Here is a 57671-nt window from a genome sequence, read left to right on the forward strand (position 1 = left end):
GAAGATCACCCGTTCTACTGGATCTCCGTTCTCATGTCTCTGGTTCAGCCGAACACCTTGACGCAACCGCCAGCCGTCCTAACTTCCCGGCATTGGGGCTAGCGGGGGAGCTTGGCCAGGATCAGGGCGATGGCCTCGTCGGGGTCGCTGTCCTGGGTCAGGCCCGAGGCCGCCTTGCCGACGGGGTCGTACGCGCCGCCGTACGACTGCGCCTTGGCGGCCCCCCGGCTGAGGAGGGTCACCGCGCCGCGCCCGTTGCCGCGCTGCAGGTGCGTCAACCCGACGCAGATCTGCGCCAGACCCTGCCACAACTCTCGCTCTTCCTCGGGCGCGCATTTCCAGCGGCCCTCGAACACCTCGTGCGCGTTGAACGGCAGGCCCTCGTCGAGGAAGCGGCGGCCGTCGGCCAGCGCCTGCTCGGTGGTGGGGGCGTAGTCGTCGGGGACCCTGGGCAGGCCGGGGGAGCCGTAGGGGAGCGGCCTGCCGTACGCGTCGCGCGGCCGGGCGCTGCGCGGGCGGCCCTCGGGATCGCGGTCTCTCATCGGTCGGGCTCCGGATCGTTCAGCCAGCCGAGCAACTCGGTGTCGAACACGTCGGGGATCTCCTCATGGGGGAAGTGGCCGGCCGCCTCGAACAGCCGCCACCGGTAGGGGGCCGCCACGTAACGGCTCGAACCCTGCGCCGTGCGTGGCAGGACGCTCGGGTCGAGCGCTCCGTGCAGGTGCAGCGTGGGGGCCTCGACCTCGGTACGCATGGCCCTGGCGTAACGGCGGCCGTCGGGGCGGAGCTGGGAGCGGCCGAACCAGCGGTGGTATTCCAGCGCCGAGTGCGCCACGGCCGGGATCCGGAACGCCTCGCGGTAGGTCCGCGACTCCCCGGCGTCCGGCCAGCCGGGCCGCGACCAGTCCTCCAGCAGCCGCCCCACCAGGGCCGCGTCGTGGCGCGTGAGCCGGCGCTCGGGCAGCAGGGGAAGCTGGAACCCGAGCCGCCGGCCACTGGCCTTCAGCTGCCCGAAGGGGTCGGTCAGCAGCGCGTTGCGCAGCCGCAGCGGGTGCGGGGCCGACACCGCGACCAGCCGGCGTACGCACTTGGGGTCGAGCACGGCCATCGTCCAGGCCAGCAGCCCGCCCCAGTCGTGCCCCACCACGATCGCGCCGGTCTCGCCCAGCGCCCTGATCAGCCCCGTCGCGTCGGCGGCCAGCGTGGGCAGGTCGTAGCCGCGCGGCGGCTTGTCGCTGCCGCCGTAGCCGCGCAGGTCGGCCGCCACCGCCCGGTATCCCGCCCCCGCCAGCGAGGTGAGCTGGTGCCGCCAGGTCCACCAGAACTGCGGGAACCCGTGCAGCAGCAGCACCAGTGGCCCGTCACCGGCCTCCACGACGTGGAACCGGGTGCCGCCCGCGTGCACCGCGCGGTGCGTCCACGGGCCCTCGATCTGGACGACGGACTCGTCAGGCGCCATCTCGGGTCACCGGCTCGCGGTCCGGGCTGGGCACCGGCAGCGCCGGCTCCTCGGGAGTGGCGATCTCCTTGAGCCCCTTGATCGATCGGGCGGTCCGCTTCATCCCGGCCAGACCCTTGAGCCGGCGGATCCCGACGAACACCAGCAGACCCGCGACCAGCAGGTAGAAGACGGTCACGATGAGGAAGGCGAGCCAGTTGGGCATGACCTGGGCCAGCGCGTAGGCGATCGTGAACGAGGCGAGGATCAGGCACAGGTGCGCCATGAAGGCCGCGGCGGCGAACATCCCGGCCGCCGTGCCGACCCGCTTGGCGTCGAACCTGAACTCGGCCTTGGCCAGCTCGATCTCCGAGCGGATCAGGGACGAGATGTGACTGCTCGCCTGGGCGACCAGCGAGCCCAGGGATTCTTCCTCGGGAGTCTGCGGCATGAACGTCTCCTATCGAGGCCTGGTGGCCGTGTCAAACATCATCCAGCGCAATGCGACGCTGCGTACTCGTGCGTTGAGCAACACCGCCGCCAGGATCGACGCGATGAGGCCGGCCGCGAGGTTCCCGGTGGTGACGGCTTCGGCACGCTGCCGATCGTCGCCGTACGCCATGTCCCGACAGTCTCGCCAGGCCGAGCCGTACGGAAAGCCGGGCACCGCCGAACACGCCGAGGAACTTACCGAGCACGCGTCCCGCCATCACTCCCAGAACTACCCGATCGGAAAAGATAGCGCCCCGGTTTGATCCATCCAGCTTCACCCCCGCCGACATGAAGGCGAAGGTGGCATGACCATCCCCGCCGGGGAGGTGATGATCGGGAGGGCGGCCCTGCGCGGTCCCGCGGCCGTCCGGGGGAGGCTTTCGCCCGGGCCAGGGCGGCGATGGTGGCGACGAGCACGGAGGCCACCGGCCGGGAACGGCCACGTCTCGGCCGGTGGCTCAGCGTATCTACGTAGCCGCATGTCCCGTTTTATTGGGACATGCGGCTACGCGTGTGGCTCTAGTCCTCCGACTTCGCGGACGGGAGCTTCTCCGAGATCAGGTTCATCACCGTGCTGTCGGCCAGGGTGGTGACGTCGCCGATGCTGCGGTTCTCGGCCACGTCGCGCAGGAGGCGGCGCATGATCTTGCCGGACCGGGTCTTGGGCAGCTCGGGGACTACCAGGATCTGGCGCGGCTTGGCGATCGGGCCGAGCGTCTTGGACACGTGGTTGCGCAGGTCGGAGGCGATGTCGTCGTTCTCCTCGGCGGAGCCGCGCAGGATCACGAACGCCACGATGGCCTGGCCGGTCACCGGGTCGGTAGCGCCCACCACGGCCGCCTCGGCCACCTTCGGATGGCTGACCAGCGCGCTCTCCACCTCGGTGGTGGAGATGTTGTGGCCGGAGACCAGCATGACGTCGTCCACGCGGCCGAGCAGCCACAGGTCGCCGTCGTCGTCCTTCTTGGCGCCGTCGCCGGGGAAGTACATTCCCTCGAAACGGCTCCAGTAGGTGTCGATGTAGCGCTGGTCGTCGCCCCAGATCGTGCGGAGCATGGAGGGCCACGGCTCGCGTACGGCGAGGAAGCCGCCCCCGCCGTTCGGGACGCTGTTGCCCTGGTCGTCCACCACGTCGGCGACTATGCCGGGCAGCGGGCGCATGGCGGCGCCCGGCTTGGCCGCGGTCACGCCGGGCAGCGGGCTGATCATGATGGCGCCGGTCTCCGTCTGCCACCAGGTGTCCACGACGGGGCAGCGCTCGCCGCCGATGTGCTCGCGGTACCAGACGTACGCCTCGGGGTTGATCGGCTCGCCGACGGAGCCCAGGATACGCAGGCTGGACATGTCGTACTTGGCGGGGATGTCGTCGCCCCACTTCATGAACGTCCGGATCGCTGTGGGCGCGGTGTAGAGGATCGTGATCTTGTACTTCTGCACGATCTCCCAGAACCGGCCGCGGTGCGGGGTGTCCGGGGTGCCCTCGTAGATGACGCTGGTGGCGCCGTTGGCCAGGGGGCCGTACACGATGTAGGAGTGGCCGGTCACCCAGCCGATGTCAGCCGTGCACCAGTAGATGTCGGACTCGGGCTTGAGGTCGAAGACCGCGTGGTGGGTCCAGGCCGTCTGCGTCAGGTAGCCGCCGGTGGTGTGCAGGATGCCCTTGGGCTTACCGGTGGTGCCGCTGGTGTAGAGGATGTACAGCGGGTCCTCGGCGTCGTGGGGCTCGGCGGTGTGCTGGTCGCTCTGGCGCTCCACCACGTCGTGCCACCACACGTCCTTGCCGTTGGTGGTGACGTCCTGGCCGGTACGCCGTACGACGAGGACGTGCTCGACCTGCGGGCACTCGGCGACGGCCTCGTCCACGGTCGGCTTGAGCGCCGACGGCTTGCCCCTGCGGTAACCGCCGTCGGCGGTGATGACCAGTTTGGCGTCGGCGTCGTCGATCCGGCTCTTCAGCGCGCTGGCCGAGAACCCGCCGAACACCACCGAGTGGACCGCCCCGATGCGGGCGCAGGCCAGCATCGCGATCGGCAACTCGGGGATCATCGGCATGTAGATCGCGACCCGGTCGCCCTTGTTCACGCCGAGCTCCCGCAGGGCGTTGGCGGCCTTGCTGACCTCGGTCTTCAGGTCGTTGTAGGTGAGGGTGCGGGTGTCGCCGTCGGGCTCGCCCTCCCAGTAATAGGCGACCTTGTCGCCGCGGCCCTCCTCGACGTGGCGGTCGACGCAGTTGTAGGCGACGTTGAGCTCGCCGCCGACGAACCACTTGGCGAAGGGGGGATTCCATTCGAGCGTCGTGTCCCACCGTTTGGCCCACGCGAGCCGGTCGGCAGCCTGCTCCCAGAAGGCGAGACGGTCCGCGGCGGCCTCGTCATATGCGGCTGCGGTCACGTTCGCGGCCGCCGCCAGGTCGGCCGGCGGTGCGAACCGGCGATTCTCCTGCAGCAGGTTGGACAGCGCCTGGGGCTCGTTACCAGCGGTCTCCGGGGCCACCTCATGCTCCTTCTATGGCCAGATTGGATAGGTCGTGTCCCACTTCACCAGCTCACGACCTCGGTACACAAGAGGTCTAGACAGGTCTGTACCGTGGGGGAGCCTTATCAGGGTGCATTACAACTGCTATTGAAATGTTGTCATCCTGAAATCTGGAGAATGTGCGGGTGGGGTTTATGGGCCCCCCTTGGGGCCGGGTGTGCCGGGGTTTCTCGGGGGTCGGCTGCCGGGCCGTTCCCGGCCGTACACCGAGGGTCACCACCGCCCGGCCGGTACGCCTGGCGCCCCGCGTGATCCGGCGTCCGGCCACTCTCTGCCACCCCGCCGCTGTTCTGGATCGCCGCACCGGGGCCACTCTGATGGTGGGCCCCGCGCCTCGTCGTCCCGGTGCTACCCGCAGGTAAGGTCATGTCTCGTGAGTGACCCATTGGCCGCCATCGCCCAGTTCCCCGGTGTCCCGGAGGCGGTGGACGAGGCCCGGCAGGCCGTCGACCGGCTGTACCGCCACCGCGTCCTGCGCCGGGCCAGCCCCGCGGTGTCCACGGAGTCGTCCCTGCGCGGCGCGCGGGCGTCGGCCGCCATCGAGGGCGTGGACGTACCTCTGGACGTCCTGCGCCGGGACGAGGCGCACGACCCGCTGGTGCAGGGGGCGCTGCGCGCGTCGGCGGAGATGGGCCGCCTGGGCGCGACGTGGCGGAAGGCGCCTCGGCAGGTGCTCGCCCGGCTGCACGTCGTGGCGGCGGCCGGCCTGACATCGCAGGAGGAGCTCGGCCGCCCCCGTGCCTTCGACGAGGCCTCCGACCCGCTGTCCCTGGGCCCCGCGCCGGCCGCCGCCGACACCGCGACCCGCATGGAGGGCCTGCTCGGCCTGCTCGAACAGCCCACGAAGGCGCCCGCCATCGTGCTGGCCGCCGTGGTACACGCGGAGCTGGCGGTGCTGCGCCCGTTCGGCACGGCGGACGGGATCGTGGCGCGTTCGGCGGAGCGGTTGACGCTGGTCGAGTACGGGCTGGACCCGAAGTCACTGGTCGCGGTCGAGGTGGGGCACCTGGAGCTGGCGTACGGGGATGCGCTTCGCGCGTACCTGAGCGGGACGCCGGAGGGCGTGGGCACCTGGGTACAGCACTGTGCCGCTGCGGTAAGCCTCGGCGTACGCGAGACGACTGCGATCTGTGAGGCCATGCAGAGGGGCTGACGCGGGCCGCGGGGGAGTTACGGACATAGCTGACGGCGTCTCACTCATGAGACGCCGTCTGCCGTGCATCACACCGGGTTACCAAGCGTGCACCTCTATCCGTCGGAGCGGGTCAAGCCCGTCACGACGCGCCTCCCGCGGCTGGTCGCGCGTGGGTGCCCGGTTGATGCACCCGGACAAGTGGTCCGTGACACCTTTCTACGACGGATCCGCCCTGATGGGAACCCCTCGTACCAAGACCTTTACCCGACCATGGTCCAGCACTTCTGGTATGGGGGTGGCGACGCCTTGGCCGGCCGGTTACCAAGCTGTGATGATCACTCTCTGTGATCGTCTTTATGTGATCGTTATGGGGTGGCGAAAAAACTTGGCGAAAATGCGAGATTGCTCCTCGACGAAACTCGAGTCGATCGGGCAGCATACGTGGGTATCACCTGAAACTGGAGCGACCGTGCAAGGGATGGCTTTGCAAGTCCCTTGCCAGGCTCCGGTCCAGTGATGAAAGCTTTCTTCTGAAACGGGACCGGCTCTACCCCCCCGGAGCCGGACCGATCAGGCGACCCCCGCTCTCCCCCCCGGCGGGGGTCGCCCCTTTTCCACCCCCAGCTGGCTCGGCCCCGCCCCGCCACGCATGCCACGCCACGCTTGGCCCCGCCCTGCACGGTGCAGGCCCGCCTCGCTTGTCCCCGGCCGCCTCGCGTGGCCCAGCCTCCGCACGATCCCGGCCCCCCTGACGGCCCGACTTCCGGCCTGGCCCGGCCCGCCCTGCATGCCCCACAGTCACCCGGGCTTTCCGTGATCATCACCCTCTGGCCCCGGGCCGCAGGGCCTGGCACAACGAGTTATCCACAACACCTGACCCCACCCCACCCCCCGATCCACAGAACCCCGTTCGGCTGTCCCCCGCCCCCACCCCCTCCACCAAGGTGGGCCTCCCAACCCCGCAGGGAGGCCGAACATGCACCGCCCCTTGGTCATCACCGAAGACCACGCCCTACTCGACGACCTGGTCCGCATCGCCGCCGCGGCCGGTGCGCAGCTCGACGTGGCCCACGTCCCCGCCCACGCCCGCCCCTTCTGGAACCTCGCCCCGCTGATCGCCATCGGCGCGGACCAGGCGGACGCCGTGGCCGCGACCTCACCTCCCGCCCGAGACCAGGTCCTCCTCGTGACCCGAGACTCCGAGGACCCGGACACCTGGCGAAAATGCGTGGCCGTGGGCGCTCAGACCGTCCTGTCCCTCCCCGGCGACGAACGCCACCTGGTCGACCGGTTCGCGGATGCCATGGAGCCGGACCCCCGGTCGGGATCCGTGATCTGCGTGATCGGCGGCCGAGGCGGCGCGGGCGCGAGCGTGCTCGCCGCCTGCCTGGCTCTGCGTGCCTCTGCCGACCACCTCCGCACCCTGCTCGTGGACGCCGACCCGCTGGGCGGCGGCATAGACGCGTTGCTGGGTCACGAGGAGGCGCCGGGTGCCCGCTGGGGCGACCTGGTGGCCAGGGAGGGCAGGATCAATTCCGGCGCGCTGCAAGCGGCGCTGCCCGCGTTCGGGGAGCTGGCCGTGCTGTCCTTCCACAGAGGCGAGGTGGCGGCGATCCCCGCCCAGGCCATGCGCTCGGTCCTCGAAGCGGGCCGGCGCGGCTTCGACCTCGTCGTCGTGGACCTCCCCCGGCACCTGGACCCGGCCTCGACAGAGGCCCTGACCAGAGCGAAGATCACGTTGGCGGTGGCCACGGCAGACGTACGCGGCATCCTCTCGGCCGCCCAGGTCCTGTCCGAGGTACGCAAACACACCGCCGACGTCCGCGCCGTCCTCCGCCCCGGAGTCCTGGACGACGACATGGCCATGGCCTCCCTGGGCGTCCCGTCCGTCGGCAACCTCCCCGACCAGCCCCGGCTCACCGCCACCCTCAACCGCGGAGAGCTGCCCAAACTGGGCCCACGCACCGTGCTGGGCGCCCTCTGCACCTCCCTCCTGCGAGACCTCCTCCCAGCGGCATGACCCCCGACCTCCAAGTCCAGGAGCCCCACCCGCAAACCCGGACCGCCGTCTCCCCAGACCTGGTCGAGGCCGTCCGCGTACGCCTGGCCCGGACAGGCGCCGAGCCCAGCGCCGCCCAGGTGGCAGTGGCCCTGAGAGCCGAGAAGTCCGTGTACGGCGACGCCGAGATCCTCGCCGTCGCCCGGGCCCTCTGCGCCGACCTGATGGGCGCGGGCCCGCTGGAACCGTTCCTGGCCCGCCCCGACGTCACGGACGTCCTGGTCAACGGTCCCCGCGAGGTATGGATCGATGACGGCACCGGCCTGCGCCGAACCCCGGTCACGTTCGCGGACGACGGAGCCGTCCGCAGGCTGGCGCAACGCCTGGCGACGGCCGCGGGCAGGCGCCTGGACGACGCATCCCCGTACGTGGACGCCCGCCTTCCAGGAGGGGTACGCCTGCACGCGGTGCTCCCGCCTGTCGCGTCCGGCGGCACCTGCGTCTCCCTGCGCCTGCCACCACGCCGCACCTTCACCCTGACGGACCTCGTCTCGGCAGGCACGATCGCCCCGTCCGCGATCCCGGTGCTCACCGCCATGGTCACCGCCAGGCTCGCCTTCCTGGTGACCGGCGGCACCGGCACGGGCAAGACCACGCTCCTGTCGGCACTGCTCTCCCTCGCGGACCCGGGCGACCGCCTCCTGCTGGTGGAGGACTCGGCCGAGCTCCGCCCCCTCCACCCTCACGTGGTCCGCCTGGAGACCCGCCCGGCGAACCTGGAGGGCGCGGGCGGGGTGGGCCTTCGCGACCTGGTCCGGCAGGCGCTCAGGATGCGTCCCGACCGCCTGGTGGTCGGAGAGGTGAGAGGAGCCGAAGTAGTGGACCTCCTGGCCGCCCTGAACACCGGCCACGAGGGCGGTTGCGGAACGCTGCACGCCAACACGGCGGCCGACGTACCACCTCGTCTGGAGGCGCTCGGCTGCGCGGCGGGCCTGAGCAGAGAGGCCGTGCACAGCCAACTGGCCGCGGCCCTCGACGCGGTCATCCACCTGACCCGCGGCCGCCCGGACGGCCGAAGGCGCATAGCCGAGATCTGCCTGCTCTCCAGAACACCGGCCGGCTTCGTCGAGTCGGTCCCGGCCCTGACCTTCGACGCAGCAGGCCACACCCGACCAGGCCCCGGCCACGACGCCCTGACCCACCGAGCGCACCTGGGTCGAAACCACGATCACCCCAGCACAAGCATCCCCGAATCGTGCGATCTCCCCCCCACGGAACCAAGGCGATGACCAGCGCCCTCATATCCGCGTTGTCCACAGCCGTCGCCATATGGCTGTGGACAGCCCCCGACCCAGCGACAACCCGACTGACCAAGCTATTGACCTCGGACATGCCCAACCCCTCATCATGGCCACCCCTGTCCAAGCTCATCACCCGTCCCAGCCCAGCCCGCCGCGCGGAGGCCTGGCGACGGGCATCGATCGAGCTGTGCCAGTCCCTGTCAGCGGAATTGACGGCCGGCCGCACCCCCGGCGAGGCCCTCACCAGAGCCATAACCGCAGTGGACTTCCCCGACCCCAGCCTCCTCCGCCCGGTGGTCGCTGCCGCACGGGACGGCGGCGACGTCTCCGCAGCCCTGACCTCATCGGCCCCACCACAAGGAGGAGAGGGCTTCCACAGGCTGGCGACCTGCTGGGAGGTCGGCACCACGGTGGGTGCGGGCATGGCCTCCTTGATCGACCGAGTGGCACACACGTTACGAACCGCCCAGGCCCACCGCCAGGACGTGGCAGCACAACTGGCGGGACCACGCACCACAGCCAGAATGCTCGCCGTCCTCCCGGCCCTCGGCCTCCTCATGGCCGGCGCCCTGAACATGCACCCACTGGACTTCCTGTTCGGCAGCATCCCAGGCTTCATGTGCCTGGTGACCGGGGTCGTCTTGGACGTCTGCGGCCTGTGGTGGACCAACCGCATGGCAACCCGAGCCCAGACCTGAACCTCTGAGCCCGCTCACAACTCCTCACGCCGACCCCCACATCGCAAACGGCCCCCGAACCAACGCCCCCGATCGGATTTCCCCGCCGATGCTCCAGCTCCTGTCCACGCTGTGCGCCGCCATCTCCGCCTGGCTGTGGCTCTCACCAAGAACGCCCGCAGAACGCCTCACCCGCCTGCGCCCCCCGGACAACCCCCCTTCATCACCGGCCTCCCCCTCCCACCCCCAAGCCCCCCAACACGCCCCAATCCGCCATCACCCTCAAGACCTTCAGCACCCGAACAGCCACCCCACCCGACCCCCCGACGAAAGCCGGCACTCCCCGACCTGGCTGGACCCCACTCCCCGTCCGCACAAGCTCACCCGCAGAACCACCCTCACCGCCACATGCACCGGCCTGATCTTCGTGTTCCTGATCGGGGGCCTGGCCGGAGCCGTCGCCGGCCTCCTCATCACACCGGCAGTAGGTCTGTACCTGCACAGAAGAGAACCCCAACAAGCAGCCCAGCAAGAGCGCCACCGAATCGCCGCCGACCTTCCCTTCGCCGCCGACCTGATGACCGCCTGCCTGCGGGCCGGATGCCCGGTGAGTGCCGCCACGGAGATCGCCGCCCACGCGATAGGCGGCCCCCTCGGCGACCGTCTGACGTGGGCAAGCAGCCAACTACGGCTGGGCGCCGACCCCGAACCAACCTGGGCCGCCCTCGCAAGAGACCCCGCAATGGGCCAACTGTCCCGAGCCATGACCCGCGCCGCGCAAAGTGGCGCCCCGGTGGCCGACGTCCTGACCCGGCTGGCCGACGACGCCCGAGAAGCAGCCAGAGCCACCGCTGTGGCCTCGGCGAGAAGCGTCGGCGTGAAGGCGGTAGCGCCTTTGGGCCTGTGCTTCCTCCCCGCGTTCGTCCTCCTGGGCATCGTCCCGGTGATTGCCGGCCTGGCCTCCACCATCATCATCCCGTAACCACAAGCAACCCTCGGAGACACCACACCCGCAGGCCCCTGCAACCCCGTGCCGGAACTCACCGCAAGAAATGCAACCGGACCACCACAACCACAGCAAGCCCGTACGACCAGCGACGCCGGACAACCAGCGACTCGGACGAACACCACGAGACCAGCTACAGCGACTCGCAGCTACCCGGCGACCCAACTTCGTCAATCCACCAGCGCTCCATCCACCAGCATGACCAGCCAACGCCGACGGACTCCTCATCGCCAAGGGCATCGCTATCCACAAGGCATTACTCCAGCGCCTCACTTATCCACAGAACGGCGTTCGGCTCACCGGCGCCCACCCCGCCTGAGCGACCCTTGGACTCCCGCCGGACAAGACCCCGGCTCCCGAACACCTGGAGGCAAGATGCACAGTCCCGCCACCACGCCAGACGACATCAAAGCCATCCCAGACCGGATTCCAACCACCACGTCGAGCACCAGCCCACACGGCCACATCGTCAGAAGCCTCATCCAGCAATTCGTCCGAAGCCCCGCCCAGACCGCCTCAACCGATTCATCGCATCCGGCATCCCCAGCGCACAACGCCACCCGAACCACCACCGCTTACGCCACGTCGACAGCCACCCTCACTCCCCGCACCACAGCTGCGGACGCTCCAACACCGCGCACCGCCACGGCAGACGCTCCAACGACCCACAAGCCGGCAACGGCGGGCACCACCCCGCAGCGAGACCCGTCAGCTCCGATCAAGCAGTCCGTGAACCCCTCACCACCCCCTGACCGACACACCAGAAGCCCTCGCGTGCGACCCAACAAGTGGCTCCACTACGCAACCGTCAACCGCGAGCGCGGCATGTCCACCGCCGAATACGCGGTAGGAACCATCGCAGCCTGTGCCTTCGCCGCGCTCCTCTTCAAGGTCGTGAGCAGCCCAGAGGTCCAGGAAATGCTGACGTCACTCATCGACCGAGCACTCAACACAACGAAGGAATGACCTTCCGCCACACGCGGACCCTCAAGAGCACCGAGCGGCCGGCATCGCGCGGTTCGGTTACTGCCGAGACCGCCGCGATGCTGCCCGCCCTCATGGTCGTGCTGGCAGCCGCCCTGTGGGCCATTCAAGCCGTCGGAGTCCAACTCGAATGCGTGGATGCCGCCCGAGCAGCGGTCCGAGCCGCAGCCAGAGGCGAGCCCCTGGACCAGGTCCGCACTTTCGCCCGCACAGCCACCAGCCCAGACGCTCAAGTGGACATAACCCGCGATCCGAAACTAACAAAAGTGCAGATCACAGTAGAAGTACGCCCGTCCTGGGGCGAATCCTTACCCGCAGTCCGCGTATCGGCAGCGGCCACCGCAGACACCGAACGATGACCCGTCACCGAGACGTTCGCCGTCGCCCTGCCGCGCCTGACCATGTACGACGGAGCCTCGGTGACGACCGTTCCGGCTGTATCGCGCGGAGGGCGCCTTCGCCCGCCGCATGTCCGAGCCGGCACCGCTGAGCACCGAGGTCAGGCGCCCGGCAAGTTCGCTCAACACGATGCTGGCCCAGACCGAGCGGAGGGGGCGCGGCGAAGCGTCGCGACCAACCTCATCGGTCGGAACCGCCCCCCGGCATGGGCTTGCCGGCACAAGGCACTGATGCCTCATATCGCCATCACCAACACCTATGGCCGCTACAGCCTTCAGGACATCGGATCGGGAGGAAGCAATCAACTCCAAAGATCGTGACGAAGCGCTCAACTCCAGAAACCGTGGCTCGGCCACCCTCTGGGGCGTCGCCCTCATGGGGCTCCTGATGGCGATCGCCACAGCGTTCGCCACGGTGGGATCCGTGCGCGTGGCCCGCCACCGAGTCAACAGCGCCGCAGACCTCAGCGCCCTGGCAGCGGCGAAGCTGGCGTTGATCGACCCGGAAGGTGCCTGCGAGAGAGCCTCCGCATTGGCCGAGGAAAATGGCGTCGACCTGACGCAATGCAAGATCACCGAAGATGTTGCCGACGTCTGGACCGCGTTACCGATCTCATTGCCGTTATTGGGACCCCGCACCCTGACGGGCAGATCACGCGCAGGCCCAGCGACCCCCGCCGCACCAACGGGAAACGATCACTAGCCACCGCCGCAACCTCGGCCGCCTGCATTCGTGTGGAACCCGGGCTATCGATGACGGTCTATTAGCTTGGAGGGCTCGGCGCTGGCGCTGTGTCTGTAAAACGAGATATCGATCGAGAGCATGAGGCGTTTCCTGCGCCAACCAGCACGTTGTTCCGGGCTCGTTCCGGCGACGCACCCTAGGTGTAGATCTTCGAACGCAACGATGAATTGCCGCTATTCGAACGAGAGGTCGAGCGGTGTGAGCAGCGTCCTTGTGCAAGAACCCCATGTGAGCGCATGAACGCTCGTACGTGAAATGGGTGTGGTCCAAGCGCTGGGCGCTTTGTGGCTGTTGTGGCTTGCGAGGCAATGTCGCAATCAAGTCACGACTTCTTGGACGTGGTGTCCAAGAGTCTGATCTCTCCCGTAAGGTTCCGCTTACCCTCGGTCCATGCCGTATGTGACAGGGAGTCTGGGAGCGCAGGACCACAGTCGCTAGGGTGCGGGTCCGGGGACGGTCGGTGACCGTATCGGCCGGGCGGACTGCACTTCCGGTCGTCGCATGAACGCCCCGTGGGTGCTCAGGCGGCGAGGCTCTCGATGGAGGGAAGCGTCGTGACGGTAGTCGGCAGAGTGGTGGCCGCAGGGCTGATCGTGGCCGGATCCATCGCGCTTGGCGGAGCCGCTCGAGCAGACACGTCGATCGCATACGGCGGAGCCGCTCAAGCGGGCACGATGATTGCGTACGGCGGAGCCGCTCAAGTCGGCACGACGATTGGGCAGGGCGATTCCTCCGGTCAGATCACCTCGCCCTCTGACGGTCAGGTGGTGTCGGACTCGTCCGTCACGGTCTCCGCGCGTACGGGCCTGATGCAGCTGCGGATAGGGCTGTACGTCGAAGGGCCCTCCACGCCCAGCCAGAAGGTCGCGGGAGGTGGGGCGAACCAGACGATCTCCGGTACGTTCGCGGCCGGCGATGCCCCCAACGGCACCTTCACCGTGACCCTCAAGGGAGAGATCACCGGGACCAGGTACGCAACCAGCACGTTCAAGCTTCGACGGCCTGCCGAGGCGCCGGGCGACGTGAACGCGAGCAAGCAGGGCACCAGCAAGGTCCTGGTGACCTGGAGCAAGGGGTCCGAGCCTGACCTGCAGTCATACGAGGTTTCCAATACGCAGTCGGGCGTGGTCGGGCGACTGCCCGCCGACAGCGCGTGCGCGGGTTCGTCCTGCAAGGCGGTGCTGGGCGTGCCTGCCAAGGCGGCTGGGCAGAAGGTTGGGTTCACGGTCAAGGCGTTCAGGGGTGACGGCGACGGCGGGTCGATCGGATCGGGCGAGTCGGCGGCCGCGTACATCAGCTTCCCCGCCGCCCCCACGGCGCAGCCGACGAAGAAGACGACGACCGGCAACGATCAGACGCCGAAGAGCAGAGATGCCAGAGGCGTCGATGCGCTGCCCACGCTGCCCGCCAAGAAGCAGACCCTCCCCTCGGCCAAGCCGACGACCCGTAAGCCGACCACCACGAAGCTGCCGGACCTGCCCGATGCCGATCCGAATGGCAACCTTCCGATTCCGACCGCCGACGCGCAGGGCGACAACGGCGAACTGGCGCCGGCGGATGCGAAGGAGGACGGCGGGGATACGGCTCCCGTACAGAGCGATGGAGTGAAGGCCCAGTCGAACGAGTCGCCGATCGGGGGCCTCGGCCAGTACGGCCTCTACGTGGCGGGAGGCATTCTCCTGCTGCTGCTCGGCGCCCATGCGGGTGCCTGGGCTCGGCGGCGTTCGCTTGCCACGGGTGCGGGCGGCTCCGTACCCGCGCCCTCGGCACTCGGAGATGGCGGTGCACCGACTGGTGGGGCGCAGGTCGCCAGGGTGGCCGATCACGAGGCTCATGTCGGAGAGGCGGATGGCAATGTCACGCCCGCCACGACGGCACCGCGTCGGCCGGCGGTCATCCTGGCCGTTGCCAGGACTCGCGTCCCCGAGCAGCCGTCTCGAGCTCAGCGGATCGAATCGGGCGGGGAGCCGGTGGGGTTGGGCGCGGAGGCGTTGTCGCATGTTGGTGAGGTGTCCTCCCAGCCGTCGGCGGCACCGTCGGCGGCGCCCTCGGTGACTGTCTCGGAGCAGGGGCGGCTGCAGTCGCCCTCACGTGATCAGGTGCGTAGGGAAGATCAGGTGCGCGGAGAAGTGGCGCGCCGTGGTGATGTCGATCGTGAGCCCGGTGCGGACACGGCGAGAGGTGGCGGCCAGAGGCCCGGCCGGGAGGGGTCGCTCGGTCTTGAGGGGCTGGCCGGCCTCGAGGGACGGGGCGGTTACGAGGGGCCGCCCCGTCTTGAGGCGCGGCCCGGTCTTGAAGGCAGTGGCGGCGGTCTGGAGGGGCGACCTGGCCCTGGAGGGTCGGGCGGGGATAAGGGGCCGGGTCATATCGCGTTGCCGAGTTCGGCGGTAACGGATGTTCCTGAGCCCTCCGCTCCGACGGTGACGCCCGCCGTACGCCTTGAAGAGCGTTGGAACGACTACCTGCCGCCGTCGCCGAGATCCATGGAGGACAGCGGTTTCTGGGAGCGTCCGCAGCCAGGGGCTGCCGACTTCTGGGCGGCGGATGATGATGGCGCGGACGACGGTAGCCAAAAGGGCGACGAACGGGTTTATGCGAGTCGCCGGCACCGAGGTGGAGAGAGCTAGATAGCTGCGGAAGACCTCTGAAGGAGCGGTAATTGCTCTGCGTTCCGGTCCGGGTTGTTCGTTTTGACCGGGGCTCACTGTCGAGTGATGCCGGGGTCGATCGAAAGGCAGGCTGGGCTGTTCGGTGGGTGTGGGCGTGATGCTTGTGACTTGCGCTGATGGTGTGTGTCTGGGGCGGTGGGCCACTTCGGCGATGGTGTGGGTGGAAGGTAATGAATTTGGGGGAGGAGATGTGTGGTTATTCGCGTGATTGTGGGGCCTGGGGAGTGGGGTGCTGGTGTTTTTGAGTGACCTATTGAGGGGTTAGGAGTGTGTTGAGGAGGCGGATGGCGCCTCGTTTGTCCAATGGCTCGTTGCCGTTGCCGCATTTCGGGGATTGGATGCAGGAGGGGCAGCCTCGTTCGCATTCGCAGGACATGATCGCTTCCCTCGTGGCCGTCAGCCAGTCCGTGGCGCGGGCGTAGCCGCGTTCGGCGAAGCCGGCGCCGCCCTCGTGGCCGTCGTACACGAAGACGGTGAGCAGGCCCGTGTCGGCGTGCAGCTCCGTGGAGACGCCGCCGATGTCCCAGCGGTCGCAGGTGGCGAAGAGGGGGAGCAGGCCGATGGAGGCGTGTTCGGCGGCGTGGGCGGCTCCACCGAGATCGATGCCCGCTTCGGCGAGGGGTGCTACCGCCGAGGCGGGGAGCGTCCACCAGACGGCGCGGGTACGGAGGGTGCGGGGCGGCAGCTCCAAGGGCTCGTCTCCGAGCACTTCGCCCGACTGGAGACGCCTCATGAGGTAGGAGACCACCTGGCGGGTCACCTCCACCTCGCCGAAGTGCAGCGTGCCGGGCCCCAAGGGGTGGGAGCGTTCAGTGGAGAGGACGGAGATATCGGTGATGTCCCGGGCGAACGTCGTGTAGTCGGGGTTCGCGCTCGAGACCAGGGCCACTCCGGCTTCCAGGTCCAGGAGCTCCACCAGGAAGGTCTCGCCCTGGTGGAGGTAGATCGCGCCCGTGTGGACCGTGGTGTGGGCCGAGGGCTCGTCCACGCTGCCCAGGAGGCGGCCGGTGGACGACTCCACGACCTGGATGGGGGCGCCTCCGCCGCCTCGGATGTCGGCGAGGTCGGTGGCGCGCTCGCGCCTGGTCCAGAACCAGCCTGCCGGACGCTTTCTGAGCAGGCCCTGCGTAACCAGGTCCGCCAGGACCTTTGACGTGGTGGTGCCGAAGATCGGCAGGTCGTCCTCGGTCAGCGGGATCTCGGCGGCCGCGGCGCAGAGGTGGGGGCCCAGGACGTACGGGTTGTCGGGGTCGAGGACGATCGCCTCCACGGGCTGGCCGAACAGGGCCTGGGGGTGGTGGACGAGGTAGGTGTCCAGCGGATCGTCCCGGGCGATCAGCACGGCGAGGGCGTCCTGGCCGTCGCGGCCCGCCCGGCCGGCCTGCTGCCAGAGGGAGGCGCGGGTGCCCGGCCAGCCCGCGATCAGTACGGCGTCCAGGCCCGAGACGTCGACGCCCAGTTCGAGGGCGTTCGTGGTGGCCAGGCCCATGATGGTGCCCGCGCGGAGGGCCTTCTCCAGGAGTCTGCGGTCCTCGGCGAGGTATCCGGCCCGGTAGGCGGCGATCTTGTTGGGGAGGTCGGCTAGTTCTGCCGCGTGAGAGGGGTCGTCCGGAAGCGCCCAAGTTAGAGGGCCATGAGCGGTGAACGGGCCGTTAGGCGGTTCTGATGGGTGGAGCGGGAATTGCTGGGTGTTGTCGATTGCGGGATCGATTGGGCGATCGGCAGTTCTCGGGTCGGTTTGAGGCGTCGGGCTGGTGGTGGTGATCGGGTCAAGCGGGTTCGCCCTACTGGAGGGGCCGGAGGGACCAGCGCTGGGGCTGGAGGGGCCTGAGGAGGGGGTGTTGGGGCTGGAGGTGGCGGCCCTGGGGGTGGGGAAAGGGGGGGAGATGGAGAAGGCGACGTCGGCCAGCTTGGCGCGGGCGGACAGGGCGACCGTCTCCGCGCCCCGGCGGGAACGGACGAAGGCGAGCGTTCGTACGTCGGCCAGGACGAGGTCCGCGAGCAGATCCGCCGCCTCCGCCGTGGCCGTGCGCCGTACGGGAGCCCCGCCCTCGCCCCGGAGCTCCGTCAGGGGCGGCTCCCACAACGCGATGGTGGTTGAACCCTTCGGCGAGGCGTCCACCGTCACCTCGTCCATCTCAAGCCCCGTCAGCCTCATCGCGAACGCCCCCGGCTCGCTGGCCGTCGCCGAGGCGAGCAGGAACGTGGGGTGCGTGTTGTAGCGGGCGCAGGCGCGGCGCAGGCGGCGCAGGATCTGCGCGACGTGGGAGCCGAACACGCCGCGGTAACCGTGGCACTCGTCCACGACGACCAGGCGCAGGCGGCGGAAGAACGACGACCACTGCGCGTGGCGGGGAAGGATGCTGCGGTGGAGCATGTCGGGATTCGTCAGGACGTAGTTGGCGTGCTGGCGTACCCAGGTGCGTTCCTCGAACGGCGTGTCGCCGTCGAAGCAGGCCGCGCGCACCTGGGTGATGCGCAACTCGCGCAGGCCGCGGAGCTGGTCGGCGGCCAGTGCCTTGGTCGGCGTCAGGTACAGGACCGTGCCGCCGTCGAGACAGGAGGCGATCGCCGGGGTGAGGTACGCCAGCGACTTCCCCGACGCCGTGCCTGTGGAGATGATCACGTTTCGGCCACGAAAAGCCAGGTCGGCGGCCTCGTACTGGTGTGGCCAGAGTCCTGTGACCCCGCGGTTCGCCAAGCGCGTAACAAGCACTTCAGGCGTCCATTTGGGCCATTGGACTTGACCCGCCTGACGTGCTGGAACATGCTCCACATGGGTGACACGCTCGTGACGTGCGGGAACGCCAAGCAGGTGGTGGAGGAGTGGACCTGCCTGTTGTGGGGAGGATCCGGAGGAAGTCACTGTTTCCAGTCTTGCATCGATGGGCAAAGTCGCCGGGAATCGTGATTTCGTATAGACACAAGCCAGGCGCGTGGTTGAATGCCGCGCGTCAGGGTCGGACAGTCTGGGGCCACGCTCCAGATTGCCAGGCCCGCAAGAGTAGTTTCGCAGGCGAGGCGCTGGAGGATCTGTGGATCTGAAGTTGGATCACCGCACCGAAGACCGACTCACCATCGTGGAGGTCGAGGGTGAGATCGATGTCTACACGGCGCCGAGATTGCGTGAGCTCCTGATCGACCTGGTCAACAAGGGCAACTTCCACCTTCTCGTCAACATGGAGAAGGTCGACTTCCTCGACTCGACGGGCCTCGGCGTGCTGGTCGGCGGGCTCAAGCGGGTCCGCGCGCACGACGGCTCCCTCGAGCTGGTCTGCACGCAGGAGCGCATCCTCAAGATCTTCCGGATCACCGGTCTGACCAAGGTCTTCGGGATCTACGCTTCGGTCGACGAGGCCAAGGAAGCTCACGGCAAAGACAAGTAGCATGGCTACCGTCGAGCTGACGTTCAGCGCTCTCCCCGCGCACGTGCGAACCGCACGGCTGGTGGCGACAGCGATCGCTCGCCGTACCGGCGTGGAGGAGTCCCTGCTGGACGAGGTCAGGCTCGCCGTGGGTGAGGCGTGCTCCCGGGCAGTCGAGGCGCATCGCGCGCACTGTCCGGGCGAGCCCATCCGCATCGAGCTGCGTGACGATTCCGGGCGTTTCGAAGTCACGGTCAGCGATCAGGCCCCCAGCGAAGAGATCAAGCAGGAACAGCCCCTCGACCTGGGTATGCTGTCTGACTCCTTCATGTCCAACTTCGGCATCGCGGTCATCGAGGGACTGGCCGATGACGTCGAGGTGTTTCCCAGCCCCAAGGGGACGAACATCCGCATGAGCTGGCCCGCGGCGGTCGGGGTCTGACGACTTCTTGGTCGGGGTCTGACGACTTCTTCTCCTCTCGTCTCCTGACGACCCGGGGATCGAGTGCCGCGGAGCGTTCGTGGGCGTCTGACAGTCCCTGACCGCCCCTGACAGCGTGGGTGCGACTGACGCACGGGACGGGCGCTGCCGTGGCGGCCTCTGGGGCGTGGACCTCGGGTCGTGGGACCTCTGGGCGTGGGGCCTCTGGGCGTGGCGGTGGTGGTTGCCGCCCGGGCTCACAGACCCTGGTGGCGGGCTTCACCGCGACCTGGTGGGCCGGTCCGCCGCCGTCGTGACGGCGATCTGGCTGGTCCTGTGGATCGAGCCGGGTCCCGCCGGTATTCGGACGTGTCCCGGCGACAGTCTTGCCTGCCGGTACGATGCGCCGCACCGCCGCGCGATTCGTCCGGGTACCTGGTGCCGGCCCGTCGTGGTCCGTCTGTCCGGGCTCTCGTGGTCGGCAACTCCCGCGGTCGGTCATGGACGAGGGCCCGTCAGGGTGCCGCTGCCCGCCGGGCGCCTTCGCGGTGTCGGGCCTGATCCGGGTGCGTGGACGCCCGGGCGTCCCATCGAGGAAGACCGCTCCGCAGACCGGGCCGGGAGGCGGGAAAGCGGTTGCCGCCAAAGGGCTGGAGCCCCCTGGGCCGACGGGAGCCGGCCGCGCCGGAGGCACCCCGCCGACCTAGGTTTCGGTCCGACCGATATAGCGCCTTGCCTCGACCGTAAACCCAGGGAAATTTCGCTTGTCAGACCCCAAACCGGGGCACTGGCAGGGGATTACTAGACACTCGCACAATTAGCGACCGCGAGAGCCTTCATATCCGCTGAGTGCCTGCGTAGACTCCCGGCACCGGCCAAGGTGATCCGGCGGAATGCGGATTCAACCGGAAGCGGCACCCACAACCCGGATGGTGCCGCAACACCCGCCGAGGCAAACTGCAGCACCGCCCGGGCAGGACGACCGGTCTTGCCGAGGAGAACGATGAGCAGGCACATGCTGGCAGCGGAGCCAGCGTCCAATCTGGCCCTGAGCGGAAACAATCTCACCATCGTGGTCGTGGTCGCCGCGGTCGCACTTATCGCGCTAGCCGTCGCAGGCGGACTGGTACGCGAGGTGCTGTCCGCCGGCCAGGGCACCGAACGAATGCAGAACATCGCGCGCGCCGTACAAGAAGGCGCCGCGGCTTATCTCACGCGCCAGTTCCGCACGTTGGCGATCTTCGTCGTCGTGATTCCCTTCCTGTTGCTCCTGCTACCCGGAGAATGGGACGAACGCATCGGACGTTCGATCTTCTTCGTGGTCGGGGCGGTTTTCTCCGCGCTGACCGGGTTCATAGGCATGTGGCTGGCCGTGCGCGGGAACGTCCGTGTCGCCGCCGCGGCCAAGGAGTCCGGCGAGAAGCGCGCCATGCGCATCGCGTTCCGTACCGGCGGTGTGGCCGGGATGTTCACCGTGGGCCTCGGCCTGTTCGGGGCGGCCGTGGTGGTGTTCATCTACCAGGGTGACGCGCCCGCCGTGCTCGAAGGGTTCGGGTTCGGGGCGGCGCTGCTGGCGATGTTCATGCGAGTCGGCGGCGGCATCTTCACCAAGGCGGCCGACGTCGGCGCCGACCTGGTCGGCAAGGTCGAGCAGGGCATCCCGGAGGACGACCCGCGCAACGCCGCCACCATCGCCGACAACGTGGGCGACAACGTCGGTGACTGCGCCGGCATGGCGGCCGACCTGTTCGAGTCGTACGCGGTCATGCTGGTCGCCAGCCTCATCCTGGGCCGGGTGGCCTTCGGCCAGGAGGGGTTGATCTTCCCCCTCATCGTCCCGATGATCGGCGTCATCACCGCGATCATCGGCATCTTCGTCACCGGGATGCGCGACCGCGACCGCAGCGGCATGGCGGCGATCAACCGCAGCTTCTTCATCTCCGCCGCGATCTCGGCGGTGCTGGTGGCGGTGGCCGCGTTCTGGTACCTGCCCAGCAGCTTCTCCGGCCTGACCGGCGCCACGGTGCAGTCCGACGCCGACCCGAGGCTCATCGCCATCGGCGCGGTGCTGATCGGCCTGGTGCTGGCCAGTGCCATCCAGCTGCTCACCGGCTACTTCACCGAGACCACCCGCCGGCCCGTACGCGAGATCGGCGAGAGCTCGGCCACCGGCCCGGCGACCGTCATCCTGGCCGGCATCGCCGTCGGCCTGGAGTCGGCCGTCTACTCGGCGCTGATCATCGGCGGCGCGGTCTACGGCGCGTTCCTGCTCGGCTTCGGGAACGTGACGCTCGCGCTGTTCGCGGTGGCCCTGGCGGGCACCGGCCTGCTGACCACGGTCGGCGTCATCGTCTCGATGGACACCTTCGGTCCCGTCTCCGACAACGCCCAGGGCATCGCCGAGATGTCGGGCGACGTCGACGGCGAGGGCGCCCGCGTGCTGACCAGCCTCGACGCGGTCGGCAACACCACCAAGGCCATCACCAAGGGCATCGCCATCGCCACGGCCGTGCTGGCGGCGACGGCGCTGTTCGGCGCGTTCCGTACGGCCGTGGAGACCGAGCTGAGCAGGGCCGACGCGGCGATCAAGGGTGCGCTGGGCGAGTTCCAGAACTTCAGCCTCGGCATCGACAACCCCAACGTCCTCGTCGGGCTCATCATCGGCGCCGCGGTCGTGTTCCTGTTCGCGGGGCTGGCGATCTCGGCGGTCGGGCGGGCTGCGATGCGGGTGGTCTTCGAGGTACGCGACCAGTTCCGCAACAACCCGGGCATCATGGACGGCACGGTGAAGCCCGAGTACGGCCGCGTCGTGGACATCTGCACCCGCGACTCGCTCCGCGAGCTGGCCACCCCCGGCCTGCTGGCGGTCATGACGCCGATCGCGGTCGGCTTCGCCCTGGGGTACGCGCCGCTGGGCGCGTTCCTGGCCGGGGCCATCGCCTGCGGCACCCTGATGGCCGTCTTCCTGGCCAACTCCGGCGGCGCCTGGGACAACGCCAAGAAGCTCGTCGAGGACGGGCACCACGGCGGCAAGGGCTCCGAGGCGCACGCGGCCACGGTCATCGGCGACACGGTCGGCGACCCGTTCAAGGACACGGCCGGTCCGGCCATCAACCCGCTGATCAAGGTGATGAACCTGGTGGCGCTGCTGGTGGCGCCCGCGGTGGTCCTGTACGCGGGCAACCCGGCCCTGCGCATCGGCATCACCGTGGTCGCGGTGGGCGTGGTGGTCGGCGCGATCATCGTGTCCAAGCGGCGGTCGGTGACCAGCGAGCCGGCCAGCAACAACAACCGCGAGCACGAGCCCGTCCCGTCGTAACCCGCGGAGTTTCGAGGAGCCCGTTCCCCGGCCGGGGGCGGGCTCCTTCGCGTCGGAGCCGGCGGAGGGTGGGCGGGAGTGGAACCCGCGCACCTCGGTGGGAAACTGGGCGCGTGAACGATGAGAAGCGGCCCAGCGGCGGAAAGACCCTGGGCCTGATCCTGCTCGGAATGGTGGCCGTCCTGGCCGTGATCGTGGCGCTGTCGGTCTGGGCCTCGAGGACGGGATGAGCTCGTGCGTACCTTGATCGTGCTGCGCCATGCCAAAGCCGCCCAGGTGCCGGGCCTGGCCGACCGGGAGCGGCCCCTGACCGACCGGGGCGAGCGGGACGCCAAGCGGGCGGGTGACGAGATCAGAGCGGCCGGCTTCGACCCGGACGTGGTGCTCTGCTCGCCGGCGCTCAGGACCAGGCGCACCGCCGAGATCGCCTTCCCCGAGACGGAGATCAGCTACGAGCGCGAGATCTACGAGGCGTACCCCGAGGAGCTGCTGGAGCTGGTCCGCCGGTCCGACCCCGGCCTGGGCACCGTCGTGCTGTGCGGGCACAACCCGGGCGTGCACGAGCTGGCCCTGGGGCTGGCCGGGGGCGACTACGGGTTCCGGCCGGGGGCGTTCGCGGTGATCGGCGTGGAGTCGGCCTGGGAGGACCTGTGGCCGGGCGAGGGACGCCTCGTCAGCCACTGGGACCCCAAGGAACACTAGGTCACCGCGCCGACCTCACTGGGCCGTGAGCACGCTGTCCTCGGCGTCCGCGGCCTCCACCTCGTCCCGCGAGATGCCCAGCAGGTAGAGGATCGAGTCCAGGTACGGCGTGTTGACCGCGGTGTCGGCCGCCTGGCGCACCACGGGCTTGGCGTTGAACGCGATCCCCAGCCCGGCCGCCGCGATCATGTCCAGGTCGTTGGCGCCGTCGCCGATGGCCACCGTCTGGGAGATCGGCAGGCGGGCCTCGCGCGCGAACCTCTCCAGCGCCCGCGCCTTGCCCGGCCGGTCGACGATCTCGCCGACGACCCGGCCGGTCAGCCGGCCGTCGATCACTTCGAGCACGTTGGCGGCGGAGTAGTCGATGCCGAGCTCCTCCACCAGCCCGTCGGTGATCTGCGTGAACCCGCCGCTGACGATGGCGAAGCGGTAGTCGAGCCGCTTGAGCGTGCGCACCAGCGTACGGGCGCCGGGCGTGAGCACGACCTCCTTGCGCACCAGCTCGAACACCTCGGCCGGCAGCCCTTCGAGCAGCGCGACCCGGCGCCGCAGCGACTCGGCGAAGTCCAGCTCGCCGCGCATGGCCTCCTCGGTGACCCGGGCGACCTCCTCCAGGCAACCCGCGTGCGCCGCCAGCAGCTCGATGACCTCGCCCTGGATGAGGGTGGAGTCGACGTCCATGACGATCAGCCGCTTGGCCCGGCGGGACAGGCCGGTGCGCTGCACGGCCACGTCCACCTCCTGCGCGGCGGCCTCGGCGGCCAGCTCCACGCGCAGCGCGTCGGGGTCGGCGCCGGACACGGACAGCTCGATGCAGGTGACGGGCCACTGGGCGAGGCGTTCGATGCGGTCGATGTTCGCGCCGGCGGCGGCGATGCGGCCGGCGATGCCCGCGATGGCGGCCGGCTGCAGGGTGGCGCCGAGCACGCTGACCGACAGGCGGCCGCGGCGGCGCTGCTCCTTGGCCTGCGATCCGGTGGAGAGCTCCACCTCCATGCCGAGGTCCTCGGCCACTCGCTCGACGGCGGTCCACATGGCGCCGAGGGTGGTTCCGGTGCCGGTCGAGGGCCCGCCCGCGTACGCGACGAGCACGCCGAGCGTGAGACGGCCCCGGATGACGACCTGTTCGATGTCCGCCACTGTCACCGGGAAATTCGACAGAACGGAGAAAAGTCGTGAAGTTACGCCCGGGCGATCAGGGCCGGTCAGTGTGATCAGGAGGGTGCGCTGGTCCACATCCAGCCACGGTACTGCGCCCGGTCCGATGCTCGTGAAGCAGGTTGGGCATTCGGGCGCGGGCGCAGTGTGTCAGGACTAGCGGACGATCTTGGTCTTGACCGTCTTGGCGTAGCCGTGCTCGGGGATGCCGAGGCGGTCGAGCTCTTCCTTGCTCATGTTCTCCATGCCCGTCTGGACGTCGTAGGAGATGATGCCGAGCGTCGCCGTCTGGGTGCCCTTCGCCTTCTTCGTCAGCCTGGTCTCGAAGACCATGGTGACGGATTCGCCCTTCTCCAAGACCTTGTTGGCGAAGCAGTAGAAGGCGCGGCCGTCAAGGAAGCACTCGGTGTCGGCGATGCTCGTGCGGTAGCGGATCTTCTTCAGGTCGACGCCCTTGGGGAACTGGCCACCGAGGAACCAGGCGTCCGCGTAGTGCGGGCCGTCGTTGACGGCGTGGATCGTGTAGTTGATCCGGCCGCCGGCCTTGACCTTCTTGGGGGCCTTCACCGTCACGTCGAAGACGGAGAACGGGTCGTCCTGCACGGCCTTGACGGCCGTGGCGGGAGCGGTCGTGGCGGAGGCAGGAACAGCCGGGAGGAGCAGGGCGCCCGCGACTAAAGCCAGCGAGGCGACCTTGGGAAGGGAGTTGCGCATTCAACGTCTCCGGGATCAAAGGGCACGGGGACGCAACAGAACTAAGCCCCCGTAAATGTCGGCTGTTCCTATCACGAATGCAAAATCTGTGTAAAGCCTATTACTTCAGAATCAAGTGCGTGTCGCCGAACTCGTGCCACAGGTACCCCTGGCGTAGCGCCTCCTCGTACGCGCGGGCCAGCGCCGGTTCGCCCGCGATCGCAGTCAGCATGAGCAGGTGGCTGGAGCGCGGCTCGTGCAGGCCCGTGATCAGCCCCGTGACCGCCCGTACGCCGCTCTCGGGGGTGACGATGTGCCTGGTCCAGCCCCCGGAGGCGGACACCCGCCCGTCGGCGCCGACGGCCGTCTCCAGGGCCCGTACGACGGTCGTCCCCGCCGCCACCACCCGCCCGCCGCTCTCCCTGGCCAGGTTCACCAGCCGCGCGGTGGCCGCCGGCACCTCGTACCGCTCGGGGTAGGGCGGCTCGTCCTTCTCCGGCGAGGCCACCCCCGTGTGCAGCGTGATCGGCGCGATCCCCACGCCCCGCGCCACCAGCGCCGTCACCAGGTCGGCGGTGAACGGCCGGGCCGCGCTCGGCATCTCCGCGCTCCCCGGCACGGTCCCGAACACGGTCTGGTACGCCTCGATCGGCCAGTCCCGCTCCACGTACGAGTAGCGGATCGGCACCCCGTGCACCCGCAGGTACGCCTCCACGTCCCGGTCGAGCGCGGCCCGCCACAGCCGTGGCGTCTCCCGCTCGATCAGCCGCAACGTCGCCCGCCCCGGCATCGGCAGCCACTCGCCCGGCTCGCCCCCGCCGTAGGGCTCGGACGCCTTCCCGGTACGGCGGCGCAGCTCCACCAGCCACGTGCCGTCCGGCCTGGCGGTGGAGAAGTGCACGGCCAACCGGTCCAGCCGGACGGCCGCGGGCAGGGTCGCCGAGTTGTTCACCACGATCAGGTCCCCCGGGTCCAGCAGGCCCGGCAGGTCGGCGAAGCGGTGATGGGCCGGCTCCAGGTCACCGCGCGAGACCATCAGGCGGACCGCGTCCCTGGACATGCCTCGCGCCTCAGGCGGTTCGTGGGCCGACAGGCCGGGCGGCAGCTGGAAGTCGAGCGCGGCGGTCATTGCAGGCTCACTTTTCCGCTCGCCGGGCGGGCGCTCACCAGGTCGTACAGCGCGGCGGCCACCTTGGCCGGGCCGGCGGCGGCCGCGGCCTCCTCGGCGCCCACGGCGTCGGCGAGCATGCGGGTGTTCATCTCGCCGGGGTCGACCCACCAGACGCGCAGGGCGGGCTCCTCGGCGGCCAGCACGTTGGAGAGCTGCTCGAGCGCGGCCTTGGTGGCGCCGTAGCCGCCCCAGCCCTCGTACGCGCCCGTGGCGGCGTCGGAGGTGATGTTCACGACCGCGCCGCCGGCCGCTCGGAGGGCGGGCAGCGTGGCCTGGACGAGGGCGAGCGGTGCGGTGACGTTGGTCTCCAGCAGCACCCTGAACGCCTCCAGCGGATAGCCCGCCAGCGGCGGCAGCGGCGTCACACCCAGGTCACTGGCGTTGTTGACCAGCAGGTTCAGCTCGGGTGCCGCTCTGGCCAGCCGTTGCACGTGTTCGGGGTCGGTCACGTCGCCCGCGATCGCGGTGGCGCCCAGCTCGGCGGCGACCCGCTCCAGGTCGGCCGCCCCGCGGGCGGTGAGCACGAGGTTCCAGCCCGCGCCCGCCAGGGACCTCGCCAGGGCGAGGCCGAGTCCACGGGAGGCGCCGGTGATGAGTGCGGTGTTCGTCATACAGCCGACGGTAGGAACGCGGCGCGCGGCGTACATCGGGCTGAGGGCCCGCCCTCGCCTGGGCACATCGTCCTAGGACCGTGGACCCGGGATCCTGTCGGGCCCGGACCATAGAGTGGGGCCGTGACCTCCGACCGAGACGAGATCCTGCAGGCGGTGAGCTCCGCGGTGCTCGCGGTCACCCGCCATCTGTCGGTCCGCGAGGTGCTCCAGGTCATCGTACGCTCGGCGCAGCGGCTCCTCGACGCCCGCTACGCCGCGCTCGGCGTCCCCGACGAGGACGGGTCGTTCGCCGAGTTCGTCGCCGAGGGCCTCACCGACAAGCAGTGGGACGCGATCGGGCCGCTGCCCAGGCAGCACGGCATGCTCGGCGCGATGCTCCGCGACGGCGCTCCCGCCCGGCTGCCCGACCTGCGCAAAGACCCCAGGTTCGAGTGGTGGCCGAAGGCGCATCCGGTGATGAAGGACTTCCTCGGGGTGCCGATCCGCGACGGCGACCAGGTGCTCGGCATCATCTTCCTGGCCAACAAGCGCACGCCCGGCGGGTTCACCCAGGACGACCAGGAGCTGCTCACGCTGTTCGCCGCCCATGCCGCGATCGCGCTGGCCAACGCCCGGCTCTACGAGCGCGGGCGCGAGCTGGCGATGCTGGAGGAGCGCAACCGGGTGGCCAGGGAGCTGCACGACGCGGTCACGCAGAAGCTGTTCTCGCTGCGGCTCACGGCGCAGGCCGCCGGCGCCATGCTCGACAAGGCCCCCGACAAGGCCGCCGTCGAGATCGAGCGCGTCCAGCGGCTGGCCGGCGAGGCCCTGGCCGAGCTGCGGGCGGTGATCGTCGAGCTGCGCCCGGCGGAGCTCGACCGGCACGGGCTGTCGGAGACGCTGCGCAAGCACGTGCGCATGCTCGACCGGCTCCACCCGTCCCTGGTCACGTTCGAGTGCGCCGAGCTGCCGCCGCTGGACTCGGCGGTCGAGGTGGCGGTGCTGAGGGTGGCCCAGGAGGCGCTGCACAACGCGCTGCGGCACTCCGGCGCCACCAGGGTCACCGTGCGGCTGTGGTGCGAGGCCGACAGGCTGGCGCTGACCGTGCACGACGACGGGAACGGGTTCGAGCAGGCGGAGTCGCGCGGCCTGGGCCTGGTGTCGATGCGCGACCGGGCCGAGTCGGTGGGGGGCGTCATGACGGTCGACTCGGTTCCCGGCCAGGGGACCACCGTACGCGTGGAGGTGGGCCTGTGATCCGGGTGCTGATCGCCGACGATCATCCGGTGGTGCGGCAGGGGCTGCGGACGTTCCTCGACCTGCAGGACGACATCACGGTCGTCGGCGAGGCGGGCGACGGGGAGCAGGCCGTCGAGCTGGTCGGGGAGCTGGCGCCCGACGTGCTGCTGCTGGACCTGAAGATGCCGGTGCTCGACGGGCTGGGCGCGCTGGAGCGGCTGGCCGGCGCGGCGACCAAGGTGGTCGTGTTGACCTCGGTGAGCGATCCGTCGGACGTCGGTCCGGCGATGCGGGCGGGGGCGGCCGGGTTCCTCTACAAGGACGTCGATCCGCCCGCGCTCGTGCAGGCCGTACGCGCTGTGCACGGCGGGCAGGTGCTGCTGGCCCCGGAGGCGGCGGAGGCGATGCTGGCCACCTCCGCGAACGGCGCCGTCCCCGCGCCGGTGCCGCTGACCGAGCGCGAGCGCGAGGTGCTCGCGCTGATCGCTTCCGGCCGGTCCAACAGGGAGATCGCCAGGAGCCTGGCCGTCGCGGAGAAGACGGTCAAGACCCACGTCTCCAACGTGCTGATGAAGCTGGGCGTGCAGGACCGCACCCAGGCCGCGCTGTACGCCGTACGGCACGGCCTCGGCTGATCGGTCAGGTGTCCTTCTTCTTGTTCGATTCCTGGTGGCTGGCGGGCGGGTTGTACTCCTTGACCACGGGCGGCGGCGTCCAGCTCCGGCCGGGGTTACGCGGCGGGGTGACGATCTGCGTCTTGACCGTCTTGAGCCAGTGATAGCCCTTGATGCCGAGGCGCTCGAGCTCTTCCTCGTCGATGTTCTCCATGCCCTGGTCGACGTCGAACGACATCACGCCGACCTTGGCCGTGACCGTGCCGGTGGTGCCCTTCTTCAGCAGCAGCGGCGCATGGCCAGGCGATCCCGCGCAGTCAGGCGGACGCGCGTAGCCAGGTGGAGCCGCGCGGCCAAGCGCCCGCGCGCAGCCAGGTGCCCGTGCGTGGCCAAGCGCCCGCGCAGGGCCAGGTGCCCGTGCAGGGCGAAGGTGCCGTGCGTGAGCAGGGGGACGCTTCCGAGTCGCCCTCGCGAGCCGACCACCCCGCCGGCGGCGGTGCGGGGGGCGACGGCAACGACGCCTTCTTCAAGCATGTCCCGGCCGAGGAGCAGCCCGACCTCGTCAAGGCCAGGCGTAAGCGGGCCGCGATGGTGTCCGTCACGCTGGTCGTCGCCCTGGCGCTGGCCGGCGGGATCCTGTACTTCGGCCCGACGATGTTCGGTACGCGACCGTCCGGAGGCGGGGCCGTGGCACAGGTGACCACGTCCGTCACCCCGACTCCCGCAGGTGCCACCCGGACTCCCACCCCGACGACGGTGACGCCGACGCCGACCCCGGTGCCGACGCCGGTCGAGGTGGAGCGGGCGACGGTGCCGGTGTTGGGCAAGCAGGACGGCAAGTCGCTCAAGGGCCACACCAGGGGCGTGCAGACGCTCTCCGCCGTCCCCGTGGGTGACAAGACGTGGCTGGTCACAGGAGGCCAGGACGGCCGGGTACGCCTGTGGGACCTGGGCAAGCACAAGTCCCTGGCCACGATGAGGGGCCACAGCGAGGAGGTCTACGCCGTCGCCGGCGTGATGATGGGCAAGACCCCCATGGCCGTCTCCGGCGGCTACGACGGCAGCGTCCGCCTGTGGAACCTCAAGACCCGCAAGGGCAAGGTCCTCGGCTGGCACGGTGACGCGGTCTACGCCGTCGCGCTGACGAAGGTCAAGGGCAAGTACGTCGCGGTCACCGGCGACGCCAACGGCTACCTGAAGTTCTGGGACCTGGACAAGCGCAAGGCCACCGGCAAGATGATCAGGGCCCACCGCAAGCCGGTGAACTGGCTCAGCGCCACCCACATCGGCGACCGCGCGGTGGCCGTGTCGGCCAGCGAGGACGAGACGCTGCGGGTCTGGGACATGTCGAAGCGCAAGGCGTACGGCAAGACGTACAAGGGTCACTCGAAGGGCGTCTACTCGGTCGCGGTGGGGAAGGTGGACGGGAAGACGGTCGTGGCGTCTGGCGGCAAAGACGGAAAAATCCGGATTTGGGATCCGAAGAACGGCAAGACCCTCGGCACCATGTCCGGCCACAAGAAGATCGTCTACTCGCTGTCCTTCGGGTCCATGAGCGACCGGACGGTGCTGCTGTCAGGCAGCACCGACGGCACGATCCGGCTCTGGGACCCAGAGACCCGCAAGGCCCTCGGCAAGCCCGTCAAGGCCCACAAGAGCGGCGTGTACGCGGTCGGCATCGTCCCCGTGGGCAAGGACACGGCCGTCGTCTCGGCGGGCAAGGACAAGCTGGTCAGGGTCTGGAAGGCCGAAGACGTGGCCGCCTCCGGCTCCTGACGGCGAGACGGAAGCGCGCGGCGGCCTGATCCGGTGGACGAGGGGGCCGGGTCGACGGTTCCGGTACCCGAAAGGGCAGGGTCATTGGTTTCTGACCGGCTCGAAGATCGCGTGGTGCGCCGCCACGAGCGCGCGGCGTACCGCCCGGTCGAGCTCGCGCAGCGCGGCCCTGCCCGCGGCGACCTGCCCCGACGTGAGCCCGCGCTCGTCGGTCAGGCGCAGCACGGCGCCCAGTCGCGTGGCGAGGGCCGAGACCCGGTGGGCCCGCCCCGGATAGCCGGGTGCGAGCTCCCCGCCGCGCTCAAGCCGCTCGGGACGGCCCTGCGCGGGGCCGTCCACCGACGCCAGGGCCTCGGTGGCCGCGCGCATCGCGTCGGACAGCTCCCGCTCGGCCTCCGCCAAGGAGGGCAGGTCATGGCGTACGGGGCCGGAGTCGTGCACCTCCAGGCGTACCCCGACATAGGACGACCCGCGCCGGTCCGGCAGCGGCACCAGCCCGAGGTTGTGGTCACCGAGCACGGCGATCGCGGCCTGGCCGGCGTCGACCGCCGCCGAGTTGAACGACGCCGGCCCCGACAGCCCCAGCGGGTCTCCGGGCGCGGGCAGGGCGAGCCGGAACTCGCGCAGGCCACCGGCGCGCAGGTTTGCGAGGTATTTACGCAAGGGGACGTCGCCCGCCACGGCGGGCCCGCCGACGGCTTCCACGTGGTCAGCCGCCTCATCGAGGCCGACGTGACCGGACAGCCAGGCATTGCCCCAGGCGACCAGGGATGGGCAGACAGTCGATTCAGGGCGCACCGATCCACGATAAGCGCTCGCCCTGCAATAGGTTTGTCCAGAGGGTGACTCCTAAGGAGGGATCGGGGATGGGTGGTCAGGTGCTGCGGCTCCAGGACGTCGCCGTCAGGCGCGACGGAGCGGCCCTGCTGCGCGGCATCGACTGGACGGTCAACGAGGACGAGCGATGGGTCGTCATCGGTCCCAACGGTGCCGGCAAGACCACGTTGCTGCAGGTCGCGGCCACGTTGCTCTATCCGAGCGAAGGCCTGGTCGAGGTGCTGGGGGAGCGGCTGGGGCAGGCGGACGTGTTCGACCTGCGGCCCAGGATCGGGCTGGCGAGCGCCGCGCTGGCCGAGCGCATCCCGCCGGAGGAGAAGGTCATCGACCTCGTGCTGACGGCCTCCTACGCGATCATGGGCCGCTGGACCGAGGAATACGACTCCAACGACGTGACCAGGGCCGTCGAGCTGATCGACATGATGGGCGCGGCTCACCTGATCAGGCGCCGCTTCGGCACCCTGTCGGAGGGCGAGCGAAAGCGGGTGCAGATCGCCCGCGCACTCATGCCCGACCCCGAGATGCTCCTGCTCGACGAGCCGGCGGCCGGGCTTGACCTGGGCGGCCGGGAAGACCTGGTGCGCCGCCTGTCGCTGCTGGCCGGCGACTACCGCTCGCCGACGCTGGTGCTGGTGACGCATCACGTGGAGGAGGTGCCCAGCGGGTTCACGCACGGGCTGCTGCTGCGTCACGGCTCCGTGGTGTCCCAGGGGCCGCTGGAGCACGTCATGACCTCCGACAACCTCTCGCAGACGTTCGGCGTGCCGCTCTCGCTGGAGCGCAGCGCGGAGGGCCGCTGGTACGCCCGCGCTCACTAGATCACCATTTATGCGGATAAAAGACGGCCAAACCTGAAACCAAATAGGATCTACGGAGTCGGTATCCTCGACTCCGGAGCGTCGCCATGTCCGTCGAGCAGCTCATCGTCGCCATCGTCGTGGTCGCGGCGGTGGGCTTCGGGGTGGCCCGTACGATCCGTATCATCCCGCAGGCCACGGCCGCCATCATCGAGCGCCTGGGCCGCTACCACCGGACGCTGACCCCCGGGCTGAACCTGGTGGTGCCGTTCATCGACCGCATCAAGGACATGATCGACCTGCGGGAGCAGGTGGTGTCGTTCCCGCCGCAGCCGGTGATCACCTCCGACAACCTCGTCGTGTCCATCGACACCGTCATCTACTTCCAGGTCACCAATCCGAAGGCGGCCACGTACGAGATCGCGAACTTCCTCATCGGCGTCGAGCAGCTCACCGTCACCACGCTGCGCAACGTGGTCGGCGGCATGGACCTGGAACGCACGCTGACCTCCCGCGAGGACATCAACACCGCGCTGCGCGGCGTGCTGGACGAGGCGACCGGCAAGTGGGGCATCCGGGTCAACCGGGTCGAGCTCAAGGCCATCGACCCGCCCGCCTCCATCCAGGACTCGATGGAGAAGCAGATGCGCGCCGACCGCGACAAGCGCGCCGCCGTCCTGACCGCCGAGGGGCAGCGCCAGGCGGCGATCCTGGCCGCCGAGGGCGAGAAGCAGGCGGCGGTGCTGCGGGCGCGCGGCGAGGCGGAGGCCGCCGTGCTGCGCGCCCAGGCGGACGCGGAGGCCCAGGCCATGCGCGCCAAGGGGCAGGCGGACGCGATCGGCATGGTGTTCAAGGCCATCCACGAGGGCAACCCGGACCAGCATCTCCTCGCCTACCAGTACCTGCAGACCCTGCCCGAGATCGCAAAAGGCGACGCCAATAAAATTTGGATCGTCCCATCCGAAATGGGCAAGGTCCTGGAAAACCTGGGCGGCCTCTTCACTCCCCCCAAGGACCGGGACACCCGGTGAGAACCCTGCCGCACTGACTGCCGCCGCGGCCCTGACCGGGCACGGCGGCACGGCGGCGGTCTGGTCGGGAGGGTTCGTGACGGGGTGGGAACTGGCCGCGGTCTGCGCTGCCGGGGTGGTGGCGGGCGCCATCAACGCAGTGGTCGGGTCGGGGTCGCTGATCACGTTCCCCACGCTGCTGGCGATCGGCGTCGACCCCGTCACGGCGAACGTCTCCAACACCATCGGCCTCGTGCCCGGCTCCTTCACGGCCGCGTACGGCTACCGCACCGAGCTCCTGGGCCAGCGCGAGCGCCTGCTGCGCCTGGGCGCCGCCTCGGCGCTGGGGGCGCTGATCGGCGGGATCCTGCTGCTGTTCCTGGACCCCGACGTGTTCGAGGTCGTGGTCGTGGCGCTGATCGCGCTGGCCTGCGTGCTGGTCCTGGCACAGCCCAGGCTCAACGCGTGGGTGTCGGCGCGGCGCGAGGAGGCGCACCCGCACGGCGGCGCGGCGCTGTGGCTGGGGGTGCTGGCCTCGGGCGTCTACGGCGGGTACTTCGGGGCCGCCCAGGGCGTGCTGCTGATCGGGCTGCTCGGCATCTTCCTGGACGACGGCCTGCAGCGGGTGAACGCGGCCAAGAACGTCCTCGCGCTGATCGTCAACGCCGTGGCCGCCGTGCTGTTCGTGGTGGTCGCGGACGTCGACTGGCAGGCCGTGGCGGGGGTGGCGCTGGGCGCGGTCGCGGGCGGGTTCGTGGGCGCCCGGCTGGGGCGGCGCATCCCGGCCCCGGTGCTGCGCGCGGTCATCGTCTGTGTCGGGATTGCGGCCATTATCGTACTGGTGTACGGATAACTGCCCGTGGGTATAACCAGGACATGAAGGGTGATCGGGTGGAGATCGTCATCGACGCGGGCGGCTCGTCGCCCCGCACCTACGAGATCACGGCCACCCGCGCCGGCCGGCGGGTCGAGGTGGCCAACCGGCGGGGGCTCGTGGAGGTGAGTGAGGTCACCCGCAGCGGCACGCCGGTGCGCACGGCCAGGTTCATGTCCAGCCGCATCCTCGCCCTCGTGGAGCACCCCGCCGACGAGGCGGCCTCCTAGGAGAAGTCCGCGGCGTGCTCCTCCGCCCACCGGCGGAACGTCAGCGCGGGGCGGCCCAGCAGCTTCTCCACGGTGCCGGTGGCCCTCTCGGGGTTGGTCACGAAGCTCTCCCAGGTCCGCAGCGCACTGTCCACGAACGCCGGGTCGCCCCATCCCGCCATGAGCTGCTCCCTGGCCTCCTCCGGCGGCAGCTCCTCCCAGCGCACCTCGCGCCCGATCACCTCGCCGATCACGCGTACCTGCTCGGCCTGGGTCAGCTCGTCGGGCCCGCTGAGCACGTACGAGGCGCCGTTGTGGCCGCCGGAGGTGAGCACGTGCACGGCCACCGCGGCGATGTCCTGCTCGTGGATCAGCGCCCTGGACGCCTTCCCGTACGGCCACCGCACCACACCCTGCCGGATCTGGTCCGCCCACCCCAGCGTGTTGACCGCGAAGCCGCCGGGCCGCAGGAACGTCCAGCCGAGCCCGGACCGCCGGATGAGCTCCTCGATCTCCTGGTAGTGCGAGGCCGCCGTCCCGTCGTCGGACACGTTCGCCGACACGTACACCACGCGCCGGGCGTGCCGCGCGATCACCGAGATCACGTCGGAGGCGTTCCCCGTCGTGAAGCCCGGCCAGACCAGGAAGACGCTCTCCACGTCCGCCAGCGCCGCCTCCACCGTCCCGGGGACGGTCAGATCACCGCGTACGGTCTCCACGTCCGCCTGGACCCGCTCCGGGTTCCTGGCGAACGCCCGAACGTCCAGCCCGGCCTCCGTGAGCCGGGACACCACATGCCTGCCAACATTGCCGGTCGCACCGGTCACAAGGATCTTCCCCATGACCTCGACGGTAGAACCTCAATCTAACTTCAGGTCAACCCCGGCCGTACCTGGATCGTGCCGTCACGCCTGATCCGCGTCTCGAACACGGGCGCCGGCGCGGTCGCGGGCCCGTGCTTGACCGAGCCGTCCGCCAGCCGGAACGTGCTGCTGTGCCACGGGCACACCACGCACGCCTCGCCGTCCTCCATGACCAGCCGGCCCTGGTGCAGCGGTCCGGCCAGGTGCGGGCACCGGTCGGCGAGCACGGTCACGCCCTCCCCCTGGCGCAGTACGAAGAGCTGGATGTAGCCGAGACGTCGGGCCACCGGCCGGCCCTCGGGAAGGTCCTTGAGCGGGCAGAGGTCGTGCCAGCCCAGCGGCACCAGATGCGTCACCTGCGGGGCGTGATTGGCCCCCGCGGCCTGCCGGTAGGCCAGGTGGCCGCCGAGATAGGCGCCGAGCCCGCCCACGGCCAGCCCGGCGAAGGACAACATCCGGCCGGGCCGCTCGCGCCCGTGCATGCGAGCCCACAGGGAGGCGGAGAACAGGCCGAGGGCGGTCATGTTCGACAGCATGTGGACGAAACCCACCCGCTGCTGCTCGCGGTGCAGCGAGGACCAGTCGGTCAGCCCGGCCGCCGCCGTGGGCAGCGCGTTGACCAGGCCCGTGGCCAGCAGCAGGCGCGCGGCGCGCGGGTCGGCTTTCGCCAGGTCCAGCACGGCCGTCGAGATCCAGCAGCCCAGGCTGACCGTGGCCAGCGGCGGGTGCACCGGCTCCCCGAGCGGGACGCCGTGCAGCAGGTCGCGCAGGCGGCCCTGGCGCAGCCGCCGGCGTACGACCTTGGCCAGCCCTCTGATCGGCCGGTCCATGGCCTTCGACTTCTCGAGCCGGTCGGCGATGGCCACTGGTCCGGCGAAACCCCGCAACTGCCGACGTCTCGCGCGTACTGTCTCTTTCACGACAAGTCCCCTACCCCGGCCTTTGGGGGATCACTCGGACAGGTGGCCCCGGGCCACGGAGAGTTCGACCAGCTCCAGGGCGTACGCGCCCAGCGAGGGCGACCCCTCCTCGATGATCCGCACCTTCTCCCGCACCTGCCCGGCCGTCACCTTGAACAGCGGCCACGTGCCGCCCTCGGTGTGGTGGTTGGCCAGGATCGGGGCGAAGCGGTCGAGCGCCTTCGCGAACCTCGCCTCCGGCGTCTTCCTGGCCTCGAACTCGTCCCACAGCTCCCGCAGCCACGCCCCCTGCTCGGCGGGCAGCAGGCCGAAGATGCGGTCGGCGGCGGCCCGCTCGGCCTCGGCCTGCGCGGAGACCGCCACCGCGTCGTAGACGAAGGTGTCACCGGCGTCGATCTCGACCAGGTCGTGCACCAACAACATGGCCACCACCCGTTGGAGGTCGGTACCGGGTGGGGCATGCTCGCCGAGGACCATCGCCAGCGTGCCCACGTACCAGGAGTGCTCTGCGGTGTTCTCCCGCCGCGAGCCGTCGATGAGATGGTTGCGGCGGATGATCCGCTTCAACTTGTCGATCTCGATGGCGAAGGCGATCTGGGCGTTCAGGCGGTCCTCTTCCGGCGCGATAGTCACGCGCGACACCCTAATGTGCGATGATCACCCCGGTTGGTGAAATCGTGACCGGAACTCCGTTGAACACTGCGTTACCACTTGGGACGTCTAGGGCGGATTCGTCGGTGAGCGAGTTCGCGCTGACGCCCGCGTGCTCGGCCGCGACGCTCTGCGCGCCGCCCGCGTGACCCCATCCGTGCGGCAGGCTCACCACGCCCGGCATGATCGTGTCGGTGGGCTCCAGCGGCACCGTGACCTGGCCCTTCGCCGACCGCACCACGGCCTCGCCGCCCAGCCCGAGCCGCGCCACGTCGGCCGGATGGATCTGCAGCGTGCAGGTGTTGCTGCCGCCGACCAGCGGGCCCACGTTGTGCATCCAGCTGTTGTTGGAGCGCAGGTGACGCCGCCCGATGAGGACGATCTCCGGCGGCTCCTCCTCCAGCTTGGCGCGCAGCCGCTCCACGTCCTCGATGAGTTGCGGCGGCGCCAGCTCGATCAGGCCGGAGGCGGTCTTGAGCACCTCGTCCAGCCGGGGCTCCAGCGCCCCCAGGTCCAGGCCGTGCGGGTTGTCGAGCAGCTTGCGCAGTGACAGGTCGCCCTTGCCGGCCCACTCGCCGTACGGGCCGAGCCTGAGCATGAGGTCCAGCCGCCGCTCGGCCCCCGTCTCGCCCTCCAGCAGCTCGCGCAGCTCCGCCACGTCCCGCCCCTCGACCCCGGAATCGGGCGTCTGCGTGGCCTTGCGCAACATCTCGTCGATCACGAACGCGTCGAGGTCGCCCTCCAGCCCCGAGGCGATCATCGCCAGCCTGGCGAGGATCTGGGCCTCCGAGGGCCGCTCGTCCAGCGGGAGCAGCGGCGGCGAGTAACGCGCGTAGTTGCGCACCGCGAACCCGAGCAGCGCGAAGTCGTAGTGCCCGGACTGCAGGACCCGGGGCGGCGGCAGGATGACGTTCGCGTGCCGGGTGGTCTCGTTCAGGTACGGGTCCACGCTCACCATGAAGTCGAGCTGCTCGAAGGCCGCGTCCAGCCGGTCGCCGTGCGGCGCCGACAGCACCGGGTTGCCCGCGACCGTGAGCAGGAACCTGATCTGGCCCTCGCCGGGCGTCTCGATCTCGTCGGCGAGCGTGGCCACGGGCAGCTCGCCGTTCGCCTCCGGCAGCCCGCGCACGCGGCTCTTCCACCGCCCCACCGTGTACGCCCGGCGGCGCGCGGCGAACTCGGTTGCGGGCTTGGCGAACATGGCGCCGCCCGGCCGGTCGAGGTTGCCGGTGAGTACGTTGAGCACGTCCACCAGCCACTGGGCCAGCGTGCCGAACTCGGCGGTGCACGTGCCGATCCGGGCGTAGACGGCGGCCGTACGTGCTCCGGCCAGCTCCCTGGCCAGCCGCACGATCACCTCGGCGGGCACCCCGGTCCGCCGCGCGACGACCTCCGGCGGGAAGTGCTTGGCCGCCTCGCGCACCTCGGCCAGCCCGTTGACCTCGTGCCAGGGCCGGGCCAGGTCCTCGGCGAACAGGGTGTGGACGATGCCGAACAGCAGGTACGCGTCCGTGCCCGGGCGGACGAAGACGTGCTCGTCCGCCAGCGCGGCGGTGCGCGTGCGGCGCGGGTCGACCACGACGAGCCGCCCGCCCCGCCCGCGCAGGGCCTTGAGCCGGCCGGGGAAGTCGGGCGCGGTGCACAGGGAGCCGTTGGACTCCAGCGGGTTGGCGCCCAGCATCAGCAGGAAGTCGGTCCGGTCCAGGTCGGGTACCGGGATGGCCAGCGGATGCCCGAACATGAGACCGCTGGCCACGTGCTTGGGCATCTGGTCGGCGGTGCTGGCGGAGTAGACGTGGCGGGTGCCGAGCGCCTTGATCAGCGGCGCGCCGTACAGGGCGCCGGCCATGGTGTGGGCGTTCGGGTTGCCGAGGTAGACGGCGACGGAGCCGCGGTCGGCGACCCGGTCGAGACCCGCCTTGACGGCGGCGAACGCCTCTTCCCAGCCGACCTCGCGCCACAGGTCGCCGTCCCTGATCAGGGGCTTGCGCAGGCGGTCGGGGTCCTCGTCGAGCCGGCCGAGGCTGGCCCCCTTCGGGCAGATGAAGCCCTTGCTGAACGGGTCGTCCTTGTCGCCTCTGACGCTGGTCACGTGTCCGCCGGCGTCGAGGGTGAGCGTCAGGCCGCAGACGGCCTCACAGAGGGGACAGGTCCGGTGGACGGTCGAGGTCATCACGACTCCTGAGTTCGCCAGATGAACTCATCTTCGCGCGGAGCGCGCGCATGGGGAAGCCCCGGAGCCCCCGCGGTCTCCGGGGCTTGCACCCCAGGGAATTTCCCGGATTCCCTAGGCCTTTTCAGCGGGCCTCAGCCCATCTGGGGAAGTGCCACCCGAGTGCGCAGATCAGGCGGCTCCTCGAGGTCGGGTCTCAGCGCGACCCAGGCGCGCCTGCCGTACAGGCGGTCCAGCCCGGGAGAGGTGGCTCCCGGCACCTCGTCGCGCCTGACGATCTCCACGATCAGGAACTGGGCCCGCGTGCGGTGCCGGTAGACGTTCACGCTGCGGGCCCAGCAGGCCGCCGCGATCTCCTCGCTGTACGCCTCGAACTCCTCGGCGCTGATGCCGGCCCTGACCAGGATCAGCGCCTTCTCGCCGGTGGCCGTGGGCGTGATCCACAACACCAGCGGGATGCGGCCGGCCCTCGTGTGCATCGTGGTCTCCAGGCAGACCCGGTGCAGGCGGTGCCTGGACATCACGCACCAGAAGTGGGCCACGATCCAGTTGCGGCCGACCCTGGTGGCGGCCGGGACCGAGATGGCGCTGGTCAGCAGGATGAAGGGCACCCACCGCCCCTCCTGCGTGGCGCCCAGCAGGGCCAGCGTGAACACCGCCAGCCCGGCCAGCAGCAGCAACTCGGCCCGGGCCCGCCAGAGCCTGACGAGCGGCCCGCCACCGCCGGCGCCGGGGAGGTCCTCGTTGGCCGGGTAGATCTGGTTACGCGGATTCCTCGACACGTCAGGACACCTCCTCGGTCACCTTGTGCGGCAGGCGGAGCTGGTCGAACCGTGGGTCGCGGTAGCGACGCGAGCCGAATCCCGTCTTGGTCACCGTCCAGCCCACCCGGAAGGCGAATTCGTCCGGCTCGACGCAGATTTCGTAGTCTGCCGAGGCGATGAGTTCCTGGATCCAGGACTTGATTCGGCTGAGTCCCTTGGTACCTTGTGAGTACATAGAAGACCCCTTTCGCGGCAATTCAGAGGTGGCTTCTTGGCCGGTCCGACGGCTGATGACCGGTTTCGCCGCAGGGTGGCAGCCCATATGCGGTGAACGGGTGGTCAGCCTCGGCCCGGCTTTTTGTGCGCTCGAATGAGCGGATCCGCGCAGCGTTGTTCAGGCGATTGCGTGATACCTCCGGCAAGTGGCCTCCCTGGGGCAGAGTTTCGTTTCCGGGACGGCGACGTTGCCGGAGCGGCGGCCCTCGTGCGGGCGCGCCATCGTGTGCGGAAGGCCCGATGCGTACGGCCGTCGCGTCATGTACGGCCTCCTCACCACTCGAGAGCCCTCCTGGTTCTGATCGTCCCCCGACGTCCTCGATGCTGCAATACTTCGAGCAAGGAAGATTTGAATTTCTTCGCCGGTTGCCGTGCAACTTGCACGAGATGTGTCGGCAGCAGGCGTGAGGTCGAGAAACTCTCCCGACCCGTGCTGATTGCGGAGCTTGTCCTTGCTCCTACGCTCCCTGCATGAAAGCCTTCTGGCAAGGCTGTGCGGCACTACACATGCAACTTGCAGTGTAAGATTGGGCGAACGGCCCAGAATGCCGGGCTCCAAACGGTCCCTCCCGGCTACACCTTCATTCCCGAGAAGGAGAGTGGACGGTGCCATCACAGCAGGGCAGTCCAACGGTACGGCGGCTCCGGTTGGGCCAGGAGCTGCGTCTCCTCCGGGAGCGGCGAAAGCTCACGGGGTCCAAGGCGGCCAGAGAGCTCGGCTGGTCGGCGAGCAAGGTCAGCCGCATCGAGGCCGCCAAGACCATGCCGAGTGCCGAGGACGTCAAGGCGCTGGCGAAGCTCTATCACGTGGACGGGGAGAAGCTTGACGAGCTCTTCGGGTTTCTACGGGATGCGGAGCAGCGAGGGTGGTGGGAGGATTACGAAGACTCCCTGCCTGAGGAGTACACAAGATTCCTCGGGCTGGAGGCTGAGGCGACATTCCAGCGCAACTGGGAACCCCAGCTCGTGCCTGGCCTGCTGCAGACTGACGACTATGCCAGGGAAGTGATCCTGGCGACTCGGGGCATCGCGCGCATCACGCACAGCGGTGTCAGGAGTCGGGTCGAGGCCCGTCTCGACAGGCAGCAGCGCGTGCTGCACCGCACCGACCCCTGCACTCTGACCGTGGTGCTCGACGAGTCGGCGCTGATGCGCCGCTTCGGTGAGCCGTCGGTCATGCGTGAGCAGATGGAGCATCTCCTGGAGATCTCCCTCCTGCCACACGTGAGTGTCCAGGTTCTGGCTCTAGAATCACTTCATCCAGTTAACACCGGTGCGTTCATTCACCTGAAATTTGCCGCGTTTGATGATGTTGTGTACCTAGAGCAGCTGTATACTGCCGACTTCGTCGATGATCTCGAACGAGTGGCTGGATACGAAACGGCTTTCGACCACATCCGGTCGGAGGCTCTGGATGAGGATGAGTCGCGTGTCCTTATCCAGCGTAAAGCCATGCTATGGCGGCGCTAGCGACGAAAACCTCAGAAAGGGGCAATGGAGCCCCTTTACGCATTTGGGGAGAAAATGTACAACCACACTAAGACGGCATCCTGGCAGAAGAGCTCGTTCTGCAACGGCGCGGCGGCGTGCGTCGAGGTTGCCCCCCTGGCCGACGGCAATGTCGCGTTGAGGGACAGCAAGGAGCAGGACGGTCCCGTCCTGGTCTTCACGCCGGCAGAGTGGGCCGCCTTCACGGCCGGGGTCAGGAGCGGCGAGTTCGACCTGGCCACGCTCGTAGCCAGCGCATAAGTGAACGGCCCTGGCAAGTTGCTGGCACAACCGCAGGGCCGTTCGGGCGGAGGCATGGCACAGCCTCCAGGGCATTCCAGCTCTCCCCACAGGTCGAGCACAGAAGACCCGCTCATCATGGCACATCCCCCACCGTCTTGATCAACCTTCGGCGCGGCTGTTTCCGGCCCGCCCGAGCCAGGTGTCCCGACCCCTCGTGACCGCCGCCGCAGCGACTCCCAGCGCGGCAGGACGGCATTCTCCGGCGGCCGGGAAATGTTCCCCGAGTTGCCCCGCGGGACGCAGGATTTTCGATTCCCGGCTGCCTGGACGGGAAATGCTGTGAACGCTTCACCTTTCTCTGGAGAAACGCGTTCGGCCCGCCTCCCGAAATGGGCTGCGGGCCGTGCGGTGCGGCCGGTCAGGAAAGGCCCAGGCCCTTTGCGACGCCCTGGCCGAGATCCTTGTGAATATTGCTCCAGTACTCCACGACCCGCTGCTTCATGTCGGTGGTGACCTCGGGTGCCGAGGCGTGGCCGACGATGTTGCCGACCAGGTGGGCGCGGTCGACGTCGGACAGCACGTTCTCCCACAGGGCGCGGGGCTGGACGTAGTCGTCGTCCTCGGCGTGCTTGACGTAGGCCGAGCGCAGGATCTCGCCCGTGACGTGGTAGTGCTCGCCCTCGTACAGTGCCGGGTCGGCCGCCGGGCCGCCCGCCGAGTTGGGGGCGTACACCGGGTCCTGCGGGTTGCGGAAGGTCATCGGGCCGTCGAAGTTGTAGGAGGCGACCGGGTTGCGCGGCTGGTTGATCGGGAGCTGCAGGTAGTTGGGCCCGATGCGGTAGCGGTGCGCGTCGGGGTAGGAGAACAGGCGGCCCTGGAGCATCTTGTCGGGCGAGGCACCGATGCCGGGCACCAGGTTCGACGGCTCGAAGCCCGACTGCTCGACCTCGGCGAAATAGTTCTGCGGGTTCCGGTTCAGGGTGAAGGTGCCGATCGGGATCTCGGGGTAGTCGCTGTGCGGCCACACCTTGGTCAGGTCGAACGGGTTGAACCGGTAGTCGGCGGCGGCCGCGAACGGCATGATCTGCACGCTGACCGTCCAGGACGGGTGGTCGCCGCGCCTGATCGCGTCGTACAGGTCGCGGGTGTGGTAGTCGGGGTCGGTGGCGGTCAGGGCGGCGGCCTCGGCGGCGGTGAAGTTCTGGATGCCCTGGTCGGTCTTGAAGTGGTATTTGACCCAGTATTTCTCGCCGGCCGCGTTGTACCAGAGGAAGGTGTGCGAGCCGAAGCCGTGCATGTGCCGCCAGGAGGCCGGCGTGCCGCGGTCGGTCATCAGGAAGGTGACCTGGTGCGCGGATTCGGGGGACAGGGTCCAGAAGTCCCACTGCATGTTGTGGTCGTGCAGGTGGTTGTCCGCGCGGCGCTTCTGGCTGTGGATGAAGTCGGAGAACTTCTGCGGGTCGCGGATGAAGAAGATCGGCGTGTTGTTGCCGACGATGTCGTAGTTGCCGTCCTCGGTGTAGAACTTGATCGCGAAACCGCGCGGGTCGCGCGCGGTGTCGGCCGCGCCCAGCTCACCGGCGACGGTCGAGAAGCGCAGGAACAGCGGCGTCTCGGCGCCCTTGCGGAACAGTTCGGCCTTGGTGAACTGGCTGACGTCCTCGGTGATCCGCAGGAAGCCGTGGGCGCCGCCGCCCTTGGCGTGCACCACCCGCTCCGGGACGCGCTCGCGGTTGAAGTGCGCCATCTTCTGGATCAGGTAGTGGTCCTGCAGGAGCAGGGGGCCGTTCGGGCCGACGGACAGCGAGTGCTCGTCGCTCGGCGCCGGGATGCCGGCGTCGTCGGTGGTGACAGGCCTGGTCGTCATTGCGCGATCCTCCGAATGATCATCCTTGACAGTTCGGGCAGACGCCCCCGAGTGCGTGACGTCGGCTTTGTCCATGTCTGCCAACCTATGCCCATAACCTGAATGACTCAAGTAAAGGAATTATCCAAGTTATGCGGGGACCGGTGCGCGGCGCCGTACCAGGAAGAGGGAGCTCAGCCCGGCGAGGACGGCCAGGCCTGCCATCGCGAGGGAGGAGAGCAGGGAGGCCGAGCCCGTGTCCTGGCCCTGGCTGAGCGTGATGAACAGCGTTCCCACCGTGGAGACGCCGATCACCTGGCCGAGCTGCATCACGGTGAGCAGCGCGCCGCTGGCGTCGGCCGCGTACGCGCCGTCCACCTGCTCGGTCGCCATGTTGGTCACCGCGACCTGCACGCCGAGGCCGGCGCCGATGAGGGCGCTCATGACCGCGTACGGGAGCCCGCCCCCGGCGGCCAGCCCGAGCCCGAGGTAGGCCGGCGCGGCCACCACGTAGCCGAACGGCACCAGCGTGCGCTGCAGGCGCGGCGGGAGGCGCGGCCAGGCGAGCCCGACCAGGCCGAAGGCCAGCGCGCACGGCACCAGCATCATGCCGGAGGCCAGCGGCGTCAGGTGCAGGTCGCCCTGCAGGTGCAGGGCCGAGGTGAACAGGAACGCGCCCCACGTGGCCGGGCCGAACAGCAGGATCGCCAGCCCCGGCCGCATGCCGGGCGCGCGCAGCACGCGGGCGTCCACCAGCGGGCGCCCGCCGCGCCCGGTCACCCAGCGCTCGATGCGGACGAACGCCGCGAACGCCGCCACGCTCAGCGCCATCGAGACCCAGCCCCACGCCGGCCAGCCGAGGTCGCGCCCGAGCACCAGCGGCACCACGAAGAGCAGCACGGCGGCGGACAGGGTCACCAGGCCCCAGGGGTCGAGCCCGGTCTTGCCGCCGCCCTCGTCGGCGGGCAGCACCCGGATCCCCGCGAGCAGGAGCAGCGCCCCGATCGGCACCAGCACCAGGAACACGATCCGCCAGCCCAGCCCGAAGCCCAGCAGGATCCCGCCGAGCGCCTGGCCGACCACGATGCCACCGCTGATCACCAGGGACCACAGGCCGATCGCCCGGCCTCTGGCCGCACCCCGATAGTTGCGCTGGATCAGCGTCAGCACCTGCGGCATCATCATCGCGGCCCCGGCGCCCTGCAGCAGCCGGGAGGCCACCAGCCAGCCCGTCGAGGGCGCCAGGCCCGCGGCGAGCGTGGTGATCGTGAAGACCGCCAGGCCGCCGAGAAACGCCTTGCGGTAGCCGAACAGGTCACCGACCCTGGCTCCAGTGATCAGAAGGACGGCGTAGACAATGGTGTAACCGGCGACGATCATCTGCAGCCCCGCGCCTGACGAGTGCAGGTCGGACTCGATGGTGGGGGTGGCCACGTTGACGATGTTGACGTTCAGGATGGCCAGGAACTGCCCTACGAGGATGATCGCCAGGAGCAGACCGCTGGCCTTTGAGGCCTCCTGTGGCTTTGTGCCCACGGGAGGGGGAAAAGCGGCAGTTTGCGACATGCTGATGAGTCTGCCGGGGATCCGGTACCAGTAACGAGAGCCAATTTATCCTGGTATTGATGGTAACTGGCTAAGTGTCGCCGTTTCACCCGATAGTGGAGGGATGAGCGTGGCAGAAGCACGACGTACCGATCTCTCGGCGTTCCTGCGCACCCGGCGCGAGCGGATCACGCCCGAGATGGTCGATCTCGCGCCGGGCCCGCGCAGGCGCACTCCCGGGCTGCGCCGCGAGGAGGTGGCGCAGCTCGCGGGCGTGGGCGTCACCTGGTACACGTGGCTGGAGCAGGGGCGCCCGATCAACGCCAGCAGCCAGGTGCTCGACGCGATCGCGCGCACGCTCCGGCTCGACACCGCCGAGCGCCACCACCTCTACCGGCTGGCCGGGCAGGCGGAGGAGCCGATCCCCGTGGACTCGGGCCAGGTGACGCCCGAGATGCAGGAGATCCTCGACCGGCTCGGCGACCTGCCGGCCTGCGTGACCAACAGCCGGTGCGACGTCCTGGCCTCGAACGACTCCTACGCGGCCCTGTTCCCCGAGCTGGTCGCCGCGCCGGAAGGGGAGCGGAACTCGCTCTGGCAGACCTGCCTGAACCCCTCGCCCGTGACGGTGCTGCTCGACCGCGACCAGGAACTCGCCCGGGCCGTGGCGGTCTTCAGGGGCGCCTACACCCGGCACGCGGACGACCCATGCTGGCAGGACTTCGTCCGGCGGCTCAGCTCGGAGAGCGCCGAGTTCGCGCGGCTGTGGGCGCGGCAGGACGTGGCCGAGCCCGGGCCGCGGGTGAAGGGATACAAGCACCGGGAACTCGGGATGTTGCGCTTCAGCACGACCAGCCTCATGGCAGTGCCCGAGTTGCGGCTGATTGTGTACTCGCCGATGGATGACGACACTCGTTCCGCTATGTCCAGGATTCGGGAGGCTGCGCGGTAATCCGCCCCACATGGCATGCTCGATCCCTGAAAGACAGGATTCGAGCGGAAGTGGCGGCAGATGAGATTCCCCCGTGCCCTCCCGGTTTTCGCTGTCGTCGCGTCGCTGGCCGCGTGCTCGTCGCCGCCCGAGAGGGAGCCGCAGAGCGGGCAGGTGGAGCGGCAGGCGGCCCCCTCGCCGAGCAGGAAGCCGACGCCGGAGCGGAGGCCGTACACGATCGCGTTCGGCGGGGACGTGCACTTCGAGGGGATGTTGCGGGGGAGGCTGGCCAGCCCGCGCACGGCGCTCGGGCCGATCGCGAGCACGCTGCGCAAGGCCGACTTATCAATGGTGAACCTGGAGACGGCGATCACCACCGGGGGGACGCCGGCGCCGGGCAAGCAGTTCACGTTCAGGGCTCCGGCCAGCGCGTTGACCGCGCTGAAGGGCGCGGGGGTGGACGTCGCCTCCATGGCGAACAACCACGGCATGGACTACATGGAGAGCGGGCTGGCCGACTCGCTGGCGGCGGTCAAGCGCAGCAAGTTCCCCGTGGTGGGGATCGGGGCGGACGCTGCGGAGGCGTACCGGCCCTTCCGGAAGGTCGTGAACGGCAACCGGGTGGCGATCATCGGGGCCACGCAGGTGCTGGACGCGGAGTTCATCCAGTCGTGGACGGCCACGGCGGACAAGGGCGGGCTGGCCTCGGCGAAGAACGAGACGGCCCTGCTGCGGGCGGTACGGCAGGCGCGCAAGAACTCCGACACCGTGATCGTCCACCTGCACTGGGGCACCGAGATGCAGAAGTGCCCCAACGAGGCACAGCGCTCGCTCGCTCCCAAGCTGGTCGAGGCGGGGGCCGACGTGGTGGTCGGCGGGCACGCGCACATCCTGCTCGGGTCGGGGTACCTGGACAACGCCTACGTCAACTACGGCATGGGCAACTTCGTCTTCTACAACTCCAACCCGGCGACGACCGGCAGGACCGGCGTGCTGACGCTGACGATCAACGGGCGGAAGATTCTCAAGGACGCCTGGACTCCGGCGACCATCCAGGGGGGTATCCCGATACCGATGACAGGGTCCGCCCGGACCCAGGCCGTGGCGGACTGGAAGGCGCTGCGGTCGTGCACGGGGCTGGCCGCGCGACCCTGATCGATCTATTCTGCTGGACAGTCCGTCCAATAGGAGGTCGCGATGCGGTGGGTCGAGTCCGGTGACGTGCGGCTGGCGGTCTTCGAGGAGGGTGATCCGGGCAAGCCGGTCGTGCTGCTCCTGCACGGCTATCCGGACACGCATCGCGTCTGGGACGAGGTGGCCGCGTTGCTGCGCGACCGTTTCCGCGTGGTGCGATACGACGTGCGCGGCGCCGGGCGGTCCACGGCCCCACGCGACCGGGGCGACTACGGCTTCGACCGGCTGATCGCCGATCTCGGCGCGGTGATCGAGGCGGTCGGCGCGCCCCGGGTGCACCTCGTCGGGCACGACTGGGGCTCGCTGCAGGGGTGGGAGGCGCTCGGCCGGGCGGGGATCCGCGACCGGCTGGCGTCGTTCACCAGCCTGGGCGGGCCGGGGCTGCGGCAGGCGGCGGATTTCACGCGGCACGGGCGGCGGCGCGACGTGGCGATGCAGCGCCTCAAGTCCTGGTATATCGGAGCATTTCAGGTCCCGGTGTTGCCCGAGCTGGCGTGGCGGACGGTCCTGCCGGGGATCGTCTCCCGAGCCCTGGGGGCGCCGCCCCGGCCCGGGCATCCGGCCGACACCCTGAGCAGGGACGGGCTCAACGGGCTGTGGCTCTACCGGCGGAACATGCCGCTGGGGGGCTCCGGGCTCGATCCGCGCGTCCCCGAGGTGCCCGTGCAGCTCGTCGAGGCCACCCACGACCCGTACGTCACCCCGGCGCTGCTCGCCGCCGTGGGGCGATGGGCGCCCAGGCTCTGGCACCGCAGGATCGCGACCGGGCACTGGGCGCACCGGAGCCGCCCGGAGGTCGTCGCCGGGATGATCGCGGAGTTCGTGGAGCACGCCGAAGGCGCGCCGGCCTCCCGGGGATTGCGGCGGGCGCGGGCGGCCGGGGCGTTCGGGGGAAAGCTGGTGGTGATCACCGGCGCGGGGTCGGGGATCGGGCTGGCGACCGCGCGGGCTTTCGCGGCGCATGGGGCGGAAGTGGTGTGCGCGGATATCGACCTGGACGCCGCGAAGCGGGCCGCCGACGCCATTGGTGAGGATCTCGGGGGTACGGCCTACGCGGCGCAGGTCGATGTGGCGAAAAGCGATCAGATGGAGGATTTTTCGCGAAATATCATCTCTGAATATGGCGTGCCGGACATTGTGGTGAACAATGCGGGGATCGCGGTCGCCGGGCCGTTCCTCGACCACACCGTCGAGGACTGGCGCAGGACCATCGACGTCAATCTGTGGGGCGTCGTCCACGGGTGTCGGCTCTTCGGCGCCGCCATGGCCGAGCGCGGCGAGGGCGGCCACATCGTCAACGTCGCCTCCCTGGCCGCGTTCGCGCCCTCCACGGTGCTGCCCGCGTACTCGACCTCGAAGGCGGCCGTGAAGATGCTCAGCGACTGTCTCAGGGCCGAGCTGGGGGGTCAGGGCATCGGGGTCACCGTCATCTGCCCGGGCTTCGTCTCCACGGGGATCGCGGGCAACGCCACGTACACCGACGACGGCCTGCGCCAGGGAGCCGTGCAAGGTCTGGCGCGGCGCGGATACCCGCCGGAGCGCGTGGCCGCGCACATTCTGCGGGCGGTGCACCGAAATCAGGCGGTCGTGCCGGTGAACTTGGAGGGGAAAGTCGGGTATGCCTTGTCTCGGATTTCGCCGCGGGCGATGCGTGGGCTCGCCCGGTTGAGCAGTGCCGTGAGAAATCCGAAATTGGCAGGTAACGATCGCCCGTACGAGAGAAGATGAATCCGTGTCTACGCCGCAAATGAACGATGAGTGCGTCCACCCCAAAGCCCTCAGGCGGCAGCCCGCACAGCGCCGCAGCGCCCGGCGTGTCGAGCGCATGCTCGACGCGTGTGCCGAGTTGCTCGACGAGACCGGATACGAGGCCCTGTCCACCACCCGCATAGCCGAGCGGGCGGGCGTGGCGATCGGCTCGGTCTACCAGTTCTTTCCCGACAAGCGGGCCATCACCCAGGAGCTCACCCGGCGCAACGTCGAGGAGTTCGTCCGCAGGGTCGATCGCAGGTTCCTCGAGGAGGACTACCGCGGCTGGTGGGAGGCCGTCGACGCGATCATCGACATCTACGTGGACATGCACAGGACGGTCGCCGGCTTCAAGAGCCTGCAGTTCGGCGACGTCGTCGACCTCAACCTGCTCGACTCCGACTCCGACAACAACACGGTGATCGCCGGGCGGCTGCGCGGGCTGTTCCTGAAGGAGTTCGGCCTGGCGGACAGTCCCTCACTCGACCTGGCGGTGCTCGTCGCGGTCGAGGCGGGCGACGCCGTGCTGAAGCTGGCCTTCCGGCGCGACCCCGACGGCGCACCCGAGATCATCGACGCGGCCAAACACCTGATCAGGGGCTTCCTGTCCCGCCAGCTCCGATCCTGGTCCCCTCGCTAAGAGCACCGGCGGGGGCCGGATCAGTTGCCGGCGGCCACCTTCGGCGCGCCGGGGATCAGATCGCGGTGCCAGTGCTTCCCGTGCTCGCGCTCACCGAGCGCCGTCGCGGGCACCTGCTGGAATCGCGGCGTGGCCGGCGTGCGCAGGCAGGGGGTCGGGAACGAGACCGGGCGCGCGTCCCTGGCCTCGCGGACGTCCAGCCGGGCCTCCAGCGCCCGCAGGTTGCTCTCCGCGGCCTCGAGGGCCTCCATCCGGGCCGACAGATAGCCGGCCACGCCGGGAATGAGGGCCGACAACACGACGGCACAGGCCAGCATGAAGGTCAGCTGCTTGGACATGCCCATCACAGTCCCTTCGCTCGCGTGGCGGCAAAGCGACTGTTATATGCCCTGTGACCTGGGCGGACACGCGTTCTGTGAGCAGGATTGGACGAGACGTTACCGAATTTGCACGGGACCGGCCATGTGGATTGACCGGGCAAAGGCCCGGGCGGCTCGGTAGTCTCGCGGTGTGGCGCATGTGACCCGTGAGCACCTTGATCGTCTGCTTGAGCAGGCCCTGCTGGCCGACGACCACAGTTCCCTGGCCAGTCGGCTGTACGACGTCGCACTCGACTATTCGTCCGGCGACGTCTCCAGGGCATCCATCCTGGTCCTCGCCGCCGAGGAATGGCGAGCGGCGGGCCAGCCCGCGCGCGCGATGGAGTGTTTCCAGCGCGCGGTCGAGGACGGTGGCGAGGCCGGGTTCGATCCGCGTGCCGGCATCGCCGACACGCTCTTCGAGCTCGACCGGCCGGACGAGGCTAGGGAGGTCATCGAGACGATACGCGCGGAGGGAGACGTCTCCACGGCGACCGCTCATACGATCGCCGAGACCCTGGTCGCCTATGGCGACCTGCAAGGGGGCCTCGAATGGGCGACGCAGGCCGCCCTGCGGTGTGACGAGAACGACCCGGAGCAGGTGGCGCTGCTGCGCACCCGTTATCGCATCAGGGTCGATCTCGGGCTCCCCGAGGACGAGCTCGACGAGCTCGTCTCCTGAGGGCGCGCGTCCCGCCGGGCGGTGACCGTCCCGGCAGGGCGCGCTCCGTCATGCCCTGACACGTGCGGTCCCGTGGTTCGCCGGAGGGCCGCGGCCGGGCGACCGCGGCCCTCCGACCTATGGGAATCCGGGCGCGGCAGGCACGGTCCGCGCCCGGACGAGGTGGCTCATCGCAGTCCGAGGCCCTCCACGAGGCCGGTGAAGCCGGCCACCGCGGTCTGCCCGCCCGGCAGCATCGAGGTGCCCTCGACGCTCTCCACCGCCTTCGGCAGCAGCACGCCGATGACTTCCTCACTGACCTCGCTCACCGGCTGCTGCAGGTCCAGCGGCGACTCGATCCCGCTGCCGGCGATGCGGTTGTGGTAGGGGGCGTGGCCGAGCGTCATCTCGCCCGGCAGCTTCCTCTCCAGCGGCCGCTGCGGCATCTCGGGCAGCGCCAGCAGCGCGGGTATGCCGGTCGTCGTCGACAGATCCTTCATCCCGGCCGGTCCCGGCACCATGGGGAACAACGCGGGCGAGGCCGTGGCCAGCGAGGGCATGCCCCAGGTGGCCGCCACGCCGCCCAGGTCCGCCACGCCCAGCACCTCCTTGCCGGTCGCCAGGCCGGTCAGACCCAAATGCCTGGCCAGCTCCCCGGCCGACGTGGCCAGCTTGTTGCTCTCGGAGGTGAGCATCCGGCTGCTCCCGGGGCCGCCGTCGTTCACCCGCAGCCTGGCGTGCTCGTCGCAGAAGTTGGCGATCGAGGTGGGCGACAACAGCGCGGGCTCGGTGCCGGCGCAGCTGCCGGCCGCCGAGGGGCCCGCGCACAGCCAGCTGACACCCGCGGTCAGAGCGGCCACCGCGATCATGCTCCGGATCTTCTGGAATGACACTGCACGTCCCCCTGATCGATTTCGGTGATCTGACGAACGCCGAACGTAGTCATGCCTCCGGCAGGGCGAGTGCGGCTTGTCCGAAGGGTGGCGCGAACCTTACCGAAGGGGCGGCCCGATGACCGTGCCATGACACGCCGGAGCCCGGAGATCACCTGGATCTCCGGGCTCCGGGACGGGCTGTCAGGCCGCGCGCTGGATGAGCAGCTCGTCGTCGCCCAGCTCGACCACGACCTTGTCGCCGTCGGCCACCTCGCCGGACAGAACCGCCTTGGCCAGCTTGTCGCCGATGGCGGACTGGACCAGGCGGCGCAGCGGTCGGGCGCCGTACATCGGGTCGTAGCCCGTCATCGCCAGCCACTCGCGGGCCGCCGGCGTGACCTCCAGCGTCAGCCTGCGGTCGGCCAGGCGCCGGGCCAGGCGCTCGACCTGCAGGTCGACGATCTGCGCCAGCTCCTCGGTGCCGAGCGCGTCGAAGAGGATCACGTCGTCGAGCCGGTTGAGGAACTCCGGCTTGAACGAGCTGCGCACCGCCCCCATGACGGCTTCCCGCTTCGCGCCGTTCTCCAGCTTGGGATCGACGAGGAACTGCGAGCCGATGTTGGAGGTGAGGATCAGGATCGTGTTGCGGAAGTCGACCGTGCGGCCCTGGCCGTCGGTCAGCCGCCCGTCGTCGAGCACCTGCAGCAGGATGTCGAACACCTCGGGATGGGCCTTCTCGACCTCGTCGAGCAGCACCACGGTGTACGGGCGCCGCCTGACGGCCTCGGTGAGCTGGCCGCCCTCCTCGTAGCCGACGTAGCCGGGAGGCGCCCCGACGAGCCGGGCCACGCTGTGCTTCTCGGAGTATTCGCTCATGTCGATGCGGGTCATCGCCCGCTCGTCGTCGAACAGGAACTCCGCCAGCGCCTTGGCCAGCTCCGTCTTGCCCACACCGGTCGGCCCGAGGAACAGGAACGAGCCCGTCGGCCTGTCGGGGTCGGCGATGCCGGCGCGGCTGCGGCGTACGGCGTCTGAGACGGCCTGTACGGCCTGCTGCTGCCCGATGAGGCGCCGGCCCAGCTCATCCTCCATGCGCAGCAGCTTGACCGTCTCGGCCTCCAGCAGCCGCCCCGCGGGGATGCCGGTCCACGACGAGATCACCTCGGCGATGTCGTCGGCCCCGACCTCCTCCTTGACCATGGCGTTGTCCGGCGGCGCGGCCTCGGAGGCCGCCTTGAGCGCCTGCTCCAGGCGGGGCACCTCGGCGTACATCAGCCGGGAGGCCGCCTCGAAGTCGCCGTCGCGCTGGGCCCGCTCGGCCGCGCCCCGCGCCTCGTCGAGCTGCTTCTTCAGCTCGCCGACCTTGTTGAGCCCGGCCTTCTCGTGCTCCCAGCGGCCGACGAGGGCGTTGAGCTCCTCCTGGCGGTCGGCCAGCTCCTGGCGCAGCCGGTCGAGCCGCTGGACGGAGGCCTCGTCGGTCTCCTTCGACAGGGCCAGCTCCTCCATCTTCATCCGGTCCACGTTGCGCTGGAGCTGGTCGATCTCCACGGGACGGGAGTCGATCTCCATGCGCAGCCGCGAGGCGGCCTCGTCGACCAGGTCGATGGCCTTGTCGGGGAGGAAGCGGTTGGTGATGTAGCGGTCGGACAGCGCGGCGGCGGCCACCAGCGCGCCGTCGGCGATCTGCACCTGGTGGTGGGCCTCGTAGCGGCCCTTGAGCCCGCGCAGGATCGCGATCGTGTCCTCGACCGTGGGCTCGCCCACGTAGACCTGCTGGAAGCGGCGCTCCAGCGCCGGGTCCTTCTCGATGCGCTCGCGGTATTCGTCGAGCGTGGTCGCGCCGATCATGCGCAGCTCGCCGCGGGCCAGCATGGGCTTGAGCATGTTGCCGGCGTCCATCGCGCCCTCGGCGGCCCCCGCGCCGACGACGGTGTGCAGCTCGTCGATGAACGTCACGATCTGCCCGTTGCTCTCCTTGATCTCGGAGAGCACGGCCTTGAGCCGCTCCTCGAACTCGCCGCGGTATTTCGCGCCCGCCACCATCGCGCTCAGGTCGAGGGAGATGAGCCGCTTGTTGCGCAGCGACTCCGGCACGTCGCCGGCCACGATGCGCTGGGCCAGGCCCTCGACGACCGCGGTCTTGCCGACGCCGGGCTCGCCGATGAGCACCGGGTTGTTCTTGGTGCGGCGGCTGAGGACCTGGACCACGCGGCGGATCTCGGAGTCGCGGCCGATGACCGGGTCGAGCTTGCCGCCCCGGGCGTGCTCGGTCAGGTCGACGCCGTATTTCTCCAGCGCCTGGTAGGTGTCCTCCGGGGTCTCGCTGGTGACGCGGGCGTTGCCGCGTACTTTCTCGAAGGCGTCGAGCAGCGCCTGCGGCGTCGCGCCCTGCGCCTTGAGCAGCTCGGCCGACTGGCCCCCGTCGGCGGCCAGGCCGACCAGCAGGTGCTCGGTCGAGACGTAGAGGTCTTCGAGGCGGTTGGCGTGCTGGGCGGCGGTGTTCATCACCGTCAGGAGCTGGCGGGAGCTCGACGGTGCCCCCACCGTCGAGCCCTGTGCCTTCGGCAGCGCCGCGAGCTGCTCCTCGGTGCGGGCGCGCAGCGTGCGCCAGTCGGCGCCGACGGCCTCCAGCAGCGGCACGGCGGTGCCGCCCGTCTGGGAGAGCAGAGTGGTCAGCAGGTGAGCCGGCGAGATCTCGGGGTTGCCCTCCGCGGCGGCGCGCCGCATGGCACCCGAGAGCGCTTCCTGGCTCTTCTGGGTGAGCTTGTAGTCCATGTTCCTAGGCCCCCGGTGGCAGCTCGTAGCGGATCAGCGCTCTGACCATCCGCATCTCGGCTCGCAGGCGGTGGACCTCCTCACGCAGCCGCAGCGCTTCGTTCTCGAGCTCGAGAATCCGCTTGATCCCCGCGAGGTTGATGCCCTCCTCCTGGGAGAGGCGCTGCACCTCGCGGAGCTGGATGATGTCGCGTGTCGAGTAGAGGCGGCCGCGCCCCGCCGTGCGCCCAGGACTGACCAGGCCGAGCCGGTCGTACTGGCGCAGCGTCTGCGGGTGGAGCCCGGACAGCTGCGCGGCCACCGAAATCACATAGACAGGGGTGTCATCTGAAAGGTCGAAATAGTTGGCGTCCATCGGCTTACTCGCTTCTGGCTCGCTGAATGAGCTCAGCGCGCGGGTCCTCGCCCGCGGTCGCGGTGTTGAACTCGGTGAGAAGCTCGCGCGACTTGTCGTCGAGCGTCTTCGGCACGATCACCTCGACGCTGGCGAGCAGGTCGCCCTTCGTCCCGTCTTTCCTGGTGACGCCCCTGCCGCGGACGCGGAACGTGCGCCCGTTGGGCGTGCCCGCGGGGATGCGCAGCGTGACCGGCATGCCCTTGAGGATCGGCACCTTGATCTCGGCCCCCAGAGCGGCCTCCGTGAACGTCACCGGCACGGTGATCGTCAGGTTGTCGCCCATCCGGCCGAACACGGCGTGCGACTTGACGTGCGTCTGGATGTAGAGGTCGCCCGCCGGGCCGCCGTTCTCCCCCGGAGCGCCCTTCGCCTTGAGCTTGACCCGCTGGCCGTCGGCCACCCCCGCGGGAATGCGCGCCTGGATGGTGCGGGTGCTCTTGGCCCGGCCGCTGCCCTCGCACACGGGGCAGGGGTCGTCCACGATCAGCCCGCGGCCCTTGCAGTCGCGGCACGGCTCGGAGAAGGCGAAGTTGCCCAGGTTGCGGCTGGCCGCGCCGGTGCCCTCGCAGGTGGGGCAGACCCTGGGGGTCGTGCCCGCCTTGGCGCCGGTGCCGGTGCACGCGGCACAGGCGGCGGAGCTGGTCAGCCTGAGCGACACGGTGGTGCCCTCGACGGCCTCGGTGAACGTCAGCGTGACCTCGGACTCGATGTCCTGGCCCCGCCGCGGCCGGGTGGCGCTGGTCGTGCGGGGCCCGCCGCCCCGGTTGAACAGCCCGCCGAACAGGTCACCGAGCCGCTCACCCGCGCCCCCGCCCTGGCCCTGCTGGCTGGTGCCGCCGAACAGGTCACCGAAGTCGAACGGGAAACCGCCACCGCCGGGCCGCTGGCCGCCCACCCCGGACCCGAACAGCGTGCGCGCGTCGTCGTATTCCTTGCGGCGCTTGCCGTCCGACAGGACGTCGTAAGCCTCGGAGACCTCCTTGAACTTGGTCTCCTTGGTCGCGTCACCCTGGTTGGTGTCGGGGTGGTATTGCCTGGCCAGCTTCCGGTAGGCCTTCTTGATCTCGTCGGCGGTGGCGGTCTTGGGCACACCAAGGACGGCGTAGTAGTCCTTTTCCAGGTAGTCCTTGGTGCTCATCTACGGCCCTTCGTCCTTGTGATCAGTTGTCGTCGTCATTGGACGCGGCTGGGGCGTCCTCGGGCTCGGCGACGGCCACCCGCGCCGGGCGCAGCACCCTGTCACCCATCCGGTATCCAGGCTGCAACACCTCGACGGCGGTCGGCTCGGTCACCTCCGTCGAGTAGCTGTGCATCAGCGCCTCGTGGACCGTCGGGTCGAACGGGTCGCCCTTCTGCCCGAAGGAGCTGAGGCCCAGCTTGGTGACCGCCGACTCCAGCGACTCCGCCACCTTCGCGAAGCCGCCGGTCAGCTCGCCGTGGTCGCGAGCCCGGCCGATGTCGTCGAGCACGGGCAGGAGCTCCGCCAGCACCCCGGCGACGGCCTGCTCGCGGACCGCGACGCGGTCGCGCTCGACCCTCCTGCGGTAGTTCGTGTACTCGGCCTGAAGGCGCTGAAGGTCCGCGGTCCGCTCGGCGAGCTGGGCCGCCAGCTCGCCGTCCTGCGCCTCCAGCACGTCGGCCGGCACCTCTTGTGGCACGGTCGGCGCCTCTCTGACCTGGCCCGTCTCCGGGTCGATCTTGCGGTTGTCGCGGATCACCGGCTCCTCGTGCCCGTTTTCACGCGGCGGCATCACTGGTCCTTCTTCGGCTGGTCATCGTCGACGATCTCGGCCTCGACCACGTCGTCATCGGCCTTCTGGTCCTGGCCGGCCGAGGTGTCCTGCGGGGCGCCCTCGCCGCCGGCCTGCTGGCCCTGGCTCTGAGCGTAGATCGCCGAACCCATCTTCTGGCTGACCGTGGCGAGCTTCTCCGCCGAGTTGCGGATGACGTCGGTGTCGGTGCCCTCAAGAGCCTTCTTCAGCTCGGCCAGGGCGTCGTTGACCTCGGTCTTGATGTCGCCGGGGACCTTGTCGTCGTTCTCGCGGAGGAACTTCTCCGTCTGGTAGGCGAGCCCGTCGGCGTTGTTGCGGACCTCGGCCTCCTCGCGGCGCTTCTTGTCCTCCTCGGCGTACGACTCGGCCTCGCGCATCATCCGCTCGATGTCGTCCTTCGGCAGCGCGGAGCCGCCGGTGATCGTCATCGTCTGCTCCTTGCCCGTGCCCAGGTCCTTGGCGGAGACGTTGACGATGCCGTTGGCGTCGATGTCGAAGGTGACCTCGATCTGCGGGATGCCGCGCGGCGCCGGCGCGATGCCGGTCAGCTCGAAGGTCGCCAGCTTCTTGTTGTACGAAGCGATCTCGCGCTCGCCCTGGTAGACCTGGATCTGCACCGACGGCTGGTTGTCCTCGGCCGTGGTGAAGACCTCGGAGCGCTTCGTGGGGATCGTCGTGTTGCGCTCGATGATCTTGGTGAAGATGCCGCCCTTGGTCTCGATGCCCAGCGACAGCGGGGTCACGTCGAGCAGCAGGACGTCCTTGACCTCACCCTTGAGCACGCCGGCCTGCAGGGCGGCGCCGATGGCGACGACCTCGTCCGGGTTGACGCCCTTGTTGGGCTCCTTGCCGCCGGTCAGCTCCTTGACGAGCTCGGAGACGGCGGGCATGCGGGTCGAGCCGCCGACGAGCACCACGTGGGCGATGTCGGCGACCTTGATGCCGGCGTCCTTGATGACCTGGTGGAACGGGCCCTTGGTCCGCTCGAGCAGGTCGGCGGTGAGCCGCTGGAACTCGGAGCGGGTCAGCTTCTCGTCGAGGTGCAGCGGGCCCTCGGAGGAGGCGGTGATGTAGGGGAGGTTGATGTTGGTCTCGGACTGGCTGGACAGCTCGATCTTGGCCTTCTCGGCCGCCTCGCGCAGGCGCTGGAGCGCCATCTTGTCCTTGGCCAGGTCGACGCCGTGCGCGTTCTGGAAGCGCTTGACCAGCTCGTCGACGACGCGCTGGTCCCAGTCGTCACCGCCGAGGTGGTTGTCACCGGAGGTGGCCTTGACCTCGACGAAGCCGTGGCCGTCCTCCTGGCCGACGTCGAGCAGCGACACGTCGAAGGTGCCGCCACCGAGGTCGAAGACCAGGATGGTCTGGTCCTGCTCCTTGTCGAGCCCGTAGGCG

53 protein-coding genes and 1 pseudogene (1 of these 54 running past the window's edge) are annotated in these 57671 nt (G+C 69.7%); 27 read left to right on the forward strand and 27 right to left on the reverse strand.

Annotation, left to right across the window (positions count from 1 at the left end; translation table 11 throughout):
* Positions 1–98: 98 nt before the first annotated feature.
* The 5 genes from AB0J69_RS34475 to acs form a co-directional block, all read right to left on the reverse strand.
* Positions 99–542: a DUF309 domain-containing protein gene (locus tag AB0J69_RS34475; RefSeq protein ID WP_364126055.1), complete on the reverse strand. Its 444-nt coding sequence runs from the start codon at positions 540–542 to the stop codon at positions 99–101.
* Positions 539–1459, reverse strand: a complete 921-nt coding sequence (locus tag AB0J69_RS34480) for an alpha/beta hydrolase (protein WP_364126058.1) — start codon at positions 1457–1459, stop codon at positions 539–541. Before AB0J69_RS34480 ends, AB0J69_RS34475 begins: the two co-directional genes overlap by 4 nt.
* On the reverse strand, positions 1449–1889 hold the full coding sequence (locus AB0J69_RS34485; protein WP_364126061.1) for a phage holin family protein: 441 nt from the start codon (positions 1887–1889) through the stop codon (positions 1449–1451). Before AB0J69_RS34485 ends, AB0J69_RS34480 begins: the two co-directional genes overlap by 11 nt.
* Positions 1890–1920: 31 nt before the next feature.
* Positions 1921–2220 (reverse strand): Na+/H+ antiporter NhaA, encoded by a 300-nt coding sequence (locus AB0J69_RS34490; RefSeq protein ID WP_364126064.1) that lies wholly within the window; start codon positions 2218–2220, stop codon positions 1921–1923.
* 229 nt (positions 2221–2449) lie between these two features.
* Positions 2450–4423 (reverse strand): acetate--CoA ligase, encoded by a 1974-nt coding sequence (gene acs / locus AB0J69_RS34495; protein ID WP_364126067.1) that lies wholly within the window; start codon positions 4421–4423, stop codon positions 2450–2452.
* A gap of 415 nt (positions 4424–4838) precedes the next feature.
* Here acs and AB0J69_RS34500 point away from each other — a divergent pair, with 415 nt between their 5' ends.
* The 9 genes from AB0J69_RS34500 to AB0J69_RS34540 all read left to right on the forward strand — a co-directional run bounded on the left by AB0J69_RS34500 (position 4839) and on the right by AB0J69_RS34540 (position 15337).
* On the forward strand, positions 4839–5618 hold the full coding sequence (locus AB0J69_RS34500) for an oxidoreductase (RefSeq protein ID WP_364126070.1): 780 nt from the start codon (positions 4839–4841) through the stop codon (positions 5616–5618).
* Between the two features lie 958 nt (positions 5619–6576).
* Positions 6577–7620, forward strand: coding sequence for a septum site-determining protein Ssd (gene ssd / locus AB0J69_RS34505; RefSeq protein WP_364126073.1), 1044 nt, complete (start codon positions 6577–6579; stop codon positions 7618–7620).
* Positions 7617–8888 (forward strand): TadA family conjugal transfer-associated ATPase, encoded by a 1272-nt coding sequence (locus AB0J69_RS34510; RefSeq protein WP_364126075.1) that lies wholly within the window; start codon positions 7617–7619, stop codon positions 8886–8888. Before ssd ends, AB0J69_RS34510 begins: the two co-directional genes overlap by 4 nt.
* A gap of 101 nt (positions 8889–8989) precedes the next feature.
* Complete coding sequence (locus AB0J69_RS34515) at positions 8990–9598, forward strand: type II secretion system F family protein (RefSeq protein WP_364126077.1); 609 nt, start codon at positions 8990–8992, stop codon at positions 9596–9598.
* 406 nt (positions 9599–10004) lie between these two features.
* Complete coding sequence (locus tag AB0J69_RS34520; RefSeq protein WP_364126079.1) at positions 10005–10559, forward strand: type II secretion system F family protein; 555 nt, start codon at positions 10005–10007, stop codon at positions 10557–10559.
* Between the two features lie 798 nt (positions 10560–11357).
* A complete protein-coding gene (locus AB0J69_RS34525; protein WP_364126082.1) occupies positions 11358–11549 on the forward strand; it encodes a DUF4244 domain-containing protein in 192 nt (63 codons plus the stop codon).
* Complete coding sequence (locus tag AB0J69_RS34530) at positions 11546–11926, forward strand: TadE family type IV pilus minor pilin (RefSeq protein WP_364126085.1); 381 nt, start codon at positions 11546–11548, stop codon at positions 11924–11926. The genes AB0J69_RS34525 and AB0J69_RS34530 overlap by 4 nt, the downstream gene beginning before the upstream one ends.
* A gap of 298 nt (positions 11927–12224) precedes the next feature.
* Positions 12225–12668 (forward strand): Rv3654c family TadE-like protein, encoded by a 444-nt coding sequence (locus AB0J69_RS34535; RefSeq protein ID WP_364126087.1) that lies wholly within the window; start codon positions 12225–12227, stop codon positions 12666–12668.
* Between the two features lie 596 nt (positions 12669–13264).
* Positions 13265–15337: a hypothetical protein gene (locus tag AB0J69_RS34540; RefSeq protein WP_364126089.1), complete on the forward strand. Its 2073-nt coding sequence runs from the start codon at positions 13265–13267 to the stop codon at positions 15335–15337.
* 292 nt (positions 15338–15629) lie between these two features.
* Here the strand turns inward: AB0J69_RS34540 and AB0J69_RS34545 are convergent, their stop codons facing one another.
* Positions 15630–18005, reverse strand: a complete 2376-nt coding sequence (locus AB0J69_RS34545; protein ID WP_364126092.1) for a DEAD/DEAH box helicase — start codon at positions 18003–18005, stop codon at positions 15630–15632.
* A gap of 409 nt (positions 18006–18414) precedes the next feature.
* Here AB0J69_RS34545 and AB0J69_RS34550 point away from each other — a divergent pair, with 409 nt between their 5' ends.
* The 4 genes from AB0J69_RS34550 to AB0J69_RS34565 all read left to right on the forward strand — a co-directional run bounded on the left by AB0J69_RS34550 (position 18415) and on the right by AB0J69_RS34565 (position 23186).
* Positions 18415–18765, forward strand: a complete 351-nt coding sequence (locus AB0J69_RS34550; protein WP_043629845.1) for an STAS domain-containing protein — start codon at positions 18415–18417, stop codon at positions 18763–18765.
* A gap of 1 nt (position 18766) precedes the next feature.
* Positions 18767–19186: an ATP-binding protein gene (locus AB0J69_RS34555; RefSeq protein WP_364126094.1), complete on the forward strand. Its 420-nt coding sequence runs from the start codon at positions 18767–18769 to the stop codon at positions 19184–19186.
* A gap of 982 nt (positions 19187–20168) precedes the next feature.
* Positions 20169–22484: a sodium-translocating pyrophosphatase gene (locus AB0J69_RS34560; protein ID WP_364126097.1), complete on the forward strand. Its 2316-nt coding sequence runs from the start codon at positions 20169–20171 to the stop codon at positions 22482–22484.
* Between the two features lie 234 nt (positions 22485–22718).
* A complete protein-coding gene (locus AB0J69_RS34565; RefSeq protein ID WP_364126100.1) occupies positions 22719–23186 on the forward strand; it encodes a histidine phosphatase family protein in 468 nt (155 codons plus the stop codon).
* A 15-nt stretch (positions 23187–23201) separates the two neighbouring features.
* Here AB0J69_RS34565 and serB read toward each other — a convergent pair whose 3' ends face one another.
* From serB to AB0J69_RS34585, 4 genes are all read right to left on the reverse strand, one after another.
* Positions 23202–24422, reverse strand: coding sequence for a phosphoserine phosphatase SerB (gene serB / locus AB0J69_RS34570; RefSeq protein ID WP_364126102.1), 1221 nt, complete (start codon positions 24420–24422; stop codon positions 23202–23204).
* Positions 24423–24500: 78 nt separating this feature from the next.
* Positions 24501–25058 carry a hypothetical protein gene (locus tag AB0J69_RS34575; protein WP_364126105.1) on the reverse strand — a complete coding sequence of 186 codons (558 nt, stop codon included), beginning with the start codon at positions 25056–25058 and terminating at the stop codon, positions 24501–24503.
* 100 nt (positions 25059–25158) lie between these two features.
* Positions 25159–26166, reverse strand: coding sequence for an S-adenosylmethionine:tRNA ribosyltransferase-isomerase (locus AB0J69_RS34580; RefSeq protein WP_364126108.1), 1008 nt, complete (start codon positions 26164–26166; stop codon positions 25159–25161).
* Positions 26163–26819 carry an SDR family oxidoreductase gene (locus AB0J69_RS34585; RefSeq protein WP_364126111.1) on the reverse strand — a complete coding sequence of 219 codons (657 nt, stop codon included), beginning with the start codon at positions 26817–26819 and terminating at the stop codon, positions 26163–26165. Before AB0J69_RS34585 ends, AB0J69_RS34580 begins: the two co-directional genes overlap by 4 nt.
* A 123-nt stretch (positions 26820–26942) precedes the next feature.
* Between AB0J69_RS34585 and AB0J69_RS34590 the strand changes: the two genes are divergently transcribed.
* Entirely contained in the window at positions 26943–28058 is a 1116-nt protein-coding gene (locus tag AB0J69_RS34590) for a GAF domain-containing sensor histidine kinase (protein WP_364126114.1), read from the forward strand.
* Entirely contained in the window at positions 28055–28675 is a 621-nt protein-coding gene (locus AB0J69_RS34595) for a response regulator transcription factor (RefSeq protein ID WP_364126117.1), read from the forward strand. Before AB0J69_RS34590 ends, AB0J69_RS34595 begins: the two co-directional genes overlap by 4 nt.
* Positions 28676–28679: 4 nt before the next feature.
* Here AB0J69_RS34595 and AB0J69_RS34600 read toward each other — a convergent pair whose 3' ends face one another.
* Entirely contained in the window at positions 28680–28892 is a 213-nt protein-coding gene (locus tag AB0J69_RS34600; RefSeq protein ID WP_364126120.1) for a hypothetical protein, read from the reverse strand.
* A gap of 197 nt (positions 28893–29089) precedes the next feature.
* Between AB0J69_RS34600 and AB0J69_RS34605 the strand changes: the two genes are divergently transcribed.
* Positions 29090–30430 (forward strand): WD40 repeat domain-containing protein, encoded by a 1341-nt coding sequence (locus AB0J69_RS34605; protein ID WP_364126123.1) that lies wholly within the window; start codon positions 29090–29092, stop codon positions 30428–30430.
* Positions 30431–30511: 81 nt separating this feature from the next.
* On the opposite strand, the gene AB0J69_RS34610 is transcribed toward AB0J69_RS34605, so the two are convergent.
* Positions 30512–31228 carry a hypothetical protein gene (locus AB0J69_RS34610; RefSeq protein WP_364126126.1) on the reverse strand — a complete coding sequence of 239 codons (717 nt, stop codon included), beginning with the start codon at positions 31226–31228 and terminating at the stop codon, positions 30512–30514.
* Positions 31229–31296: 68 nt separating this feature from the next.
* On the opposite strand from AB0J69_RS34610, the gene AB0J69_RS34615 reads away from it, so the two are divergent.
* The 4 genes from AB0J69_RS34615 to AB0J69_RS34630 all read left to right on the forward strand — a co-directional run bounded on the left by AB0J69_RS34615 (position 31297) and on the right by AB0J69_RS34630 (position 34178).
* On the forward strand, positions 31297–32085 hold the full coding sequence (locus tag AB0J69_RS34615) for an ABC transporter ATP-binding protein (protein ID WP_364126129.1): 789 nt from the start codon (positions 31297–31299) through the stop codon (positions 32083–32085).
* 86 nt (positions 32086–32171) lie between these two features.
* The gene (locus AB0J69_RS34620) at positions 32172–33095 is read left to right on the forward strand and encodes an SPFH domain-containing protein (protein ID WP_364126132.1); all 924 of its coding nucleotides are present in this window, start codon (positions 32172–32174) and stop codon (positions 33093–33095) included.
* Positions 33096–33171: 76 nt separating this feature from the next.
* Positions 33172–33927, forward strand: coding sequence for a sulfite exporter TauE/SafE family protein (locus AB0J69_RS34625; protein ID WP_364126135.1), 756 nt, complete (start codon positions 33172–33174; stop codon positions 33925–33927).
* Between the two features lie 23 nt (positions 33928–33950).
* On the forward strand, positions 33951–34178 hold the full coding sequence (locus AB0J69_RS34630) for a hypothetical protein (protein WP_364126138.1): 228 nt from the start codon (positions 33951–33953) through the stop codon (positions 34176–34178).
* On the opposite strand, the gene AB0J69_RS34635 is transcribed toward AB0J69_RS34630, so the two are convergent.
* From AB0J69_RS34635 to AB0J69_RS34660, 6 genes are all read right to left on the reverse strand, one after another.
* The gene (locus tag AB0J69_RS34635) at positions 34175–34999 is read right to left on the reverse strand and encodes an NAD(P)H-binding protein (protein ID WP_364126141.1); all 825 of its coding nucleotides are present in this window, start codon (positions 34997–34999) and stop codon (positions 34175–34177) included. The two genes, AB0J69_RS34630 and AB0J69_RS34635, sit on opposite strands and share 4 nt — an antisense overlap.
* Before the next feature lie 29 nt (positions 35000–35028).
* A complete protein-coding gene (locus tag AB0J69_RS34640) occupies positions 35029–35940 on the reverse strand; it encodes a Rieske 2Fe-2S domain-containing protein (RefSeq protein WP_364126143.1) in 912 nt (303 codons plus the stop codon).
* A gap of 30 nt (positions 35941–35970) precedes the next feature.
* Complete coding sequence (locus tag AB0J69_RS34645; protein WP_364126146.1) at positions 35971–36582, reverse strand: HD domain-containing protein; 612 nt, start codon at positions 36580–36582, stop codon at positions 35971–35973.
* 1 nt (position 36583) lies between these two features.
* Positions 36584–38764, reverse strand: coding sequence for a molybdopterin-dependent oxidoreductase (locus tag AB0J69_RS34650; RefSeq protein ID WP_364126149.1), 2181 nt, complete (start codon positions 38762–38764; stop codon positions 36584–36586).
* 134 nt (positions 38765–38898) lie between these two features.
* Positions 38899–39546 carry a hypothetical protein gene (locus AB0J69_RS34655; RefSeq protein ID WP_364126152.1) on the reverse strand — a complete coding sequence of 216 codons (648 nt, stop codon included), beginning with the start codon at positions 39544–39546 and terminating at the stop codon, positions 38899–38901.
* 1 nt (position 39547) lies between these two features.
* A complete protein-coding gene (locus AB0J69_RS34660) occupies positions 39548–39763 on the reverse strand; it encodes a hypothetical protein (RefSeq protein ID WP_364126155.1) in 216 nt (71 codons plus the stop codon).
* A 647-nt stretch (positions 39764–40410) separates the two neighbouring features.
* Here AB0J69_RS34660 and AB0J69_RS34665 point away from each other — a divergent pair.
* A complete protein-coding gene (locus tag AB0J69_RS34665; protein WP_364126158.1) occupies positions 40411–41274 on the forward strand; it encodes a helix-turn-helix transcriptional regulator in 864 nt (287 codons plus the stop codon).
* 54 nt (positions 41275–41328) lie between these two features.
* Entirely contained in the window at positions 41329–41553 is a 225-nt protein-coding gene (locus tag AB0J69_RS34670; protein WP_364126161.1) for a DUF397 domain-containing protein, read from the forward strand.
* A gap of 400 nt (positions 41554–41953) precedes the next feature.
* Here the strand turns inward: AB0J69_RS34670 and AB0J69_RS34675 are convergent, their stop codons facing one another.
* Both AB0J69_RS34675 and AB0J69_RS34680 read right to left on the reverse strand, forming a co-directional pair.
* Positions 41954–43402 carry a catalase gene (locus AB0J69_RS34675; RefSeq protein WP_364126164.1) on the reverse strand — a complete coding sequence of 483 codons (1449 nt, stop codon included), beginning with the start codon at positions 43400–43402 and terminating at the stop codon, positions 41954–41956.
* Between the two features lie 129 nt (positions 43403–43531).
* Positions 43532–44917, reverse strand: a complete 1386-nt coding sequence (locus tag AB0J69_RS34680; RefSeq protein ID WP_364126167.1) for an MFS transporter — start codon at positions 44915–44917, stop codon at positions 43532–43534.
* Positions 44918–45050: 133 nt separating this feature from the next.
* Here AB0J69_RS34680 and AB0J69_RS34685 point away from each other — a divergent pair, with 133 nt between their 5' ends.
* The 4 genes from AB0J69_RS34685 to AB0J69_RS34700 are packed head-to-tail and all read left to right on the forward strand — an operon-like array spanning position 45051 to position 49440.
* Complete coding sequence (locus tag AB0J69_RS34685) at positions 45051–45878, forward strand: helix-turn-helix transcriptional regulator (RefSeq protein WP_364126170.1); 828 nt, start codon at positions 45051–45053, stop codon at positions 45876–45878.
* Positions 45879–45938: 60 nt separating this feature from the next.
* Entirely contained in the window at positions 45939–47012 is a 1074-nt protein-coding gene (locus AB0J69_RS34690; RefSeq protein WP_364126173.1) for a CapA family protein, read from the forward strand.
* 42 nt (positions 47013–47054) lie between these two features.
* Complete coding sequence (locus tag AB0J69_RS34695) at positions 47055–48779, forward strand: SDR family oxidoreductase (RefSeq protein WP_364126176.1); 1725 nt, start codon at positions 47055–47057, stop codon at positions 48777–48779.
* A 19-nt stretch (positions 48780–48798) separates the two neighbouring features.
* Complete coding sequence (locus tag AB0J69_RS34700) at positions 48799–49440, forward strand: TetR/AcrR family transcriptional regulator (protein ID WP_364126344.1); 642 nt, start codon at positions 48799–48801, stop codon at positions 49438–49440.
* A 20-nt stretch (positions 49441–49460) separates the two neighbouring features.
* Here the strand turns inward: AB0J69_RS34700 and AB0J69_RS34705 are convergent, their stop codons facing one another.
* Positions 49461–49778 carry a hypothetical protein gene (locus AB0J69_RS34705; protein WP_364126179.1) on the reverse strand — a complete coding sequence of 106 codons (318 nt, stop codon included), beginning with the start codon at positions 49776–49778 and terminating at the stop codon, positions 49461–49463.
* Between the two features lie 172 nt (positions 49779–49950).
* On the opposite strand from AB0J69_RS34705, the gene AB0J69_RS34710 reads away from it, so the two are divergent.
* On the forward strand, positions 49951–50481 hold the full coding sequence (locus tag AB0J69_RS34710; protein ID WP_364126182.1) for a tetratricopeptide repeat protein: 531 nt from the start codon (positions 49951–49953) through the stop codon (positions 50479–50481).
* 167 nt (positions 50482–50648) lie between these two features.
* Here AB0J69_RS34710 and AB0J69_RS34715 read toward each other — a convergent pair whose 3' ends face one another.
* The 6 genes and pseudogenes from AB0J69_RS34715 to dnaK all read right to left on the reverse strand — a co-directional run.
* Positions 50649–51329, reverse strand: coding sequence for a hypothetical protein (locus AB0J69_RS34715; protein ID WP_364126185.1), 681 nt, complete (start codon positions 51327–51329; stop codon positions 50649–50651).
* Between the two features lie 207 nt (positions 51330–51536).
* Entirely contained in the window at positions 51537–54110 is a 2574-nt protein-coding gene (gene clpB / locus AB0J69_RS34720; RefSeq protein ID WP_364126188.1) for an ATP-dependent chaperone ClpB, read from the reverse strand.
* 73 nt (positions 54111–54183) lie between these two features.
* A pseudogene (locus tag AB0J69_RS34725) lies at positions 54184–54465 on the reverse strand (helix-turn-helix transcriptional regulator); the annotation flags it as partial.
* A gap of 4 nt (positions 54466–54469) precedes the next feature.
* Positions 54470–55645, reverse strand: coding sequence for a molecular chaperone DnaJ (dnaJ, locus tag AB0J69_RS34730; RefSeq protein WP_364126191.1), 1176 nt, complete (start codon positions 55643–55645; stop codon positions 54470–54472).
* A 22-nt stretch (positions 55646–55667) separates the two neighbouring features.
* Positions 55668–56258 carry a nucleotide exchange factor GrpE gene (gene grpE, locus AB0J69_RS34735; protein WP_364126194.1) on the reverse strand — a complete coding sequence of 197 codons (591 nt, stop codon included), beginning with the start codon at positions 56256–56258 and terminating at the stop codon, positions 55668–55670.
* Positions 56258–57671: the 3' portion of a molecular chaperone DnaK gene (dnaK, locus tag AB0J69_RS34740; protein WP_364126197.1), read on the reverse strand. 458 nt of this gene lie beyond the right edge of the window; 1414 of the gene's 1872 nt are visible here — the last part of the coding sequence; its start codon lies beyond the right edge, outside the window; its stop codon occupies positions 56258–56260. Before dnaK ends, grpE begins: the two co-directional genes overlap by 1 nt.

Source organism: Nonomuraea sp. NPDC049709 (genome assembly GCF_040674815.1).
GTDB lineage: Bacteria > Actinomycetota > Actinomycetes > Streptosporangiales > Streptosporangiaceae > Nonomuraea.

Coding starts and splice junctions, on each gene's coding strand:
- AB0J69_RS34615 (WP_364126129.1), top strand. CDS start 31,297: ATGGGTGGTCAGGTGCTGCGGCTCCAGGACGTCGCCGTCAGGCGCGAC.
- AB0J69_RS34580 (WP_364126108.1), bottom strand. CDS start 26,166: ATGACCGCCGCGCTCGACTTCCAGCTGCCGCCCGGCCTGTCGGCCCAC.
- AB0J69_RS34485 (WP_364126061.1), bottom strand. CDS start 1,889: ATGCCGCAGACTCCCGAGGAAGAATCCCTGGGCTCGCTGGTCGCCCAG.
- AB0J69_RS34585 (WP_364126111.1), bottom strand. CDS start 26,819: ATGACGAACACCGCACTCATCACCGGCGCCTCCCGTGGACTCGGCCTC.
- AB0J69_RS34620 (WP_364126132.1), top strand. CDS start 32,172: ATGTCCGTCGAGCAGCTCATCGTCGCCATCGTCGTGGTCGCGGCGGTG.
- AB0J69_RS34575 (WP_364126105.1), bottom strand. CDS start 25,058: ATGCGCAACTCCCTTCCCAAGGTCGCCTCGCTGGCTTTAGTCGCGGGC.
- dnaJ (WP_364126191.1), bottom strand. CDS start 55,645: ATGAGCACCAAGGACTACCTGGAAAAGGACTACTACGCCGTCCTTGGT.
- AB0J69_RS34475 (WP_364126055.1), bottom strand. CDS start 542: ATGAGAGACCGCGATCCCGAGGGCCGCCCGCGCAGCGCCCGGCCGCGC.
- AB0J69_RS34660 (WP_364126155.1), bottom strand. CDS start 39,763: ATGTACTCACAAGGTACCAAGGGACTCAGCCGAATCAAGTCCTGGATC.
- AB0J69_RS34685 (WP_364126170.1), top strand. CDS start 45,051: ATGAGCGTGGCAGAAGCACGACGTACCGATCTCTCGGCGTTCCTGCGC.
- AB0J69_RS34515 (WP_364126077.1), top strand. CDS start 8,990: ATGCCCAACCCCTCATCATGGCCACCCCTGTCCAAGCTCATCACCCGT.
- AB0J69_RS34600 (WP_364126120.1), bottom strand. CDS start 28,892: ATGTCGTTCGACGTCGACCAGGGCATGGAGAACATCGACGAGGAAGAG.
- AB0J69_RS34535 (WP_364126087.1), top strand. CDS start 12,225: ATGGCCGCTACAGCCTTCAGGACATCGGATCGGGAGGAAGCAATCAAC.
- AB0J69_RS34715 (WP_364126185.1), bottom strand. CDS start 51,329: ATGATCGCGGTGGCCGCTCTGACCGCGGGTGTCAGCTGGCTGTGCGCG.
- AB0J69_RS34480 (WP_364126058.1), bottom strand. CDS start 1,459: ATGGCGCCTGACGAGTCCGTCGTCCAGATCGAGGGCCCGTGGACGCAC.
- AB0J69_RS34695 (WP_364126176.1), top strand. CDS start 47,055: ATGCGGTGGGTCGAGTCCGGTGACGTGCGGCTGGCGGTCTTCGAGGAG.
- AB0J69_RS34530 (WP_364126085.1), top strand. CDS start 11,546: ATGACCTTCCGCCACACGCGGACCCTCAAGAGCACCGAGCGGCCGGCA.
- AB0J69_RS34510 (WP_364126075.1), top strand. CDS start 7,617: ATGACCCCCGACCTCCAAGTCCAGGAGCCCCACCCGCAAACCCGGACC.
- grpE (WP_364126194.1), bottom strand. CDS start 56,258: ATGCCGCCGCGTGAAAACGGGCACGAGGAGCCGGTGATCCGCGACAAC.
- clpB (WP_364126188.1), bottom strand. CDS start 54,110: ATGGACTACAAGCTCACCCAGAAGAGCCAGGAAGCGCTCTCGGGTGCC.
- AB0J69_RS34670 (WP_364126161.1), top strand. CDS start 41,329: ATGTACAACCACACTAAGACGGCATCCTGGCAGAAGAGCTCGTTCTGC.
- AB0J69_RS34700 (WP_364126344.1), top strand. CDS start 48,799: ATGAACGATGAGTGCGTCCACCCCAAAGCCCTCAGGCGGCAGCCCGCA.
- AB0J69_RS34675 (WP_364126164.1), bottom strand. CDS start 43,402: ATGACGACCAGGCCTGTCACCACCGACGACGCCGGCATCCCGGCGCCG.
- AB0J69_RS34555 (WP_364126094.1), top strand. CDS start 18,767: ATGGCTACCGTCGAGCTGACGTTCAGCGCTCTCCCCGCGCACGTGCGA.
- ssd (WP_364126073.1), top strand. CDS start 6,577: ATGCACCGCCCCTTGGTCATCACCGAAGACCACGCCCTACTCGACGAC.
- AB0J69_RS34650 (WP_364126149.1), bottom strand. CDS start 38,764: ATGACCTCGACCGTCCACCGGACCTGTCCCCTCTGTGAGGCCGTCTGC.
- AB0J69_RS34490 (WP_364126064.1), bottom strand. CDS start 2,220: ATGTCGGCGGGGGTGAAGCTGGATGGATCAAACCGGGGCGCTATCTTT.
- AB0J69_RS34635 (WP_364126141.1), bottom strand. CDS start 34,999: ATGGGGAAGATCCTTGTGACCGGTGCGACCGGCAATGTTGGCAGGCAT.
- AB0J69_RS34705 (WP_364126179.1), bottom strand. CDS start 49,778: ATGTCCAAGCAGCTGACCTTCATGCTGGCCTGTGCCGTCGTGTTGTCG.
- AB0J69_RS34690 (WP_364126173.1), top strand. CDS start 45,939: ATGAGATTCCCCCGTGCCCTCCCGGTTTTCGCTGTCGTCGCGTCGCTG.
- AB0J69_RS34560 (WP_364126097.1), top strand. CDS start 20,169: ATGAGCAGGCACATGCTGGCAGCGGAGCCAGCGTCCAATCTGGCCCTG.
- AB0J69_RS34630 (WP_364126138.1), top strand. CDS start 33,951: ATGAAGGGTGATCGGGTGGAGATCGTCATCGACGCGGGCGGCTCGTCG.